Origin of the sequence: Pseudomonas sp. SWRI77, from assembly GCF_014269105.1 — a bacterium.
Classification (GTDB): domain Bacteria; phylum Pseudomonadota; class Gammaproteobacteria; order Pseudomonadales; family Pseudomonadaceae; genus Aquipseudomonas; species Aquipseudomonas capeferrum.
Window position 1 is genome coordinate 1 of sequence record NZ_JABWRV010000017.1, and the last position, 57,671, is coordinate 57,671.

At 60.9% G+C, this 57,671-nt stretch carries 45 protein-coding genes (1 of these 45 running past the window's edge); 20 read left to right on the forward strand and 25 right to left on the reverse strand.

Annotated elements, in window-relative coordinates; all coding sequences use genetic code 11:
- The first annotated feature begins 83 nt into the window (after positions 1-83).
- The 5 genes from HU766_RS16830 to HU766_RS16850 all read left to right on the forward strand — a co-directional run bounded on the left by HU766_RS16830 (position 84) and on the right by HU766_RS16850 (position 4,408).
- Positions 84-2,024, forward strand: coding sequence for an RHS repeat-associated core domain-containing protein (locus HU766_RS16830; RefSeq protein WP_238338623.1), 1,941 nt, complete (start codon positions 84-86; stop codon positions 2,022-2,024).
- Entirely contained in the window at positions 2,017-2,481 is a 465-nt protein-coding gene (locus HU766_RS16835) for a hypothetical protein (RefSeq protein WP_186658981.1), read from the forward strand. Before HU766_RS16830 ends, HU766_RS16835 begins: the two co-directional genes overlap by 8 nt.
- A 638-nt stretch (positions 2,482-3,119) precedes the next feature.
- A complete protein-coding gene (locus tag HU766_RS16840; RefSeq protein WP_186658984.1) occupies positions 3,120-3,260 on the forward strand; it encodes a hypothetical protein in 141 nt (46 codons plus the stop codon).
- Positions 3,220-4,215 carry a type VI immunity family protein gene (locus tag HU766_RS16845; RefSeq protein WP_346656682.1) on the forward strand — a complete coding sequence of 332 codons (996 nt, stop codon included), beginning with the start codon at positions 3,220-3,222 and terminating at the stop codon, positions 4,213-4,215. Before HU766_RS16840 ends, HU766_RS16845 begins: the two co-directional genes overlap by 41 nt.
- A gap of 10 nt (positions 4,216-4,225) precedes the next feature.
- Positions 4,226-4,408, forward strand: a complete 183-nt coding sequence (locus HU766_RS16850; RefSeq protein WP_186658990.1) for a PAAR domain-containing protein — start codon at positions 4,226-4,228, stop codon at positions 4,406-4,408.
- Positions 4,409-4,656: 248 nt separating this feature from the next.
- Here the strand turns inward: HU766_RS16850 and HU766_RS16855 are convergent, their stop codons facing one another.
- Complete coding sequence (locus HU766_RS16855; RefSeq protein WP_186659256.1) at positions 4,657-5,523, reverse strand: LysR family transcriptional regulator; 867 nt, start codon at positions 5,521-5,523, stop codon at positions 4,657-4,659.
- Positions 5,524-5,629: 106 nt separating this feature from the next.
- Here HU766_RS16855 and HU766_RS16860 point away from each other — a divergent pair, with 106 nt between their 5' ends.
- Positions 5,630-7,015, forward strand: coding sequence for an aldehyde dehydrogenase family protein (locus tag HU766_RS16860; RefSeq protein WP_186658993.1), 1,386 nt, complete (start codon positions 5,630-5,632; stop codon positions 7,013-7,015).
- 36 nt (positions 7,016-7,051) lie between these two features.
- Here the strand turns inward: HU766_RS16860 and HU766_RS16865 are convergent, their stop codons facing one another.
- Positions 7,052-8,965 carry an AAA family ATPase gene (locus HU766_RS16865; RefSeq protein ID WP_186658996.1) on the reverse strand — a complete coding sequence of 638 codons (1,914 nt, stop codon included), beginning with the start codon at positions 8,963-8,965 and terminating at the stop codon, positions 7,052-7,054.
- Between the two features lie 71 nt (positions 8,966-9,036).
- Positions 9,037-9,936, reverse strand: coding sequence for a helix-turn-helix domain-containing protein (locus HU766_RS16870; protein ID WP_033697677.1), 900 nt, complete (start codon positions 9,934-9,936; stop codon positions 9,037-9,039).
- Positions 9,937-10,086: 150 nt separating this feature from the next.
- Between HU766_RS16870 and HU766_RS16875 the strand changes: the two genes are divergently transcribed.
- The 3 genes from HU766_RS16875 (at position 10,087) to HU766_RS16885 (ending at position 13,908) form a co-directional block, all read left to right on the forward strand.
- Positions 10,087-11,445, forward strand: coding sequence for a glutamine synthetase family protein (locus HU766_RS16875; protein ID WP_033697674.1), 1,359 nt, complete (start codon positions 10,087-10,089; stop codon positions 11,443-11,445).
- A gap of 65 nt (positions 11,446-11,510) precedes the next feature.
- Positions 11,511-12,599, forward strand: a complete 1,089-nt coding sequence (locus HU766_RS16880; protein ID WP_186658999.1) for a polyamine ABC transporter substrate-binding protein — start codon at positions 11,511-11,513, stop codon at positions 12,597-12,599.
- A 13-nt stretch (positions 12,600-12,612) separates the two neighbouring features.
- A complete protein-coding gene (locus HU766_RS16885) occupies positions 12,613-13,908 on the forward strand; it encodes an FAD-binding oxidoreductase (protein ID WP_186659002.1) in 1,296 nt (431 codons plus the stop codon).
- Between the two features lie 127 nt (positions 13,909-14,035).
- Here the strand turns inward: HU766_RS16885 and HU766_RS16890 are convergent, their stop codons facing one another.
- The gene (locus HU766_RS16890) at positions 14,036-14,257 is read right to left on the reverse strand and encodes a helix-turn-helix domain-containing protein (RefSeq protein WP_186659259.1); all 222 of its coding nucleotides are present in this window, start codon (positions 14,255-14,257) and stop codon (positions 14,036-14,038) included.
- 136 nt (positions 14,258-14,393) lie between these two features.
- Here HU766_RS16890 and HU766_RS16895 point away from each other — a divergent pair, with 136 nt between their 5' ends.
- On the forward strand, positions 14,394-15,071 hold the full coding sequence (locus HU766_RS16895; RefSeq protein WP_186659005.1) for a DUF3313 domain-containing protein: 678 nt from the start codon (positions 14,394-14,396) through the stop codon (positions 15,069-15,071).
- Positions 15,072-15,110: 39 nt separating this feature from the next.
- On the opposite strand, the gene HU766_RS16900 is transcribed toward HU766_RS16895, so the two are convergent.
- Positions 15,111-16,487, reverse strand: coding sequence for an L-serine ammonia-lyase (locus HU766_RS16900; RefSeq protein WP_186659008.1), 1,377 nt, complete (start codon positions 16,485-16,487; stop codon positions 15,111-15,113).
- A 146-nt stretch (positions 16,488-16,633) separates the two neighbouring features.
- Here HU766_RS16900 and HU766_RS16905 point away from each other — a divergent pair, with 146 nt between their 5' ends.
- Positions 16,634-17,569 carry a LysR substrate-binding domain-containing protein gene (locus HU766_RS16905; RefSeq protein ID WP_186659012.1) on the forward strand — a complete coding sequence of 312 codons (936 nt, stop codon included), beginning with the start codon at positions 16,634-16,636 and terminating at the stop codon, positions 17,567-17,569.
- A 17-nt stretch (positions 17,570-17,586) separates the two neighbouring features.
- Here the strand turns inward: HU766_RS16905 and HU766_RS16910 are convergent, their stop codons facing one another.
- From HU766_RS16910 to HU766_RS16960, 11 genes are all read right to left on the reverse strand, one after another.
- On the reverse strand, positions 17,587-19,002 hold the full coding sequence (locus tag HU766_RS16910; RefSeq protein WP_033697665.1) for an undecaprenyl-phosphate glucose phosphotransferase: 1,416 nt from the start codon (positions 19,000-19,002) through the stop codon (positions 17,587-17,589).
- 212 nt (positions 19,003-19,214) lie between these two features.
- A complete protein-coding gene (locus HU766_RS16915) occupies positions 19,215-19,979 on the reverse strand; it encodes a WecB/TagA/CpsF family glycosyltransferase (RefSeq protein ID WP_186659020.1) in 765 nt (254 codons plus the stop codon).
- Positions 19,979-21,166 carry a glycosyltransferase family 2 protein gene (locus HU766_RS16920; protein ID WP_186659024.1) on the reverse strand — a complete coding sequence of 396 codons (1,188 nt, stop codon included), beginning with the start codon at positions 21,164-21,166 and terminating at the stop codon, positions 19,979-19,981. Before HU766_RS16920 ends, HU766_RS16915 begins: the two co-directional genes overlap by 1 nt.
- Entirely contained in the window at positions 21,163-22,365 is a 1,203-nt protein-coding gene (locus tag HU766_RS16925; protein ID WP_186659027.1) for a glycosyltransferase family 4 protein, read from the reverse strand. The genes HU766_RS16920 and HU766_RS16925 overlap by 4 nt, the downstream gene beginning before the upstream one ends.
- 49 nt (positions 22,366-22,414) lie before the next feature.
- Positions 22,415-23,416 carry a DUF535 family protein gene (locus HU766_RS16930; RefSeq protein WP_186659030.1) on the reverse strand — a complete coding sequence of 334 codons (1,002 nt, stop codon included), beginning with the start codon at positions 23,414-23,416 and terminating at the stop codon, positions 22,415-22,417.
- Between the two features lie 7 nt (positions 23,417-23,423).
- The gene (locus HU766_RS16935; RefSeq protein ID WP_033697660.1) at positions 23,424-24,401 is read right to left on the reverse strand and encodes a glycosyltransferase; all 978 of its coding nucleotides are present in this window, start codon (positions 24,399-24,401) and stop codon (positions 23,424-23,426) included.
- 5 nt (positions 24,402-24,406) lie between these two features.
- Positions 24,407-24,937, reverse strand: coding sequence for a serine acetyltransferase (locus HU766_RS16940; RefSeq protein WP_186659033.1), 531 nt, complete (start codon positions 24,935-24,937; stop codon positions 24,407-24,409).
- Positions 24,938-24,945: 8 nt separating this feature from the next.
- Positions 24,946-25,902: a glycosyltransferase family 2 protein gene (locus HU766_RS16945; protein ID WP_033697658.1), complete on the reverse strand. Its 957-nt coding sequence runs from the start codon at positions 25,900-25,902 to the stop codon at positions 24,946-24,948.
- On the reverse strand, positions 25,895-26,512 hold the full coding sequence (locus tag HU766_RS16950; protein WP_186659036.1) for an acyltransferase: 618 nt from the start codon (positions 26,510-26,512) through the stop codon (positions 25,895-25,897). The genes HU766_RS16945 and HU766_RS16950 overlap by 8 nt, the downstream gene beginning before the upstream one ends.
- Before the next feature lie 106 nt (positions 26,513-26,618).
- On the reverse strand, positions 26,619-28,085 hold the full coding sequence (locus tag HU766_RS16955) for a GMC family oxidoreductase (protein ID WP_186659039.1): 1,467 nt from the start codon (positions 28,083-28,085) through the stop codon (positions 26,619-26,621).
- Positions 28,086-28,360: 275 nt separating this feature from the next.
- Complete coding sequence (locus tag HU766_RS16960) at positions 28,361-29,737, reverse strand: oligosaccharide flippase family protein (RefSeq protein ID WP_186659042.1); 1,377 nt, start codon at positions 29,735-29,737, stop codon at positions 28,361-28,363.
- Between the two features lie 94 nt (positions 29,738-29,831).
- Here HU766_RS16960 and HU766_RS16965 point away from each other — a divergent pair, with 94 nt between their 5' ends.
- From HU766_RS16965 to galE, 3 genes are all read left to right on the forward strand, one after another.
- On the forward strand, positions 29,832-31,358 hold the full coding sequence (locus HU766_RS16965) for an O-antigen ligase family protein (RefSeq protein ID WP_186659045.1): 1,527 nt from the start codon (positions 29,832-29,834) through the stop codon (positions 31,356-31,358).
- Between the two features lie 5 nt (positions 31,359-31,363).
- Positions 31,364-33,964, forward strand: coding sequence for a cellulase family glycosylhydrolase (locus HU766_RS16970; RefSeq protein WP_186659048.1), 2,601 nt, complete (start codon positions 31,364-31,366; stop codon positions 33,962-33,964).
- 108 nt (positions 33,965-34,072) lie between these two features.
- On the forward strand, positions 34,073-35,035 hold the full coding sequence (galE, locus tag HU766_RS16975) for a UDP-glucose 4-epimerase GalE (RefSeq protein ID WP_186659050.1): 963 nt from the start codon (positions 34,073-34,075) through the stop codon (positions 35,033-35,035).
- Positions 35,036-35,084: 49 nt separating this feature from the next.
- On the opposite strand, the gene HU766_RS16980 is transcribed toward galE, so the two are convergent.
- From HU766_RS16980 to HU766_RS17010, 7 genes are all read right to left on the reverse strand, one after another.
- On the reverse strand, positions 35,085-35,891 hold the full coding sequence (locus tag HU766_RS16980; protein ID WP_047583329.1) for a CpsD/CapB family tyrosine-protein kinase: 807 nt from the start codon (positions 35,889-35,891) through the stop codon (positions 35,085-35,087).
- A gap of 11 nt (positions 35,892-35,902) precedes the next feature.
- Positions 35,903-37,468, reverse strand: a complete 1,566-nt coding sequence (locus tag HU766_RS16985) for a Wzz/FepE/Etk N-terminal domain-containing protein (RefSeq protein ID WP_186659053.1) — start codon at positions 37,466-37,468, stop codon at positions 35,903-35,905.
- Between the two features lie 20 nt (positions 37,469-37,488).
- Positions 37,489-38,604 carry a surface lipoprotein assembly modifier gene (locus HU766_RS16990; RefSeq protein WP_186659056.1) on the reverse strand — a complete coding sequence of 372 codons (1,116 nt, stop codon included), beginning with the start codon at positions 38,602-38,604 and terminating at the stop codon, positions 37,489-37,491.
- A 23-nt stretch (positions 38,605-38,627) separates the two neighbouring features.
- A complete protein-coding gene (locus HU766_RS16995) occupies positions 38,628-39,185 on the reverse strand; it encodes a polysaccharide biosynthesis/export family protein (protein WP_033697637.1) in 558 nt (185 codons plus the stop codon).
- 347 nt (positions 39,186-39,532) lie between these two features.
- Positions 39,533-39,709, reverse strand: a complete 177-nt coding sequence (locus HU766_RS17000; protein ID WP_186659058.1) for a hypothetical protein — start codon at positions 39,707-39,709, stop codon at positions 39,533-39,535.
- 400 nt (positions 39,710-40,109) lie between these two features.
- Positions 40,110-41,228, reverse strand: coding sequence for a glycosyltransferase family 61 protein (locus tag HU766_RS17005; protein ID WP_186659061.1), 1,119 nt, complete (start codon positions 41,226-41,228; stop codon positions 40,110-40,112).
- Positions 41,229-41,269: 41 nt separating this feature from the next.
- Positions 41,270-42,424, reverse strand: coding sequence for a hypothetical protein (locus HU766_RS17010; protein ID WP_186659065.1), 1,155 nt, complete (start codon positions 42,422-42,424; stop codon positions 41,270-41,272).
- A 332-nt stretch (positions 42,425-42,756) separates the two neighbouring features.
- On the opposite strand from HU766_RS17010, the gene HU766_RS17015 reads away from it, so the two are divergent.
- From HU766_RS17015 to HU766_RS17030, 4 genes are all read left to right on the forward strand, one after another.
- Complete coding sequence (locus HU766_RS17015; protein WP_186659068.1) at positions 42,757-46,596, forward strand: leucine-rich repeat domain-containing protein; 3,840 nt, start codon at positions 42,757-42,759, stop codon at positions 46,594-46,596.
- A gap of 247 nt (positions 46,597-46,843) precedes the next feature.
- Entirely contained in the window at positions 46,844-48,463 is a 1,620-nt protein-coding gene (locus tag HU766_RS17020; RefSeq protein WP_186659071.1) for an NADP-dependent glyceraldehyde-3-phosphate dehydrogenase, read from the forward strand.
- Positions 48,464-48,593: 130 nt separating this feature from the next.
- Positions 48,594-49,061 carry a VOC family protein gene (locus HU766_RS17025; protein WP_033697631.1) on the forward strand — a complete coding sequence of 156 codons (468 nt, stop codon included), beginning with the start codon at positions 48,594-48,596 and terminating at the stop codon, positions 49,059-49,061.
- Between the two features lie 80 nt (positions 49,062-49,141).
- Entirely contained in the window at positions 49,142-50,323 is a 1,182-nt protein-coding gene (locus tag HU766_RS17030; protein WP_186659074.1) for a hypothetical protein, read from the forward strand.
- Between the two features lie 48 nt (positions 50,324-50,371).
- Here HU766_RS17030 and ilvA read toward each other — a convergent pair whose 3' ends face one another.
- Both ilvA and HU766_RS17040 read right to left on the reverse strand, forming a co-directional pair.
- The gene (gene ilvA, locus HU766_RS17035; protein ID WP_238338624.1) at positions 50,372-51,934 is read right to left on the reverse strand and encodes a threonine ammonia-lyase, biosynthetic; all 1,563 of its coding nucleotides are present in this window, start codon (positions 51,932-51,934) and stop codon (positions 50,372-50,374) included.
- Positions 51,935-52,115: 181 nt separating this feature from the next.
- Entirely contained in the window at positions 52,116-52,547 is a 432-nt protein-coding gene (locus HU766_RS17040) for a PACE efflux transporter (protein WP_033697625.1), read from the reverse strand.
- Positions 52,548-52,775: 228 nt separating this feature from the next.
- On the opposite strand from HU766_RS17040, the gene nrfB reads away from it, so the two are divergent.
- Together nrfB and HU766_RS17050 are read left to right on the forward strand one after the other, a co-directional pair.
- On the forward strand, positions 52,776-54,950 hold the full coding sequence (gene nrfB / locus HU766_RS17045) for a cyclic di-3',5'-guanylate-activated glycosyltransferase NrfB (RefSeq protein WP_186659077.1): 2,175 nt from the start codon (positions 52,776-52,778) through the stop codon (positions 54,948-54,950).
- Positions 54,947-57,671: the 5' portion of a phage receptor gene (locus HU766_RS17050; RefSeq protein WP_186659081.1), read on the forward strand. The gene runs 278 nt beyond the window's last position; 2,725 of the gene's 3,003 nt are visible here — the first part of the coding sequence; the start codon lies at positions 54,947-54,949; its stop codon lies beyond the right edge, outside the window. The genes nrfB and HU766_RS17050 overlap by 4 nt, the downstream gene beginning before the upstream one ends.

Here is a 57,671-nt window from a genome sequence, read left to right on the forward strand (position 1 = left end):
CTTTGCTGTCGGGACGCATCATGGCGGACTGGCTCCAGAAAGAAATCGGGAGCGCAGCATCGGGCTTCAGGTAGTCGCTTGGAATGTGGGCTTCATGGAGCGGACACGATGAGATCACGCGGCTTACCCATCTCCCCTCCCCTGAAGAACTGCCGCCACTGTCCGACAACGCTCCGCCAACACGAGTGACCGCCATCCGCCATGACTTCGAGCGGGATGCACTGGGCCGTCTTGTCAGCAAGCGTACTGAAGATGGCACCACCGAGTACCGCTACGACGCTGCCGACAATCTGCTGTCCATCACCCTCACGGATAACCAGGGAGAGAAGCAGCAACTCGATTACACCTATGACGCTACCGGGCAACTGCTCAGTGAAACCAACAGTGCTGGCCTGCTGCAGTATCGCTATGACGAGCTGGGCAACTTGCAGACGTTGGTGCTGCCCGATCAGCGTGAACTCAACCACCTGTACTACGGCAGCGGGCACCTGCACCAGATCAACCTGAACGGCCGGGTCATCAGCGACTTCGAGCGCGATGCGGTGCACGACGAAGTGCTACGCACCCAAGGACAGCTGGTCACACGCACCCGATACGACAATTGCGGCCGTCTGGCCAGCAAGGCTATCCACTATCGCGATGCCCCTGTGGAAGTGCTGCCGCTGCTCGACAAGGCCTACTGCTACGACGCGAGCGACAACCTGGTTGCCGAAGTGCTGACCCAGACTCAGCGCCGAGGCGGGACCAATGCGTACGACGATAACACCGCGCACCTCGAACAAATCATCGGCCGCTTCCATGACCTGCCCCACACCGGCAAGAGTTACTCAGGACGCAACCGCTACGGCTACGACCTCAACGAGCAATTGCAGACCGTCCAGCAGTCGCGCCCCAATTGGCAAGCTACGCAGGTCGAAGACTACAAGTACGACAAGGCCGGCAACCTGTTCGACGGGCCCAAGCTCAACGGCTTGATCAAGCACAACCGCGTCCTGGTCTATCAGGACAAACGCTACCGCTATGACCGGTTTGGGCGGTTGTGCGAAAAGCGGATTGGCAGCAACTGGGTGCAGTACTTTGAGTACGACGCTGAGCATCGGCTGGTTTGCGTGGAGCAGTACCGCAGTGGTGAGCGTGAGCGAGTGGTGTTTGCCTATGATCCGTTGGGTAGACGAATCAGCAAGGAGGTTTATCAGAAGGACTATCCAGAGCCGCGCCGACGCGTACTGTTTCACTGGCAAGGGCTGCGCTTGTTGCAAGAGGTGCAGAGCGGTTTGGCCAGCTTGTATGTGTATGCCAATTTGGCTAGCTACGAGCCGCTGGCCAGAATAGACGGAAAGCCAGACAACGAGGAAGTACTCTACTTCCAGACCAATCCAGGCGGCCTGCCCGAACAGCTGACAAATATCGAGGGTGATACAGTCTGGTGCAGCGAGTATGCGATATGGGGAAAGCCACGGGGTGAGTGGCGCAGCCCTCGGCATGCACGAGAGCAGAATTTACGGTTTCAGGGCCAGTATCTTGACCGGGAAACGGGACTGCATTACAACATGTTCAGGTTCTATGACCCAGATATTGGACGATTTACGCAGACGGATCCGATTGGGGTGGAGGGAGGGCTAAATACATATGCGTATGCGCCGAACCCGCTAAGCTGGATCGACCCGCTTGGCTTAATGGAATGTAGCCTAACCGGCAACGAAGTTGGTGATGCTACTAATTTACCTATTATTAAGCGTGGCAGCTCCGAATGGAAAAAGGCAACTGAAACAATCCAGAAAGGTGGTAAATCCAATTTTAGAGTAAAAGATAAAGCCACTGCCGACCAATTATTAAAAGATGCCAGAGGAAAAGTAGATCACCACCCCACTTATTCTGAAGCACCGTACAAAAAAGGATATGAACACCACCCCAATGAATCTCACACAGCAAACGCACCAGAGAATAATATCCCTCATGTCAAATGGAAAGACTGGAGTATGGGTAAAAAATCTGGTGGCGCCGGGCATATATTTTATGAATAGAAAATCAGTCATTCTGGACGAGAAAAAGTACCCTATCGCATGGAGATTTAACTCCAAGGATTGCTCACTATCATTTAAAGAAAAAAGACAAATCGTTTTTCTTGGCGCGGAAGAGTCTGAAAACCTATGGAATGTGATATTTCCATTTGACCATTTAATGAACATGAATTCATCATTTTGCTTTGTGACAGAAGAAAAAAAGCTAGACTTTGATCACCACCAAGAATCGTCTTTGTTCTTCAAGAACAAACTAGTAGATACCTCGTCCATTTTTTTCTTCTGGGGGAAAAAAGCGAGCGCCATTGTACCTGCAGACCTACTTGTTAAATCATGGAGCGATTTTTTTTACCCCAGTGATGAAACAAGTATCGCCTTAATAGTCAATAGGCAAAAAATAATCTATTCGTACGAGGAAAGTTTTTTTTACGCTGGCATAGTAGAGCAACAAAATCGGTAAAACCTTCCACGATTTAGCAGGGTTATCGTATAAAAATAGCCAGGGGAGATATGGCCCGTAGCTAGACAGAGACCGTCTGATCGTGAAACGCTTCGACAAGTTTGCGAAAAACTATGCCGGCATGGTCTCAATTACTCACGGGCCCTGGGTAGGTAATTTTCATTTGTATTTCTGAAACACCACACTAGCCCGGCGATTATTGGGCTTTCAATCACCGGCTTCCGGCCCTCAGGTGAGTGCGACAGCTAGAGATAACTCATACGTGGAAAGACAACGAGCGACTGCCGGGATTGAACTTACACTTGCTGTCCCATTTGTCGCGGTAGGGAGCGTAATGATGACAATAGCAGCTTCGCCGGTATTAGCAACTGCCGAAGGTAGCGCATTAGTTGCTCACGCAGGAGGACAATCTGTCCGCTTCGCCCCATTCGTTAATATTTCAAGTAAAGAGATGATTGCAGGCCTACTCGGAGCGGGCGCGACTTCGCCCGCGTTTGCAACATCCGCAGAGGACTCGTCCTCTGCAACGCCCTCCCAAAGGTTAAGCGTTAATATCGAAGAGTGGAACGCTTATCAACGCTATCCGTCCACAACCGTGCAGAGCTATGTCAGCTGGGACGACCTTCCGGAGAAATCCAATGACTGAAAGTGAATTCTTCAACGCGTTCGAAAAACATCGCTGGGACCTTATCTACGCGGATGATGCACACGATGGCCAGCCCGTTATAAAGGTAGGAATTGTCGCTGTTTTTTATTTGCAAGGCGTACACGCCATCTAGGAGACAGGCCATTGCAGAGGCCTTTAAAATCTACTGCCAACTTTATGAAGAACACCTTAACTGGGGATACATGGGTAGCGAAAACATAACCCAACACAACTTAAACGATCAAACCCAAAAAAACTGTATAGCCTACATTACCTCTGAGAGCGCATCAGAACCAGCATCATTCATGTGGTCATCTGAAAAAGGATTTAATGCCGTAGGCGATTACCTATTTCAAGCACTCTCTCCGGCCGACTGGTTCGAACAGATTCACCACGCATTGAGTACGATTAGAGTCTACTTGCCCGTCGACGCACTAAGAGAAAACACAAACGAGTTTGACAAACTGATAAAATCTTTGTGCAACCTCTTAGAGCCTTTACACGGCTCTGCCGGCTTCGGCATTCAGAACTGCCATGAGCACCAAAATTACCAGCATACCGAGTACGAAATTTTGGCTAACTATCGAGGCGTGGATCTTAGCCTGCTCATCGCTAATGAACACTGGCGATCAGGTTACTCCGGGCTCAATTGGTACACCTACATCAATAGTGACTGGATCAAAAATCTTACCAGTGAAAAGCCATTAACAGAACTCCTCAATGACACTCGAATCACAATTACACAAGAAACATCCACAACCATAATTAAAGCTGGACACTGGCCTGTTTTAGGAAAGCTGGACATCGACCCTCTTCCTGAGCTTTATGTTAAAGTAAATAAAATAATTGAACCACTTAGAACCACCAATATTGGCTCTTTGCATTACGGCTCTATTGCAGGTGAAATTCGTTTTAATGTTCGCACGAGCAACTTATGGATGCACCGCTTCGATCTTCCTCCAGGCCGCAGTGCGCCGACGACACCAAGACAGTACTATCGCTACTCAGCCGCGGAAGTGAATAAAATCGAAGAGGAGCGTTTGATGTTAGATACCCTACTCAACAGCAGTCCTCCCCATCGGGAATAAGCCTTCCAATATGCCTGGTATAATTTTAGTCGGTCACCTGCACATTTGCCCACTTTGCGGCCCCACAAAGGTCAGCAGCGGGACGAAATTTTTCACTATCAATAGCCGCCCAGTTGCTTGCGTGGGTGACCGTCTTGACTGTGGTGCAGTGATCATAAGTGGCTCATTATCAATGACAGTCAGAATATCTTAACGATCACCTCCACCAAAGCCCTTGACACTTACCCTGAACTAACCAAATGCGTAGCAAAACCGCCTGTGGCGCCAGCCTGATCGCCAGCGCTTCCCACGGCAGCGTCCATCGTTGAATCGATCAAACCCAAGTAGAGTGCCTTTGGGTCGTGACGGGCCTCGTATTTCTCGAAGCCCCACCCCCGAGGCCTCCCAAGCGTCCTGAACCCGGCGTGTGCTATACCCCCCTTCGTTATGGCACCCGAAACATCAACTCAGGCGCCGCTCTTTCAGCAACTTCACGAACATGCTCAAACTCCGCGAAACCGCGCCCCGCCGCCACACCAGCCACGTCTTCAAATAGCGAAAATCCTCCGACATCGGCCAGGCGCTCACCGTGCTGCAACCCGGCATGTTGTCGAGCATGCTGCGCGGCATCATGGCCAGCCCCGCCCCGGCGCTCACGCAGGCCAGCATCCCGTGATAAGACTCCATCTCATGGATCTTGCCCGGCACGGCCTGGTCCTGCACAAACCAGTTCTCGAAATGATGGCGGTACGAGCAGTTGGCGCGAAACGCGTAGATGCTCTCGCCGTTGACGTCCTGGGCACGGGTTACCGGTGCATGGTTGAGGGGCGCGATGACCATCATCTCTTCCTCGAACACCGGCATGCCCTCCAGGGTTGGATGCAGCAGCGGCCCGTCGACGAACGCCGCGACCAGGCGCCCGGACAACACCCCTTCGAGCATGGTCCCGGAAGGCCCGGTCGAGAGGTCGAGGTCGACCTTGGGGTAGCGCTGGTTGTACGCCGCCAGCAAGGCAGGAATACGCACTGCCGCGGTGCTTTCCAGCGAGCCCAGGGCAAAGGTGCCCTGCGGGTCCTCGCCCGCCACGGTCAACCGCGCCTCGTGCACCAGGTCGAGAATGCGCCGGGTGTACTCGAGAAAGTTCCAACCCGCCGGCGACAGGCGCAGGCGGCTTTTCTCGCGGATGAACAGCTCTACGCCCAGGTCTTCTTCCAACTGCTTGATGCGCGTGGTCAGGTTCGAGGGCACCCGATGGATATGCTGCGCGGCAGCGCTGATGCTGCCCTGCTCGGCCACTGCCTTGAAGATCTCCAGTTGCACCAGGTCCACAGTCATTCTCCAAACGTGAATGTTTCGCTCATTATTATTCAGTTTTCATTAAAACCCTACACCACTAGTCTGGCGTCACTGATTAACAACAACGAGAGTGTCCGCCATGAGCGCGATCAGCAGCCTGACCCATGCCATCTCCCTCGACCCGCACAGCGGCGAGCAGATTGGCGCCTACCCCTTCGATACCGACGCCGCACTGGAAGCGGCGCTGCAACGTGCCAAGGTGGGCTATGGGCAATGGCGGCTGGTGTCGCTGGGTCAACGCAGCGAGTACCTGCTTGCCCTGGCCAGCACCCTCGAAGCCAAGGCCGAAGCCTTTGCGCAGATGATCAGCCGTGAAATCGGCAAGCCGATCACGCAGGCCCGTGGCGAAGTGAGCAAGTGCGTGGGGCTGTGCCGCTGGTATGCCGAGCACGGCCCAGCCATGCTGGCAGCAGAGCCGACGCAGATCGAGAAAGCCCGCATCGAGTACCGCCCGCTGGGGCCGATCCTGGCCGTGATGCCGTGGAACTTCCCGGTCTGGCAGGTGCTGCGCGGCGCTGTGCCGGCGATCCTCGCCGGTAACACCTACGTGCTCAAGCATGCCCCGAACGTCATGGGCAGCGCTTACCTGTTGGGTGAACTGTTCAAGGATGCCGGCCTGCCGGAGGGCGTCTTCGAAGTGCTGAACGTGACGCCGGACGGTGTCACCCGCGCCATCAACGACCCACGCATTGCCGCCGTGACCCTGACCGGCAGCGTGCGCGCTGGCATGGCGATTGGTGCACAAGCCGGGGCCGCGCTGAAGAAGTGCGTGCTGGAGCTGGGCGGGTCCGACCCGTTCATCGTGCTGGCCGACGCCGACCTGGATGCCGCAGTCAAGGCGGCTGTCATTGGTCGCTACCAGAACACCGGCCAGGTCTGCGCCGCGGCCAAGCGCCTTATTGTCGAAGAGAGCATCGTTGAAGCCTTCACCCGCAAGTTCGTTGAAGCGACGCGCGCGCTGAAAGTCGGCAACCCGCTGGAAGACGACACCTACATCGGCCCGATGGCCCGCTATGACCTGCGCGACGAACTCGATGGCCAGGTCCAGGCGACCCTTGCCGAAGGCGCTACCCTGCTGCTGGGTGGCAACAAGGTCGACGGCGTGGGCAACTTCTACGCACCGACCGTGTTTGCCAACGTCACCCCTGAGATGACCGCGTTCAAGCAGGAGCTGTTCGGGCCCGTGGCCGCGATCATCACGGCGCAAGATGCCGACCATGCGGTGGCATTGGCCAACGACAGCGAGTTCGGCCTGGCCGCGACTATCTACACGGCTGACTATGCACTGGCTGAACGCATGACCGCGGCACTGGATACCGGTGGCGTGTTCATCAACGGCTACTGCGCATCCGACCCACGCGTCGCCTTTGGTGGCGTGAAGAAGAGTGGTTTTGGCCGTGAGCTGTCGCACTTTGGTGTACGCGAGTTCACCAACGCACAAACGGTGTGGCTGGACCGTAACTGACCGGTGCATTGGGGCCGCCTTGCGGCCCCAATCACTTCAATCCCTGACCTGGTCTTTCACCCAGTCCAGCATCCCACCTGGCACGATCAGCTCATGCCGTGCCCGCGAACAGGCGGTATACAGGCCCGCCAGCATCCGTGCACGTTCGTTGCGATTGCCCGCCACCACCGGCGTGACCATCAGCTCCGGTGACACCATCACCCGGGCGAACTCCATGTTCTTCACGTCGCTCACCCGCCCCAGGAACAGCTTGGGCGCCTTGTCCCAGCGATAACGGCTCTTGGCCTTGGCAAAATGCTCTGGCGTATAGCCCTTGCGCAGCATGTTGGCCACCGCCACGAAGGCCTTGTCATCGCCCTTGTCCTGCTCCAGCGCCTGCCAGCTGGCATAGCGGAACAACATGGGGTGGCGCGGCCGGGTGCCAAACCGGTACAGCTCGATGCAGTCCTCGACGAAAAGCTCGAAATCCTTGCGTGCGCTCTTCAGCAGCACGAAGGGCACGCCTTGGTGAGTGAGGCGCTGGAACCAGCCAAACAGCCCCCATTCATCATCGACGATCAACGCCGTGGGCTGTTCCGGCACCGTGACGGTGTCGAAGAAGCTGACCCGGGTGTAGTGTTCGGCACTGCCACTGAAAGCGGCCTGTATCTTGGCCGGGTGCGCCTGGATCAACGGGTTGAGCACGTTGTCCATCGCCGGCCCGGCGCGCAGCGAATGGTCGATGTAGCGCTGACGGATAAAGCCGCCATGGTGCGGGCTCAGGCCGTTGAGGTTCTGCAGCTCGTCGCCCAGGGTGATGACCGATTGCGGGCTTCGGTCCAGCACGGCGAGCATCGGCGCCGAAAGCTCGTGGGCCTCGTCGACGATGATGTGGGTGTAACGGCTGTCGATCACGTCCTGCGTCAACGACAGCAGTTTGACCCGGTGGTAATCACGCACCGGCAGCTGGATTTCCCGCGTTGATGGGCGGATCAGCTCCTGCCAGTACAAGCGCGCCTTCTCCAGCAGCACTTCCTGGTCCAGCGGCGAGGTGCCGGGCCCAGCCCAGGGCAAATGGTGCAACTGCAACTGGGCATCGCCGGTTCGGCAAAAACTGCGCACGGCCTTGATACACAAGGCCACGACATCGCGGGCGTCAAGCGGGCCGATATCGGGGATATTCAACCACTTCACCACCTGCGCTTCCTGCGGGCGCCAGGACAGCTTGGTGCGATACGGGTCGCGCAGGCGCCAACCATTACTGGTGAGGTCACGGTTGAGGAGTTCGTCTGCCAACTGCCCAAAGGTCAGCGCGGTGTAGGCCTGGGCATCCTTGACGCGTGCCTGCAATGCGCGCAGTTGGCCCTCGGTCAAGGCCAGCAGCAGCGTGCGCTGGGGGTCGAGCAAGCGGGCGAACTGGTGGATCAGGAAGGTCTTGCCGGTGCCGGCGAAACCTTGCACCGCAACAGACTCGTCGACGCCGGAGAGAAACTCTCGCAGCAGGCGGTTTTGTTGATCACTCAACAAAAGGTCACTGGCCAATGAGGGCAGGTAGACCGGGTGCAGCGGCGTGACCTGCTGCCGGTAGCTGTCGGCAAAGCGGAAATTCCACTGGCCTTCGGCATCGAGCAAGGCGTCGCTGTCGTACTCGACCTCGCTGGCCAGCAGGCCGATGCCATTCTCACCCAGCATGCCCAGCCCCATGGCGAACGCCTCGCGGTCGAAGTGCTGCGCCACCTGGCCCTGAAAGCGGCCCGGTGCGGCGGTTTCGACTTCGCTGGCGATGCGCACGATTTCGGCAAAGCGCCGTTCCTGCGCATCTGCCGTCGCGGTGGCCGGCTGGCGCGGCAGGTTCTGCACGAACAGCACTGCGGCCGCCTGCACAACACTGGCGGTTAAGAAAAAGTCGCTGGCAGCAGGTTCGCTGGCGAGACGGTCGGCTAGGTCACTGGGCAACGGCAGGTAGAACATCGGGACCTCGGGTGGGAACAGCCCGGCACGATAACAACTTTCCGAAGGGTGTGCTGGGTTCAGTGTTGCCCTCAGCCCCTGCCCCGCTTCAGCGTTTCACTCGGCAACTCGCGGAACAACTGCCGGTAGCTTTCGGAAAACCGCCCCAGGTGCCAGAACGACCAGCGCATCGCCACCTCGGCCACCGTGACATCGGCCTGGCGCAGCAGGTCTCGGCGCGCACCGTTGAGCCGGCGCAAGCGCAGCCAGTGCGCCGGCGGCATACCGGTGAACGCCTTGAACGCCTGTTGCAACTGGCGCAGGGAAACACCGGCCACGTCGGCCAGCGCCATCAAATTGAGCGTTTCTTCGGGGCAGTCCGCCGCCCACTCACTGACCCGGCGCATGATCTCGCGCGCTTCACTTCGCCTGCCCAGCGCGCCACCGTCCAGGCGCTGGCAGGCACTGTCGAGAATGAACAGGCAGTCTTCCAGCAGTTGCTCGGCCAGCGCCTGCCCCTGCAGCGGGCAATCGGCATGGCCCAGGCGGGTCAGGGTGGCGCTCAGCCAACTGCCGAACAACGCGTTCTGGCCACTGCCCAACGGCACCATGAACAGCCCGTCCAGGCGCTGGGTATCGAGACCATGACGGGCCAGGAACGCCTGGTCGAACACCACCGCCACCTCTTCGTAGTTTTCCGGGGTGATCCAGATATTACGGCTCTGCTCGTTGAGCAGGTAAAGGCTGTTCTCCGTACGGTCGAAGCAGAACGCCAGCGAACCGCTCGGGGGGCGGAAGAATTGCTCGACACGGGTGTTGAGACGCTCTTCATACACCTCCACGCCATCCAGCCCCAGGCAGCGCAGTTCGCCGCTGAAGTGCCCCGGCGACATTTGCCGGTACTGCTGTTGCCAGCCTGGGGTGGCACGCACCTGCTCGGTGACATCGGTGGTGTGGAAAGCCTGGACCTGCAAGGCATTGGGCGTTGTCACGCATCGTCCTGTTGCACTCTTTTGGTGCATTGATTGCCGGAGAAAGTGGATAGATTGCCCTGGGGGCTGCGACCAAGATAGTCCCCAGCGCGTCACCTGGGAAGCCACCGGCTCCCGCCGCGCACACAAAAACCCAACCAAGAGGTCTGTATGAACGCCCCCTTCGATCAGCTGTCCACCTGGCTGAAAGAACACCGGATCACCGAAGTCGAATGCGTGATCAGCGACCTGACCGGCATCGCCCGCGGCAAGATCGCGCCGACCGCCAAGTTTCTGCATGAGCGCGGCATGCGCCTACCCGAAAGCGTGCTGCTGCAGACGGTCACCGGCGACTACGTTGACGACGACATCTACTACAGCCTGCTCGATGCCGCCGACATCGACATGATCTGCCGCCCTGACCCGGCTGCGGTGTACCAGATCCCCTGGGCGATCGAGCCGACCGCGATCGTCATTCACGACACCTTCGACAAGCAAGGCAACCCCATCGAGCTGTCACCGCGCAACGTGTTGAAGAAGGTGCTCAAGCTTTACGCCGACCAAGGCTGGCAGCCGATCGTCGCGCCGGAGATGGAGTTCTACCTGACCAAGCGCTGCGAAGACCCGGACCTGCCACTGCAGGTACCGTTGGGCCGCTCCGGGCGCGCTGAAAGCGGTCGCCAGTCGTTCTCGATCGACGCCGCCAACGAATTCGACCCGCTGTTCGAAGACGTTTATGACTGGTGCGAACTGCAGGGCCTGGACCTGGACACGCTGATCCACGAGGACGGCCCGGCGCAGATGGAAATCAACTTCCGCCACGGCGATGCCCTGGACCTGGCCGACCAGATCACCGTGTTCAAGCGCACCATGCGCGAGGCGGCGCTCAAGCACAACGTTGCAGCTACCTTCATGGCCAAGCCGATTACCGATGAACCTGGCAGCGCCATGCACCTGCACCAGAGTGTGGTCGACATCGCCACTGGCAAGCCGGTGTTCGCCAATGAAGACGGCAGCATGAGCGAGCTGTTCCTGCACCATATCGGCGGTTTGCAGAAGTACATCCCCAAGCTGCTGCCGATGTTCGCGCCAAACGTCAACTCGTTCCGCCGCTTCCTGCCGGACACCTCGGCACCGGTCAACGTCGAGTGGGGCGAAGAGAACCGCACGGCCGGGCTGCGGGTGCCGACCTCAAGCCCCGAGGCGATGCGTGTCGAGAACCGCCTGCCGGGCGCCGATGCCAACCCGTACCTGGCCATCGCCGCGAGCCTGCTGTGCGGCTACCTGGGCATGATCGAGAAGATCAACCCGAGCGCGCCGGTGCAGGGCCGGGCTTATGAGCGACGCAACCTGCGCCTGCCAATCACCATCGAAGATGCCCTGCAGCACATGGAAGACTGCGAGACCGTGCAGCAATACCTGGGCAAGCAATTCGTCCAGGGCTATGTCGCGGTCAAGCGTGCCGAGCACGAGAACTACAAACGGGTGATCAGCTCCTGGGAGCGTGAATTCCTGATGCTCAGCGTTTGATTTGCCCGGGGCGCGCGGCGCCCCGCCTCCATCGAAACCGAGAACAAAACCAACGAGGTGTCGACATGCGTCATCTGCAATCCCTGGTTCCTGCTGCATTCACTTTGCTGTTCGGCGCTGCCGCCCAAGCTGCACCGACCGTCAGCGTGTACAACTGGACCGACTACATCGGTGACACCACACTGGCCGACTTCCAGGCCAGCAGTGGGGTCAAGGTGGTCTATGACGTGTTCGACTCCAATGAAACCCTGGAGGGCAAACTGTTGGCCGGTCGCACCGGCTACGACGTGGTCGTGCCTTCCAACCACTTTCTCGCTCGCCAGGCCCAGGCCGGGGCCTTTTTACCGCTGGACCGCAGCAAGCTGCCCAACTGGAAGCACCTTGACCCAAAGCTGCTCAAGCAGCTTGAGCAGAACGACCCCGGCAACCAGTACGCAGTGCCCTACCTGTGGGGCACCAACGGCATCGGCTACAACGTCGACAAGGTCAAGGTCGCACTGGGCATCGACCACATCGACTCCTGGGCGGTGCTGTTCGAGCCCGAGAACCTGAAAAAACTCAAGCAGTGTGGCGTGGCCTTCATGGACTCGCCCGACGAGTTGTTCCCGGCGATCCTCAACTACCTGGGCATGGACCCACGTAGCGAAAACCCTGCGGACTACGCCAAGGCAGAAGCCCGCCTGCTCCAATTGCGCCCTTACATCACCTACTTCCACTCCTCAAAATATGTCTCGGACCTGGCCAACGGCGATGTCTGCGTGGCCTTCGGTTACTCCGGCGACGTGTTCCAGGCCGCCAACCGCGCGGTGGAAGCGAACAACGGCGTCAAGGTTGCCTACAGCATTCCCAAGGAAGGCAGCAACTTGTGGTTCGACCTGCTGGCTATCCCCAAGGACGCCGCCAACCCGGACCAGGCCCTGGCGTTCATCAACTACCTGCTCGAGCCGCAGGTGATCGCCAAGGTCAGCACCACGGTCGGCTATGCCAATGCCAACCCCGACGCCCAGGCCTACATGGACAAAGCCCTGGTGCAAAACCCCGAGGTCTATCCGCCCCAGCACGTGCTGGACAAGCTGTACATCTCCAGCACGCCCAGCCCCAAGATCATGCGCGTGATGACCCGCTCCTGGAGCAAGATCAAGTCCAACCGCTGAGCCGAGAACACCCATGCCTTTCGATACCCTGCACACCGCTTCGTATTATGCCGCCACGGCACGCCACACGGCGCCCTACCCCAGCCTGGACGGCGAACTGACGGCCGATGTCTGCGTGGTCGGCGGCGGCCTCACTGGGGTCAATACCGCGCTCGAACTTGCCGAACGGGGGCTGTCGGTGATCTTGCTCGAAGCCCGGCGCATCGGTTGGGGCGCCAGCGGGCGTAACGGTGGCCAACTGATCCGCGGCATCGGCCATGACGTCAGTGGTTTTGCCCGTTATGTCGGCCAGGATGGCGTGCGTTACCTGCAACAGGCTGGCATCGATTCGGTGGCCTTGGTGGCCGGGCGCATCGCGCAATACGGTATTGCCTGTGACCTGCGCTGGGGCTTCTGCGAACTGGCCAACACTCCCGCCCAGTTTGCCGCCTTCAAGGCCGAACAGGACGACCTCGCCGCGCTGGGTTATCGGCACGAAACACGCCTGGTCAGCCCCGAGCATATGCACCAGGTCGTCGCCAGCGACCAGTACGCCGGTGGCCTGGTGGACATGGGTTCGGGCCATCTGCACCCACTGGACCTGGTGCAGGGCGAGGCGCGCGCGGCTGCAGGCCTTGGCGTGCGCATCTTCGAGCAGAGCCCGGTACTGCGCATCGAGCATGGCCCCACCGTGACCCTGCACACCGCCCACGGCACGGTCAGGGCACACAGCCTGGTGCTGGGCTGCAACGCGCATCTCGATGAACTGGAGCCGCGCCTTAGTGGCAAGGTGCTGCCAGCCGGCAGCTATGTGGTGGCCACCCAGCCGTTGTCAGAGGCGCTCGCCAGTAGCCTGATCCCGCAGAACATGGCGCTGTGCGACCAGAAGGTCGGCCTGGACTACTACCGCCTCACCGCTGACCGCCGTCTGTTGTTCGGGGGTGCCTGCCATTATTCCGGGCGCGACCCCAAGGACATTGCCGCCTACATGCGGCCGAAGGTACTCAAGGTGTTCCCGCAGCTGGCCGAGGTACGCATCGATTACCAATGGGGCGGCATGATCGGCATTACGGCCAACCGCTTCCCCCAGGTCGGGCGGCTGAGCCAGCACCCGAACGTCTACTATGCCCAGGGCTATTCGGGGCATGGGTTGAACGTGACCCACTGGACGGCCAAACTGCTCGCCGAAGGCATTGCCGTGGGCCACAGCCAAGGGCTGGATGTGTTCAGTGCGGTACCGCACCTGACCTTCCCGGGCGGCAAGGCGCTGCGTTCACCGCTGCTGGCGTTGGGGATGTTGTGGTATCGGTTGCGCGAGGTGCTGGGGTAAGCGCTGCCTCTGCGCCCTCATCATGCAAGCCTGTGTGATGAGGGCACACCAATGTAGAACCTGAAGAATATTCGCTAACTTACTGATTTATAAGGCAAGCAAGGCAAGACCATTTAGTACAAAGCACTTAAAGAATCGCTTGTAAGCCTTTGCATTGTATGATGTTTAGCAATTTAAGCGCCGGCCCTGCAGGGCGCGTCTCCCCCTGCTCCCATTTTCGAACTGTCGAAACACTCGTGTGCAGATGCATGGCGAACACCGGCTGGCTGAAGTTGAGTGCCTCACGCAAATGTCGGATGTCCAACCGTAGCGTAGGAAGTTTCAGTGTTATGCGCCGAGTTGCCGGGATTCATGCCAGTTGAACGGCGGCCAAGCCCTGGCACAGCATACCGCCACCGCCTTTCGAGATTGCCCCTGACCACTGGCCAACTCCCCCGCACCTGCTAGCGTTGTTCTGGCCGACCCCTCATGGATGCATCACGATCATGAAATCACTGCCTCGCATCACCCTGTTATGCGCAGCTTTGCTTGCCGTCGCGGCCTGCTCCAGCAACCGCGTGGACCCCAGCGACTACTCCGGCTTCCTGAAGGACTACAGCCGCCTGCAACCCGCTGAAAGCCCTTCTGGCGCACCGGTGATGCGCTGGATGGACCCCAAGGTCAACGTCAATCAGTACAGCCAGGTGTTCATCGAGCCCAGTCAGTTCTACCCCAAACCGCAACCGACAGCCGTCATCTCGGCGCAGACGCTGCAGGAGATCAGCCGTTACTTCAACGAAGCGATGCGCCGTGAACTGGGCAGTGTACTGACCCTGGCCAAGGCCCCCGGCCCGGGCACCATCGTCGTACGCCCGGCGATTACCGCAGTCTCCACCAGCAACGAGGGTTTCAAGGCCTACGAAGTGATCCCGATTGCGCTGATCTCGGCAGGCGTGAATACCGCCATGGGCGGCCGTGACCAAGACGTAGATGTCGGTGTCGAGGCAGCCTTCCTCGACGGCGCCAGCCAGAAGGTGCTCGCTCAGGTGGTGCGCAAGGGCGCAGGCAAGGAGCTAGAGAACGACACCCAGAAGCTGACCCTGGATGACGTCAAGCCCGTGCTGGACGGCTGGGCCAAGGACATGCGCGCAAGCTTTGTAGCGCTGAAACAGAAAAGCCGCTAACCAGACCCGGGGCCGCAAAGCGGCCCCGGGCAGGGTGAATCAGCACTCGACATAGGCGACAGCCAGGCCGCCGCGCGAGGTTTCCTTGTAGTTGGCATGCATGTCCGCACCGGTGTCGCGCAAGGTGCGGATAACCTGATCGAGCGAGATGAAGTGCTCGCCATCGCCGCGCAGGGCCATCTGCACCGCGTTGATTGCCTTGACCGCAGCAATCGCGTTGCGCTCGATGCACGGCACCTGCACCAGCCCGCCGACCGGGTCGCAGGTCAGGCCCAAGTTGTGCTCCAGGGCAATCTCGGCGGCATTTTCCAGTTGCGGTGGCGTGGCACCGAGCACTTCGGCAAGGCCAGCCGCCGCCATCGAGCACGCCGACCCCACTTCGCCCTGGCAACCGACTTCGGCACCGGAAATCGAAGCGTTGGTCTTGCACAGGATGCCGACTGCGGCCGCTGCAAGCAGGAACCTCACCACATCGTCATCGCAGGCATCCGGGTTGAACTTCATGTAGTAGTGCAGCACGGCCGGGATGATGCCTGCCGCACCGTTGGTGGGCGCCGTCACCATGCGCCCGCCGGCGGCGTTTTCTTCGTTTACCGCCAGGGCAAACAGGTTGACCCACTCCATGGCGCTGAGGGTCGAACCGATCACGTTCGGTTTGCCCAGCTCCTGCAGGCTGCGGTGCAGTCGTGCGGCGCGGCGCTTGACCTTCAGGCCACCTGGCAGGATGCCCTCATTGCGCAGGCCATTTTCGACGCACTCACCCATTACTGCCCAAATGCGCAGCAGCCCTTCGCGCACCTCGGCTTCCGTGCGCCAGGCACATTCGTTGGCCATCATCAGTTGCGCGACACTCAATCGGTGCGCCTCGCACAGCGCCAGTAACTCAGCCGCGCTGGCAAACGGATACGGCTGATCGACCGAATTCGCTTCACTCTGCGGGGCATCGACCTCAGCCTGCTCGACGATGAAACCGCCACCCACCGAATAGTACGTCTGGCTGAACAGGCTGCTCTGCCCGCCCAGCGCTTCAAGGGTCATGGCGTTCGGGTGATATGGCAGGCTTTCGTCCAGCAGCCGCATGTCGCGGGTGTAGTTGAACGCCAGCGGGTGGCTACCATCGAGCATCAGCCATTGCTCCTGCATCAGCTGGTCGATCCGCGGCTCGATGGTGGCGGGGTCGATCCGGTCCGGCCACTGGCCCATCAGCCCGAGCAGGCATGCACGGTCGGTGGCGTGGCCAACCCCGGTGGCCGACAGCGAGCCATACAGCCGCACCTCGACGCGCGTCACCTGGGCCAGCAAACCGCGCTCGCGCAGGGCCTGGGCAAAGGTCGCCGCCGCCCGCATCGGGCCCACGGTATGGGAGCTCGAAGGGCCGATGCCGATTTTGAAGAGGTCGAAAACACTGATAGCCATACTAATGCCTGACCGGGCTGGACAGAAACGCCCATGCACGGTTCACTGAGAAAATTGAACGCTACTGCGAAGTTGAGCGATACTGACCTGCTGCGGCAAGGATGACCAACGAAACCTCCTAAGCAAGGCTTTAGTAGTACTAAACGATGAGACGACAACTCAATGGCCAGATGTTCGTCTGGCTGCATGTGTTCTCCTGTGCGGCCCGGCATTTGTCATTTACCCGCTGCGCCGAAGAACTGCACATCACACCGGGCGCAGTCAGCCAGCAGATGCGCCAGCTGGAGGAACGACTGGGCTATCGCCTGTTCCTGCGGCGCGCCCGCGGGGTCGAGCTGAGCGCCGAAGGGCAACGCCTGGCCCAGACAGTGGCCGAGGCCTATGGCAGCATCGAGGCCGAGCTGCTGCGCCTGGACGCCGGTGAGATCCGCGGCACCTTGCGCCTGCGTTCTATTCCGTCATTTCTGGCCAAATGGCTGACGCCACGTTTGCCGCGCTTTCAGCAGCGCTACCCGGACATCGAGTTGCGGCTGGTGGCCGAAGACAGCGCACAGGCACTGCACCCGGGGGACTTCGACCTGGCCATCGACCTGAACGATGGCAGTTACCCGGGCATGCTGTCGACGCCGTTGCTGGACGAGCAGATCTTCCCGGTCTGCTCGCCCACGCTGCTGCGTGGCCGACCACCGCTGCACGGGCCGGCTGACCTTGCGCATTACCCCTTGCTGCATGACATCACCGCCTGGCGAGGGGCCTCCGAGTACGCTGAATGGGAGTTCTACCTGGAAGGTATCGGCGCGGGCGGCCTCGATGTACGGCGGGGGCATACCTTCAACCGCAACCACCTGACCATCGAGGCGGCGATTGCCGGGGTTGGCGTGGCAATCGCCCGGCGCACCCTGCTCAACGATGAACTGGAACGGGGGGCGCTGATCGTGCCGTTCGGGTTAGCGATCGCCAATCACAAACGCTATGTGGTGCATTACCCGCCCGGCGGGCTGACCCAGCCCGGCGCCCGCGCGGTGCATGATTGGCTGGTGGAAGAGGCTCGTGGGTTCAGGGAACTGCACCCGCTGGCGTGAGGGTCGACAGCGTCGGGCTAGTAGGCCTGCTTGCCGGTAAAGGCATTGAGCGTGCGGACCAAAATGACAAAGTCGAGCCACAACGACCAATTGTTGATGTACTCGATGTCCGAGTCGACCCGCTGGATCATCTGCTCAATGTCTTTGGTTTCACCCCGGAAGCCCCTGACCTGCGCCAGGCCGGTCATGCCGGGTTTGATATTGTGCCGCGCAAAGTAGTCGACAATGTCTTGCGAATACAGCGTATCGTGCTGAAGTGCATGGGGGCGCGGCCCCACCAACGACATTTCGCCGGTCAATACATTGAACAACTGCGGCAACTCGTCCAGGCTGGTCTTGCGAATAAAGGCGCCCACCCGGGTGAGCCTTGGGTCATTCTTCTGAGCCTGTTTGACAACGCCATTTTCCGGTTGATGAACATGCATGCTGCGGAACTTCCAGATGCGAAAGGATTCCCCCGTCCAGCCCATCCGTTCTTGCCTGAAGAAGACCGGGCCGCGACTGTCGATCTTGATCGCGATAGCCACCGCCAGCAGCACCGGTGAGGCACACAGTAAAATCAATGCGGCCAGCACCCGGTCTTCGAGGTTCTTCAGAAACAAACTCATGCCGGTCAAGGGTGTTTCCGACAAGGTCAATACCGGAATACCGGCAATTTCCCGCACACTGTGGTTAATCAAGCGCAACGAGAAGATATCCGGCACCCAGTTGACCGCAATGCACTTGTCGAGCAACTTCAAATACACATCGTTAATCACTTCGGAGCCACCCAGCGGGGTGACCAGGTACACCGTGCGAATGGCGTGCTTGGCGACAATCTCGTCAAGGTCGGTGACATGCCCGAGTACCGGCAGGCGCTGCTTTGCGTCGGCACTGCCCTGCTCAGCCGAATCATTGATCAGCACGCAACCCAGCACCCGTTCACCGAACCAGGGGTTGTTGCTGATCTTCTGGTGCAGGAAGTTGGCAAGGTCACCCGCTCCGATAATAAGCGCGTTGTCCAGGCGGGCGTGGGCGGTAAAGCGTTTTTGCAATTCACGCACCACCACATGTAAAAACAGCTGGGCAAAATAACCAAAGACAAACAACTGCACCACCAACAACCGCGAGTACGTCTCGCTTTGTTTGGTAAGAAATGCCATGACCACCAGAAAACAAAAGGTTGCCGACCACGCCTTGAACAACCTGAACGCCTTGATCGACAAGCCGACGTTGGTTCGATAAATTGCATAATGGTCGTAAATAACAGCCAGCGCACCAATTAACAACAGCAGCATGATCACATAATCAGAGGTAATGTGACCGAATTGATCATAGATCAAGTACCAGGCAACACCGGTTACTGCAATTCCATCTAGACCTGCCTGAATGGCGTTACTTACGCTGCTTCTTCGCTGAAGTAAGGAACGACTGCTTCTGGGTTCGAGAACCATTTCAGACCTCATTAATTTGAGCGTAGCAAGTGCCGTGCAGCTTACTCAATCAATCCATAACAGCCTTTGAAGTAGAATCTTGTATTCTGAATAGTCTTCGCCGCCCCCCAAGGCCGCTTGTTATCACTGTAGCAGTCGCTCGCCCACCCGGCGGGCGGAATCCGCCCTGCCATGGATTTTGGCCATTTCAGACGGCTCGCCTGGCCGAATCGTCAGATACGCCTGGGCGTATTACGGGCATCGAGCGTCTTCGCCTTGGTGCAGAACAGGGTTCGTATAAGGAACGCCGGGTTACCCACCACGTAACGCATGAACAGGCGTTTAGGCTCCTTCACCAAACGGAAGATCCACTCCCCGCCCAACCGGCGAAGCCAGGCCGGGGCCCGGCTGACCTTGCCGCCAAGAAAGTCCAGAATCGCCCCACCGCAGACGATCAGGCACGGCCCGCCACTGGCTACCAGCCTTTGGGCAAGCGCTTCCTGCTTGGGCATCCCCATGCCCAGCACGATCAGTTCCGGCTGCGTTGCCCGGGCAAGTTCAAGGTAAGTGGCCACATCGGCAAAACCATCGTGGACCGACACCGGCACCAGGCCGAAGCGGGCCTCGCTGCACTGCACCGCTTGGCCCAGAAACGGCTCTCGGGTACCCCAGAACGCAACTCGCCGCCCCTTGAACGCCGCCATCAGCTTGGGGATGAGGTCTGTACCATTCATGTTCAGCCCAGGGTCCAGCCCCAGGCGGCGATAAAGGATGGCCATGCCGGCCCCATCACGCAGCAGCACATCGGCAGAACACAGCGCCTTGCAGTAATCCGCATTACCCGCCACCAGGTTCATGCCATGGGCATTGACGAAACCCAGTACCGTCGGCGCCTCGGGCCGGCACAGTGCCTCAAGCAGGTGTTGCGCTTGCGCAGGGTCTCTGACTACCTGCAGTTTGCCGATAATCGTTTTCCAGCGGCTTTGCCATTCGCTCATCAGCTGTCATCCCGTTTCGAGCGCACCCATTCAACCTGGCGTTTGATCAAGAAACCCAGATACAAAGGGATCTTTCTCGCGGCGTAGAAAGGGGCGTAAAGCAACACCGAAAACGGGATCAGTTCCCGAGAGAAACGCCACCACGCCAGCAGCACCGCCACACCCAGCATTGCCAAGGCCGCCGTGGCGATCCACGCCGGTGCGGTGATACCGAACAGCAGCGCGGCCAGCCAGCACACGCCTACCACCACTATCAAGGCCAGTACCAGCAACGCCAACGGCGGGACCATCAGGTCCAGGGCCATGGCCAGCAGCGGCCAATTGCGCCGCGCGAGCGCGCCCACCAGCAAGCTAGGCACTTGGGCCACGATCACCCCCAGGTGGCCATGCTCCCAGCGGGTGCGCTGGCTGCTCAAGCCTTCCTGGCTGAGTGGGAACTGGCTGGTGACCTGCGCGAGAGGGCAAAACAGCGGTGGCTTGCCGGCCCTGCACAAATCCAGGCCCAGCTTCAAGTCTTCGACGAGGTGCCCATTGGCCAAATCGACCGCTGCCAGGTCCCGCCAGGAGAATGCCATGCCCGCCCCCATCAGCTGACAAGGCCAGCCCAGGCGTGCCCACCCTCGCGGGCGCACCAGGTTCTTCACCCGCCAGGCAAATTCGGCAATCTGCACTTTCAGGCCCGCGCCGGCGGGCGCATGCATCAGGTAGAGCGCCTGCACAGGCCGCGCAGCTTCAAGGCAGCGGCGTGCCAGCAGGTCAATGGCGCCCTCACCCACCAGGCAGTCGGCGTCGACGATGATCACCACCTCTGGCGGGTCCTGCGCCAGATGCCGCACACCGAAGTCCAGTGCATAGCCCTTGCCACGCAGTTGATCGTTGTGCCGCTCCACCACTTCAGCGCCCGCCCTGCGCGCCAACTGCGCGGTGTCGTCACTGCAATTGTCCGCCACCACCAGCAAACGGTCATGGGCCAGCATTTGCGGGCCGACGCTCGCCAGCGTCGACGCGATGATCGACGCCTCGTTATGCGCAGGCACCAGCACCGCCACGCGCGGGCGCCTGGCACCGGCTGCGGGCTGGGATCGTACAGGCAGGCAAGCCAGCAGCACCTGCGCGAACAACACCAACGATGGCAGCAGGATGGCAACCGTCACCAGGCCCAATAGCCACGCCAATAGGCTGATCATGCGCAGGCCTTGAAGTAGCTGGCCAACTTGGCGGCCTCGGTATCGATATCGTGGCGTTGCAGCACCCGCTCATACGCCGCCTCGCCCATGCGCTGCAACACATCGGCGGGTTGCGCCAGGCAATCGGCCATTGCCGCAGCCAGCTCCTCCACCGTGCCCGCCGGGAACAACCAGCCATTCTCGCCCTGGCGAACCAGCTCGGGGATGCCCGCCACATAAGTCGTCAGCACCGGCCGGCGCAACGCCATGGCCTCCATGATGACCACCGGCAAGCCCTCGGCGAAGCTGGGCAACACCAAGGCACGGGCCGCCAGAATTTCGTCCCGCACCTGGGCGCCGCTGATCCAGCCGGTTATCCGCACCTGTGCCTGCAAGCCATGGCGGGCGACCAGGGCTTCGATCTGCCCGCGCATCTCGCCATCCCCTGCCAATACCAGCTCGAATGCAACGCCTTGGGCGGCCAACAGGCGGGCCGCCTCGATCAGCAACAGTTGGCCCTTCTGTTCGCACAGGCGCCCCACGCACACCAGGCGTGGCGCCGAAGGTGCTGCAACAGCGGCGACGGCATGAAACTCGCGCTCCAGGCCACAATGCACCACCTTCACTTTCCCCCAGTGCTCATGGGCCACCCAGCGGAACAACTGGCTGCGCCCGTAAGAGCTGACCGCCGCGACAAACGCTGCGCGGCGCACCTTTTCGCCCACGTGCAGAAACTGCGGTTTATCGAATTCTTCCGGGCCGTGCACGGTAAAGCTGTAGCCAGGCCCGCCGAGTGCATGGGCCAGCATCACCACCTCGGTGGAGTTGGTGCCAAAGTGCGCGTGCACGTGCTTGGCGCCAAAGGCCTGCAACCAGAGCAAGACCTTGCACGCCTCTGCCAGGTACACCAGGTGATAAGGCCAGGCCCGGTCTGCGCGCTGGCCCATGCGCAAGGCCAGCCACAGGGTGGCGAAGAAGCGCCGGGGCTCGGCGCGCAGTACCTGCAGCGTCGGTGCCAACAACCCACCGATGCCGTCCTGCAGCACGTAGCGGGTCTTGTCCCGCTCGGCAATGTCCTCGGCGTCCTGCAGTTCGGCGTCCCAGCCCCGCAGGGCAATGCGCTGGATCTCCATGCCCTGGCGCTCCAGCGCCAGCATTTCGCGTCGAATGAAGCTATGGCTGACCTTCGGGTACTGGTTGATGAAGTAAGCAATGCGCATAGGAATCCAATTCAATGCCTGCGTAATGAACCCTGCCAACGGCAACCCGTTACTTCAGGCTGTCGATCGCCGGCGGCGGCCCCCCTGCCGATGCACGTTCAAGCACATCCCCCTTCATCCCTTGTAGCCCATGGTTGCGCTCGCTGCCTGACAATGCAGCTTCAACGCGGGAGAAAACGTCATCCAGCAAGGCATGACGCCGACGGTACATCGCCCGCTTCTTGGGCGCGATGTCGTCTGCAGCCCGCTTGGCCGCGGCCAAAGGCAGACTGAAAAAGTCCTCGCGCTCCGACGCTGTGGCGCCGTTTTCCTGCCAGATGACGTCGTAATGGGCGGCCAGGTCTTGCGCCTTGTCGGCGCCAAAATAGGGATGACGATGGTGGCGGTACGCATCGCCGACGGCGTAGATGCGCACTACCCCCAGTGCCCTGGCCATGCACTTGAAGGCTTCCAGCAGAAAACTTCTGGGGCGCAGGCCTTCGAAGTCCTTGGTCAGGTCCCTGTAGATGTTCAACGACGTTTCGCTGTCGATGCCTTTGTGAATGCCCTGGACGGCGCCAATGAACAGGCACAACTCACCGTGCTGACGGCACAGGGTGAACGCCAGTGACGCCACGCGCAGATCGCCCTGGAACAGGTTGAGCACCAGTTCACCTTCACGCTTGAACCAGATGGGCCGGTCCAGCAGCAGCGCGCACCCCTTCGAATAGGCTGACAGGTCACACAAGGCCAGGCTGTCGTCCCGGCCCAGCAGCAACAATTTCGGAAACCGCCTGGCCACCTCTTCGAAGTGCGACGCCACCACCCCAAGGCGCTCCTGCGCCTGCCAATTCTTGCTGATGTAGGGCCACTGCACGACGCCGATGCAATCCACCCCAAGCCTTGCGAAGCGGTCATCACCCAGCGCAGCCGACATGCGCTGCATGAACGCCTTCAGTGCGGGCCACTGCCTGGCGATCTCTACCGTCAGCTTGGCTTTGTTGTTCAAGGCCCGCAGCGAGTAGCCGGGTTGCAGGGTGAGCACACTTTTCACTATCGATCTGGCAATCATAGGGCTCTCATTTGTACTCGATCAACGCGGCCTTGCCGGCAGCGAACCGGTTCAACAGGAACTTTACCTGCCCAAGCATTTCAGGGAATTTGCCAAGCACCAGGAACACCGCCTGCAACCAGTTCTCGCGCCTCGACTTGCCACCGCGACGCGCCAGGCGCGCGGCCTGCAGCGGGTAGATCAGCAACAGCAGCAGCGCCCAGCCACCCAGCAGGCCACTGGCAAGCACTGTCGCCAGCGGGATACCCAAGCCCCACAGCCAGGCGCGACGAGACTCGCGCAACCAATGATGCTCTGGCGCGCCCCCATGCAAAAAAGCACCTTCGGCATAGGCATGGCCGGCCCGCAAACTGCGTCGCCACCACTGCCTGAAATGGGTCATGGCCGCATCGTGCAAGGTCATTTCAGCGGCCAGCCGCCAGATCTTCCAACCCTTGGCGCGCAAGCGCACGCACAACTCTGGCTCTTCGCCGGCAATCAGGTCCGGGCGGAACCCGCCCACTTGGGTGAACGCGTCGACACGCATCAATGCATCGCCACCACAGGCCTTGGCTTCACCGATGGGCGTGTCCCATTCCAGGTCGCACAGCCAATTGTAAATCGAGCGCTGGGGGAACCGTTCGCGGCGACGCCCGCACACCACCGCCACCTCAGGGTGCGCCTGCAGAAATGCCTGGGCGCTGGCCAACCAGCCTGGGTCCACCTCGCAATCACCGTCGACAAACTGCACGTAGCGCATCGATGGCAACAGCCGTTGCAGGCAAGCGAAGCCCTCGTTACGCGCCCGGGCTGCGGTGAACGGGCGGGCCATGTCGAGCGCCAGCACGTGCACGCCCAAAGCCTGCGCCATGGCCACGGAGCCGTCGCTAGAACCTGAGTCGACGTACACCACCTGGTCCGCACCGTGCGCCAACGAGCGCAGGCAGCGCTCCAGGCGCAGCCCCTCATTGCGGCCGATCACCACCACGCCGATACCTGTCTCCATGAGCCTCACTCGACCGGGCACGCCTGAGCTTCAGTTGGTTTTCGACGCTTGACGGTCGCGGGTACACCGACCGCCAGTGAGTCGTCGGGCACATCGATCAGCACCACGGCATTGGAGCCAATGGTCACGTTGTTGCCGATGCGGATATTGCCCAACACCTTGGCCCCTGCGCCGATATCGACGTTGTTGCCAAACACCGGCGCAATCGGCTCGTTGACGTTCTTCAGGCCCACCACCACACCGTTGCGAATACGGCAGTCATCGCCGAACCGGGCGTAGCCACTGATGACGATGCCGCCAAAATGGTCGATGACGAAGTTGCGGCCGATCACCACCTCGCAGGGCAATTCCACCCCGGTGATAATCTGCACGAACTTGAACAGGATCTTGTAGAGGATGGAGAACAGTTTGCGCAGCAGGGCCGGGCGCACACCATAGCGCCAGCGCCCAAAGCGATACACCAGCAGCACCCAGAACCCCTGGGCACCCCAATCACCACCGTGTGCACGCAAGTCCGCGCGGATATTCTCGAACATGGCTTCACCTACCGTGTGGGTTGGGTTGCGAACCGGGTCTTGAACAACAGCGACCAGGTGGTCTGGCAATGCCGCCAGCAGGCCCGTATCGCAGCGCGGCCCCTTCCCTTCAACAGCGCCTTGAGCGCCAGCACCAGGTCCCCTATGCACACCAGCAGCATGTGCAATGCCAGCCCGGCGACACCGTGGTGTTTGCGAAAGTACAGCAGCTCGCTCTCGATCTGGTAACTGGAGATCTGCCGGCTGGCCGCCTCCAGTTCGCTGACTGACTTGGAGCTTTCGCCGCCGATGTGCACCACCGTGGTATGGGGATAGAACACCACCTTCCAGCCCGCCTCCTTGACCCGCTTGCAGTGGTCAACTTCCTCGTAGTACAGAAAGTAGCGCGGGTCGAACAGGCCGACCTGGTCCAGCACTTCTCGACGGACCAGGTAGAAGCAACCGGGCAGCCAGTCGCACTCCCGTACCGAGCCATGGTCCCAGCTCATCTCGTCGACCATTTTCAAGCCAGGGAAAAACCGCCCCAGCCCGGTACGGCCGACAAACACGTTCAGGGGGGTTGGGAAGTAGCGGCAACTGGGTTGCAGGTCACCCTCGCGACCTTCCAGGCGCACACCCAGCACACCGCACTCAGGGTGGTTGTCCATGTACTCGATGGTTTTGGCCAGGGAGTCGGCCGCCACGAAAGCATCGGTGTTGAGCAGCAGCGCGTACTTGCCCTGCAGGTGCGCAAGCAACTGGTTGTTGGCACGGCCAAAACCGACGTTCTTCTTGTTGCTCAGCAACAGCGCCTCGGGGCACACCTTGGCCATGCGCTCTACAGAGTCATCGACCGAGGCATTGTCGACAACCAGGTAACTGGCGAGTTTTTCGCTATCGGCCTGGCGCAGCGCATCGAACATGGGCTGTAGCAAGGACGCGGTATTGAAATTGACCACCATGACATCGACGGGTTTTCTATCCATTGCTACCGTCCCCGAAGAAGTACTGCCGCCGTTGCGCAGCCAGGACCGGCTCGACCGCCGGGTCGAAGGCACCTTTGCGCTGTTTGACCATTTCGATCCAGGGGTAGCTTTCGCAGCGATCCTCGACCCTTTTGATCAGGGCCTCGGTGGTGCAGATGAACTTGGCCGGGTTGCCGCCGACCACGGTGCCGGGCAGCACGTCCTTGGTAACCACCGCACCGGCAGCCACGATCGAGTCGGGCCCGATGGTCACGCGGGGCATGACGATTGCGCCATGGCCGATGAAGCAGTTGTCCTTGATATCGATGTAGCCGACGGAATCGAGGTGTTTGCCGTAGCAGAGTTCGATCAGCGCGACCACGCCATCGTGCCCGATCAGGGTGCAATCCGAGAGCCCGACGTTATTGCCAATGCGCACCAGCGCAGGGTCAGTGACGTTGCACCCAGGGTTGATGTGAAAGTTGTTGCCTACCGAATGAAACTTGCCCCAGCGGGCCAGGTAGTTGCCCCACTCCCGTCCTGTAGGGTTACAGAACTTTTTGTATGTCGAGCCTCCACGCCCTGTGGAATTGACATAATACGTCAGTGCACTCCGTAGCCATCCATTCATTCTGCAAGCCTCGCAATCAAAGCGAATCTGGACTGTCCCTGAGGCGAATTCGGTCTCGTTCTTCTTGGTGCTGACCGCATCGCACTCAACCCATTTACAACGTGCGTTACACCGTGGCACCCGTAGCCGATTTCGATTTCTCATTGAGGTGGTCCGCCAGCCGCACGGCAAATTGCAACAACGGCATGGTCGGGTTCGAAGCACCGCCCTTGGCGAAGATACTGCTTCCCGCAACGTAGAGGTTCTGGGTGCCGAAGACTTTGCAGTCGGCATCGACCACACCGAACTCGGGTGACGCGGCCATGCGCGTGGTGCCCATATGGTGGGCATGCGGCGCCATCTTCAGCGGCACCGACGTGTCATACACGAAGTCGTTGAGCTTGACGTAGCCAAGGTCCATGTCGGCGAACTGCTTGGCCAGTTCAGTGCCAATGCACTTGATGGTGTGCCGGTCGGTGTCGCTCAACGCCCAATTGACGTTGACCTTGGCCACCCCCAGTTCATCCTTTTCATCCAGCAGCGATATGCGGCTTTGCCGGTTGGGGAACTGCTCGATCATCGTGCCGATCACGCCGTCGCCGGGGCAGCTGAACTTGGCGAAAAATTCGATTTTGCTGGCAACGCCCATGTCACAGGCGAGGTTCTCCAGAAAGTGTTTGACCTCGGCCGTGCGGCCATAGGTCTGTACATCCGAGAGCAATGCGGCAGTCACATTGCCTTTACCTGCCTGGTACTCCGCGACAAAGGCATCGGTGGTGTAGTACTGGCGCATCTCCTTGTCTTGGTCCGACTTCAGGATGAAGGTCCCCATGTCGATATTCAGGTGTTCCATGAAGCAACACCCAGTCAGCCCTTGCTTGTCGACGATACCGGCGGCCAGCAGGGTTTCACTGTTGAGCAATTGCCGGGCATTTTCGATGGCGCCGGCCGCCAGGATGAAGTGCCTGGCCTGCACGCGCTGCCGATGGCGGTCGTAGTCAGACACCACGGCGGCCATCACCTGGCCCGAGGCTTTGTCGAACTCAAGATCGACGCAGTTGCAATTGATGAACACATCCAGCCCCGCAGTCTCATTCAGCGCTGTTGCGTACTTCTGTGCAAAACGCGTCGGCGGGCTGAGCAGGAAGCGGTCAGGCTCGAACTCGCCGCCACTAAGGCCGGTGTTCATCGCATGAAATGCCGCGCCTGACGGCAGGTCGACGATCTCCATGGCCGCCGCCAGATAACCCTCGATTTCCGAGTACGGGATGGGCCAGCCGGGCAAGTCACCAGGCGGTGCAACGGCGAAATCCGAAGGGGTAAAAGGCCGGCAGCGCCCCGCCCAGTGATTGGACGTGCCGCCCAGATAACGCAGGCGTGTTTCCTCGGCGTACAACTCAAGGCCAGTCGACGTGCACTGGTACAGCCCTTGGGAATGCGGCGAATACTCGTGCCCGCCCCCTTCGGCCAGCATCACGTTCCACCCGGCAGCCGCCAACCGCAGCGCCAGGGTAATGCCTGCGGGGCCAGCCCCGATGATGCAAAAATCGTAGCCGTCACGCAGCGTTTTCTGCTGCTGATAGTCCTTGATCATGCTTGCTCGTTCCGGAAGTACTGCGACGGCAACACCCAGCCGTTGATTACCACGTAGCCGGTTTTTTCGACGGGTTTGCGTGCAACGTCTGCGCCCCCGCCAAACACGGCGCCGCCAACGCCCAGCAAGACACAGCTCTGAAGAAAGCCCCTACGACCCAAAAGCGCAGTACACAACGTAAGCTTCCCCATGATCCCGACCTATCTCGATGAAGTGTTCAAAAGTCAGTCACTCGACCGCCCCGACGTTGAAACATCGCTCGCCAGACGGCGGCGTTACAGCCAGTTGAACAAACGGGTCGCCAGCAGGCCGCAGAGCGCGCCCACCGCCAGCATCGGCAAGACCACCAGCTCGCGCTTGATGCTGAAGATATCAAGCTTGCAGTTGACGTAGACAATCAACAGCAGCGTCGGGAAGGTATGCAGGGCAACCCCCCAGATTGCATAGTTCACCCCGCCAATGGCCAGCAGCAGTGGCAACAACGCCCATAACGAGACTAGCCGGATGATGTTGTCCATGGCCTGGTACTTGGTCAGGCCCAGGGCAATCCATATCTGGTGTGCCAAGGTATAGCGCAATGTGAAGAAGGACAGCGACAGAATGGCTAGGATCGTACCTGCCTCGGTGTAACGCGCGTCGTACATCCAGCCGATCAGCAACGGGCTGGCGGTCAGGAACACCCCGCAGGCAAACAGCATGGCCAGGTCGACCAGCAACCTGAAACGGTAGTACAGGGCCTTCAGGCGCTCTTTGTCACCTTCCCGGGCGGCTTCGCTGAAGGCCGGCAGCGCGACCGACCCCACCAGTTTCAGCAACCCGGTCTGCACAGACCCGAGGATCAGCACGGCAATGGAATACACACCCAATTGCCCCGCCGTCATGCTGGCGCCAAACCAGATGCGGTCGCCGTACATGGCCAACACCCCCACCATCGACGACAGCAGGATCCAGCGGCCAAACACGATCAGCTCGGTCAGTGCACTGCGGTCCCAGCGCAAATGGTTGTTCGGCCCTTGCAGGGCCGTGTGGCCCAGTACAGTACCCGCCAGGGCACTGACCAGGCCCGCGACCACCAGTGACCAGATCGACCGCGTGAAGTAGCCGATCACCAGCATGGCGATCAAACCGACCACTTGCGAGGCAAGGTCTACCAGCACCACGCGCTTTTGTTGGAAAGTTCGTACAGCGACATCTATCTTGGTGGATTGGAAGCCCCAGATGATTGCCGAAAGGCCAGTCACCGCCAATACCATCGGCAGCTCCGGCGCCGCATAGGTGGAGTCCGCCGGCCACAGGTTGGCAAGCTGCGCGAACCAGGACGCGGCCGCCAGCAGCAAGGTCAGGGCAAACAGCACGAAACCGCGGATGATCTGTACGGTCCAGGCGGTATTGAGAAATTCTGGGTCGTCACCCCGGTGGCTCTGGATGATGTTCTGGCGCAAGCCGACATCGGAGAGCAGGTGCAAAAGCACCGAAACCGTGGTGGCAATGACCATCACACCGAACATTTCCGGCAATAGCAAACGGGCCATGATCAGGTTGCCGCCCAAGCGCAGGACCTGTGACGCCACCAGCGATACCAGGTTCCATGACCCGGCCTTCAGTGCGCGGTTGCGCAGGCTCGCTGAGGCTGACACATCAATCGACGGCATGACTTCAATCTCTGACTGATTCGCTAAAAGTCACTATAGTTTCAATTAGCCATGATGCTAGCCGTTGCTTACCGAGGGATAGGTGCCTTAGCCAATGCCTGAACATTTTCGTGCACTTGTCGTCATTCTGTTTCTGGCAGGCGTCGTTTTCGTCATGGCGCGCCGCCCGGCGACAGATCTCATCCCCTATAGCGACTTCAAGCGCCGACGCAACCTATGGTTCGTCCTGACGCTGGTGGCCTTTGCCTCCCATAGTTTCTGGGTGTACGTGGCTGCGGCCGCGATCATCCTGTATATCGCCGGGCGGCGCGAACGCAATGCCATGGCGTTGTTTTTCATGTTGCTGTTCCTGATTCCACCTGCGTCGGTGCAGATACCCGGGTTCGGCGTGGTCAACTACCTGGTCGACCTCAACCATGTTCGCCTGCTGACACTGTGCGTGTTGCTGCCTGCGGCGCTGGCCTTGAGCAGGCAAAGCGACACCCTGCGCTTCGGCCGCACCTGGCCGGACAAGCTGCTGGCGGCAAGCCTGGTGTTGATGAGTGTGCTGTACCTGCGTGAAACCACCCTCACCGACACCTTGCGCCAGGCACTGTACCTGTACATCGATGTGTTCCTGCCGTACTACGTCGCCAGCCGTGGGCTCAAGGAAATCAGTGACTTCAAGGATGCCATGCTGGCGTTCGTACTGGCCTCCTTCGTCCTGGCATTGATCGGCGTCGCCGAGTTCGTCCGCCACTGGCTGCTGTACAACGCCCTGATCGATGCCATGGGCGTGCAGTGGAGCATGTCCGGTTACCTGAGCCGCGGTGGCTCGCTGCGCGCCAGCGCCACCACCGGCCAGGCGATTGCGCTGGGTTACGTAATGAGCGTGGCCATCGGCCTGTACCTGTTCGTCCAGGGTTACGTCCGCAGCCAGCTGCAGCGGGTACTCGGCGCACTGCTGCTGGCCGCCGGGCTTTTCGCACCCTTGTCCCGCGGCCCCTGGATCGGCGCCGTGATCATCGTGGTGGTGTTCATTGCCCTGGGCAAAGGCGCGGTCAAGCGCCTGACCGTGCTCGCCCTCGCCGGCGTACTGGCGCTGCCGCTGCTGACGGTGCTGCCCGGGGGCGACAAGGTGCTGGACCTGTTGCCCTTCATCGGCAATATCGAGAAAGAGAACATTACCTACCGGGAACGGTTGATCGACAACGCCTGGATCGTCATCCAGCGCAACCCGCTGTTCGGCTCGTTCGACTTCCGTAACACCCCGGAAATGCAATCGATGATTCAGGGTGAAGGCATCATCGACATCGTCAATACCTACGTCAGCCTGGCGCTGCGGGTCGGGCTGGTCGGGCTCGCGCTGTTCGTGGCGTTCTTCGTCACCGTGCTGCTGGGCATCCGCAAGGCCATGCGCGCATTCCCCGACAAGGATGACGAGCAACGGCAACTGGGCCGGGCCTTGCTGGCGACCCTGGTGGGCATTCTGGTGATCATTTTCACCGTCAGCAGCATCACCATCATCCCCACGGTGTACTGGTCGATCGCCGGGCTTGGGGTGGCCTACATACAAAGGGTGCGCAGGCTCCGTGCCAGCCAGGCCAGCGCCCTTGCCGATGCACGACTTCAACCCAGGTGATGCCAATGACCGCTTTTTCCATGCACCGCTTCATGCGGGCTTCGCTGCTCGCTGGCCTGGCCGTGGTGTCGCAGGCTGGCTGGGCATCAGGCTGGCTCGTCAGCATCGAAGAACAGAACGGCCTGCCCACCGTGACCCGCGGTGGCGGCCCCGTGATGAAAGCAAAGTTCGATTTCTGGGCGGCTGACTGGGGTTGGACCGGCTTTTATACCGCCTTCAAGGTCAATGCGCCCTACCGCTACACCCTGCAAGGCAAGAACAAGGAGCTGGACTTCGACCTGGCAGCGGATATCCGCAAGGAGCAGGCGCAAACCCTGACCTGGGCGTTCGACCTGACCGCACACAGCAGGCAGAGCGACGTGATGGGCGGCGGCATCGTGTTCCAGTTCGACCCTGCCGTGGTCGCCGGGGAAATGGGCGAGCCGGTGCTGCTACCCGGCAACCGCGGCTGGTCATGGGGCAAGGATGCGCAAGGCAGGCGCATCGAGATGCGCTTCGAGCCGGCGCTGGCGAAGGTGTACTTCGAACAGGGCAACACCTCCGAAATTCGCGCGTTTTTCTACAAAGACCCCATCAGCGCTGGCCAGCAGCAGATCAAGGCCACGTTGAACGTGACCGGCGATATCGAGCTTGGTCCCACCCCAACCGAACGCTTTGGCCTGGCCGACCCCACACAATGGCCCGACGACCAGCTCGACTGGCAAACCTCGCCGGTCGACCTGTCCTTTCTCAATGCGCCAGAGAAACCGGCAGGCAAGCGCGGTTTTGTGAAAGCCTCTGGCGAGCAACTGGTGTTCGAGGACAACACGCCCGTACGCTTCTGGGGCACCAACCTGTCCGCATACTCGCTGTTCAAGACGCCGGACGAGGAAATCACCAAACAGGCCAAGCGCCTGTCGGCACTGGGCTTCAACCTCGTGCGGCTGCACCACCATGACTCGCCGTGGGTCAGCCCGAACGTGTTTGGCGACGGCACCCTGATTCGCGATACCCAGCAGCTCAACGCCGAATCACTGCGCAAGATCGACCTGTGGGTCAAAAGCCTCAAGGACGAAGGCATCTACGTATGGCTCGACATGCACGTACAGCGCGCCCTCACTGCCAATGACAATATCTATGCCTTCGACGAACTGGCCAAGGGCGAGAGCCGGGTCGACCTCAAGGGCTATGCCTATGTGAACCTGAGCATTCAACAGGCGATGAAGCGTTTTGCCGAGCAGTACATGACCCATGTGAACCCTTACACCGGGCTTGCCTACAAGGACGACCCGGCAATTGCCGCGGTATTGATCACCAACGAGAACGACATCACCCAGCACTACGGCAACGCCCTGATGCCGGACAAGCGCGTGCCCAAGCACAGCCAGCTCTACATGGAGCAAGCCAAAGCCTTCGCCAAGCGCCATGACCTGTCTGCAGACCGCACCTGGCGTGCCTGGGAGCATGGCCCGTCGAAACTGTTCCTGAACGACCTGGAACGGCGCTTCGATGTCGACATGATCGCGCACCTGCACAGCCTGGGGGTCAAGGTACCCATTGCCACCACCAGCACCTGGGGTGGCAACGGCCTGAGCGCGCTGCCGGCGCTTACCGCTGGCGATGTGATCGACGCACACAGCTACGGCGCCATCGGTCAGCTCGAAAAGAACCCGCTGACCAGCGACGGGATGATCAACTGGATAGCCGCAGCCCAGGTGGTCGGTTTGCCCCTGACGGTCACCGAGTGGAACGCCGAACCCTTCCCCCTGCCCGACCGCCATTCACTGCCCCTGTATGTGGCAGGCACCGCCAGCCACCAGGGCTGGGACGCCATGATGCAATACGCCTACAGCCAACAGGCCTTCAATAGCGGCTGGCGCACGGCAGACAATTGGCACGCCTACAACGACCCAGCGATGCTGGCCACCCTGCCCGCTGCTGCCCTGCTCTATCGCCGCGCCGATGTACGGCAAGCCATTACCCGCTACGTTTTCGCGCCAACACCCGCCACCTTGTTCGATCAGGACATCACCCCGCGCAACGCGCTGGCCCTGCGTACCGCCATGGAAAAAGGCAGGCTGCAGATTGCCATGCCCCAGACGCCGGAGTTGCCGTGGCTGAAACCCAGCGTCATCCCTGCCGACGCACAGGTGCTGCACGACCCTGGGCAGTCGCTGCTGGACGCCGATGCCAGTGAGGCGGTGACCGATACCGGGGAGCTCAAACGCAACTGGCAACAAGGCCTCTACACCATCGACACGCCCCTCACCCAGGCCGCGACGGGCTGGCTTGGCGGGCGAACGGTCAACCTTGGGCAAATCGCGGTACAGGCAAAAACACCGTATGCCAGTGTCATCGTGCAAAGCCTGGATGCGAAACCGCTCGGTCAGTCGCGCAGCCTGCTGATCTCGCTGGGCACCCGGGCCGTGCCCAAGGCCGATGACAAGACGCCGTTCAATGTCGAGCCCTTCGAAGGCACGTTGTCGATCAAGGCTGCAGCTGGCTTGAAACTCTTCGCGCGCGACGCCCAGGCACAGCTGAAGGAACTGCCAGCGGCCTACCAGGACGGGCGATACAGCATCACCTTCGATGGCCAGTACATGTCCAACTGGCTGTTCTTGAAATAGGGCATTTGGCCATCTACAGTCTCTGAAGACCTGTAGCTGATACTCCCGCCGGTTCGATTCAGGGACGACTCACTGCGTCGATACAACAGCAGCGTCCAGGAGGCACGGATGAAGTTACTGGTTGTCGGTGGCGCGGGGTATATCGGCTCGCACATGGTCAAGCACTTGCTGGCCGCAGGCCATGAAGTGGTGGTGGCGGACCTGGTGTCGCCTGGCCCTGGGGTGCAATGGGCCGAACTGGACATTGCCAATGAGCCCGCGCTGGATGCCCTGTTCGCCGAGTGCCCGTTCGATGCGGTGTTCCACTTCGCTTCGTTCATTCAGGTGGGTGAGTCTGTCAGCGCCCCTGGCAAGTACTATCAGAACAACGTAGCGGCTACCCTGACATTGCTGCAGGCCATGGTGAATGCGGGTATCAAGCGCTTGGTGTTCTCCTCCAGCGCTGCCGTGTACGGCAACCCCCACTACGTGCCCATCGATGAAGCGCATGGCAAGGCACCAATCAACCCTTACGGGCTCAGCAAATGGATGGTCGAGCAGATCCTTGAGGATTTCGACCGCGCCTACGGGCTGAAGTCGGTTTGCCTGCGTTACTTCAACGCTGCGGGGGCTGACCCTGACGGCCAGTTGGGCGAACGCCATGAGCCGGAAACCCACCTGCTACCGCTGATTCTCCAGGCAGCCTCCGGCCGACGTGATGCGGTGACGGTGTTTGGTCGTGACTACGACACTGCAGATGGCACCTGCATCCGTGACTATGTCCATGTCGCCGACCTGGCATCGGCGCACGCGCTGGCGGTGGACTACCTGGTGGCAGGCGGCGCCAGCACGGCATTCAACCTAGGTAATGGGTTGGGCTTTTCAGTGCAACAGGTGATCGATACCGCCCGTGCAGTCACAGGCCGGCAGATCCCTACGCTCGATGCGCCACGCCGCGCCGGCGACCCGCCCAGGTTGGTGGCGGATGCCAGCAAGGCAATGCAGGTGCTGGGATGGCAGCCTGCGTATGCGTCGCTTGAACAGATTGTGGCGCATGCCTGGCAGTGGGAGTTGCAGTACCCCTGGCATTGAGAGCTGCCTGCTCAATTCCCTGGGGCCGCTCCTGCAGACCGCAGGGTACTCAGTAGTACGTGCGGGGTTTTTCATCCGCCTTGTTCAACACGGTGCCAATCAGATTGACCCCCGCCAGATGGTGCAGACATTCCTCGATCTCCTGCTTGCTGTTCATGCCGTTGGCCACCACCAGCAGCACGCAGTCGAACTTGGGCATCACCGTGATCGCATCGTCAGAGCTCAACAGCGGCGGCAGGTCGAAGATGCAGATCCGCGACTCATAGCGGTTGCGCAAATCACCGATCAGGTTGCTCACCCGGGGTGAGGACAGCACTTCGGTGGACAGCGGAATAGGCACCCGTGTCGGCAGTACCACAAAGCGGGGCAACGTCGGGTTGACCAACACTTCTTCCAGCCCGGCTTCGTCAGCCAACAATTCGTTGAGCGCCTTGTCCATCGGCAAGCCCAGGCTGCTGCCGACCTTGGGCCGACGCAAATCGAAGTCCACCAGCAGCGCCGTCTTGGTCGTGTGGTGGGCAATGCTCATGGCCAGGTTGATGGCCAGGACTGTCTTGCCTGCTTCAGGCGTTGGCGAGGTGATGGCCAAGGTACGCCAGCCGTTTTCCTCCATGGCCTTCAACACCTGCGTGCGCAACAGGTCAATGGGCCCACTCATGTTCGAGTTCTTGTTGTAAGCGACGATGCGATGACGCTCAAGGTGCTCCGCACGCAACGGCACCACCTTGGTCTGCACATAATCGAACTGCCCAGGCACCTCGGGTTGCTCCGCCCCGTGGGCGGTTTGCGGAGCCTGGGTGGCACCTGGAGAAACTTGATGAATATTATTGCCAACTACCGGCTTGATCCTGTCCATCACTGCTTTCCCTATTCAAACCGCGCCATAGCCTTGAACAGCAACACATCCAACGGCATGTAGAACACGTGCACCAGCACTACCAGCATAGCAATCAGCACAAGCCCCGCGATGATCAGCAGGTTGCGCCAGCGCCGGCGCTTGGCCAGTTCCGCCTGGGTAGTGATGAACGGCACCGTGACCAGCACGCGCTTGCCCAGCACGCTTTCCAGCGCACCGACGCCACGCACCCGTTGATTGAGGATTTCCAGCAGCATCACCAGCGCACCGCCACCTGCCGGTGCCAACACCAGGCCCAAGGCAGCGATCTTCTTGCGGTTGGGCTTGATTGGCTTCTCGGGCAGCAGAGGTGGTTCGAGCAGCACGAAGCGCTCTGCCTTGTTTTCCTGCTCCAAGCTTTCGGTAATTTTCGCGCCCATCTCCTTGGCGCGGATTTCCTCGTACTTCTTGCGGGCGTTGTCGTGGTCACGCATCAAGGTGACCAGGCCACGCTCGACTTGCGGGGCTTCGAGAATCTCTGCCTCGTAGCCTTCCATCTTCTTCACCAGCTCACGCTTTTGCTCGGCCAACGAAGTGATGCGCTCCTGGGCGGCGCCGATCCTTGCACGAACGCGGGCCACGTCAAGGCTCACCGAAGACGCAGCCTTGCTGTTGCCGCCACTGGCTTCGAGCGCCTGGATCTTGCGTTTTACCGCCACCACATCCGGGTGCGCTTCTTTATACCGGCTCAGCAGCCGGGTGTATTCGGCCTTGAGGCTGGGCAGGTCCTGCGGCAGGTCTGCACTGGCCGGCCGCGTACCGTCGGCCTTGGTGGTCAGCCCGGCATTGGCTGCGGACAACTCAAGCTCGAGGTAACGCAGCTCTTCCTGCGCCGTCTTGTAGTCGCGGTCGACCTCCCTGAACTCAAGCTCCGAGCGCGACAACATGCTCATGCGCAGCGATTGGTGCTCGGGCAAGGCATTGGCATGGGCTTGCTTGAAGTCTGCCAACTGGTTCTCCAGGCTGGCGAGTTCGGCACCAAGTTTGTTCGCTTCCTGGGTCAGGAACTCAGTGGTCTCGTTCGCCCGCTCGGTGCGCTGCTTCAGGTTTTCATTGAGAAACAGCGTGACCAGTTCGCTGGCCACTTCCTTGGCGACTTCCGGCTGCTTGTGTTCGAACGACACGGTGAAGGCGACCGTGGCCTCACCGCGCCCTCTGACGAAGGTACTGAGCGAGGCGACCACGATGGCATTGCGCATCTGTTCGATCTTGTCGCTCTCGCTGAGCTGCTTGCCCTTGTCGGCGAACAGGTTGTACTTGTCGATGATCCGCAGCAGGTTCTCGCGGGTCATGACCCGCTGGCGGATGACCTCGATGCGCTCATCGGCAAAGCTGTTGTTATTCGCCGAGACCAGCTCCGGCGAAATCTGCTGCGACTCCACCAGAATGGTGCCGGTGGACTGATAGATAGGCGGCACACTCAGCGCCACCACCACGGTGGCGGCAAGAATGACTACGATACTGATCCCCAATAACAGGGCCCGATCCTTGATTATGGCGATGTAATCTTTGAGGGAGAGCTCGTAGTCAGACTTCATAAAGGCCACCAGGCTGAAGTTCAGAGGTCGGGGTACCTATACGTCAACGTCAAACCAACAATCGTAGCGGTCGCATCGGGTGCATCATCCTGGCGCCGTTCCTTGTACATCAACGATAGGCGCAGATCCCAAAAAGGCGAAAATTCCCGGCTGGCCCAAACGCTGTAGGTTTGCAGGGTGTTGGGCGTTTGCCCCTTGCTGTCTTGCCATGACGCATCGGCCCCGACACGGGTCAGTTCGTTGACCGCATAACTGTAGATACCGCGCACCATGTCGAGCTGGGCAAAACCGCCCTCGGCACTGGCGACCGTGCTGCGTTCGGCGCTGAAACTGGCATCGGAGCGCACCCCGGTATACAGCAGCGAAGCACCGCCCTCACCGCGCCGGCCGCCCTCGGACCCGGACACCTTGTTGACCCCCAGGTGCGCATCCGCACTCAGGCGTTCGGAAAACTGATACTTGACCCCGACCGCAGGCGTGTAGCTGTTGGAGGCCGTGGCAGTAAGGTCTTCCTCGGGCTCATAACGCCTTGCGCCAAAGCGCGTATAGAGGTCGGCCCGTTCACTCCAGGCGTAGGTCCAAGTGAATACGTTGCCCAGTTCGTTGTAGCCGGTCAGGGTGTCGATGTCATAACGGGCACGGGTGTACTTGGTTTCGTTGGACAACGTGCTGCGCTCGGTGATGGCGCTGCTCCAGTTGCCTGCCAGCGAATACAGCTTTTGCGTGCCATCGGTCGTCACCACACCGGTGTCCTGGACGGTGCCGGATAACGTGGAGCTTTCGTTGTAGAGGGCTACCAGGCCAAAACGCCCTTTCTCGGTGTCTCGCTGCCAGCCAAGGCTCACGTTGGGGTCTTCGCGGTCGTCGACGATGTCGGTGTCGGAGGAGCGCAACACCTGCATGCCAAGACCCAAACGCAACTCGTCGCGGTCGAAGGTACCGACCAGGGTGTAGTCGGGCGCGATGATCGTGCGCGTCACACCCTTTTCTTCAGACGACAGCAACAAGGGGTTGCTGTCGTATTCGACCGAGGACGGCACCACCACCGAGGACTGCCAATTTGCTGCCTGGACCGCGTCCGTAAACGGCAAGACCAAGATTGCCGTTGCAATGCTAGTTGTTCTTAGAAGAGGCATTAAGTGTTCTTATTAAGGCAAGATCAAGGAACGACCAGCGTATCGCCAGCCTGAAGTTGGATGTTGGTGGACATGTCACGCCCGGAAACCAGGTCCTTATATCGCACGGGCAGAATCTGTTGTCTGCCCTTGTCGACACGGACCACCTTGATGGCGCTTTCGTCAGCGAATTTGTCCAAACCACCCGACATGCTCAGGGCCTGCAATACGGCCGTGGGGCCCGCCATTTGCACGGGCCCCGGCTTGATCACCTTGCCCTGCACATAGACCAGGTTGCCGGCGATGCTCTTGACGACAACGCTGACGTTCGGGTCGGGGAGAAATTTTTCGAGTTTGGCAGCGACCTGTTTTTCGACTGCCGTGACATCCAGGCCGGCGACATCGATTCGCCCGGCCAAGGGGAAGGTGATACTGCCATCGGGAAGTACGGTGGCCTCCTGACGCAGGCTCTCCTCTTGCCAGACAGACACCATGACCACATCGCCAGGGCTGAGCAGGTAACTTGCGTTATTTTCGAGGGCGTTGCCGGTACCGGACCACAGCATCAGCACGCAAAAAGCGGAACACAATGAACGTACCATGAGGGTCCCTCCGGCCTATTGGCCCGACAAAGAGCACTGAATGAGAACGGCACACAAACTCTCGCTCCACTTCGCAACCGTACCACCTGCTGCGACGGCCTCAACCATCCTGGAGGCCCTGTAACTGACGCTGCGAAGCCCTGACCCACCAGCACGCTGCGCTACCCTACGGCTATTGGCAATTACTGGCTACTGGAATATAGCAACAGTTGGAAAATTGACAAGCCGCCCGCGGCAGCGAAAAGTCGTGCATCAAAGCTCAGTCGTCAAATTACCGACGGCACTGAATACGTGTGCTATTGAACAACCGTTAACGACCTACTTCACCCGGCCGACGCGTGGCGTGTTTAAATCTTTCTTCTATTGGCAACCGCCACAAAACCAATCACCGCGAAGGCGAAGAACCAACCCGCCGTTGCGACAGGAATGATACTGTTTTGATTGACATAAGAATCAGCAGCGCGTGCTGCGCCACTTAAAAGCACCAACAAGAATATTGATTTTATAAACAGTGTCGAGCGCATAACCCCCTCCTATATAGAGGATAATAAAATTATTTATATTTGGGTTTAGCGGGAGACTTCCTCGCTGTTGATTTGAGCTTATGGGCACAATGACACTACGTCAATGATCCGACACCATAATAAATCTCAATGAACGAGGGGTGACTTCGTCAAAATGCCGTCACACAAAAAATGCAAGCGCCCAAGGCAGTTGCCTGTCACTTACCGCTTCGCTGTAAGGGACTGAAATGCCTGATTTTTCTATAACCTCTTCCTTTCGGAAGACCCCAGCGATGTGCGATATCGGCAAGGGAAGGCAATAAGCGTGGAAGTGATTGCGTTTCATCGGTGAGAAGGCAAATGCCAATCGTTTAGCTTGCGAACCGAAATCTGGCGCTTTTGAACCAGGCACTGACACGGGCTATAAGGGCATCAGGTCGAGGGTGCGTTCCACTTCCTCGATGTCGATCCTGAAGCCATCGCCCTCCGGCATGCCCACCACAAAGCCGAAGTGCTGCTGGTCGCGATCCGTCAGGTACTTGTAATAGCTGACAAAACGGTTCGGAGGCTGCAACGTCAACACGCAGCCACCGGTTTGCAGCACGTTGACGCCGTGAACCAACTGGCTGCCTTCAACCCCGACCACCACTCTGGCGCCGGCACAGGCTGCAATAATGCTCGGCACGTCGGTCTTCAGCGGGTCGACAACGCGAAAGCCCCGGGTCTGGCGCAGGTGCTCTGCAATCGCCTTTTCATTGCGCAGGAAACGCAAGTCGCCGTCGCCCCCACGCAATATGAACACGCCGGGGTGCGGCTCATGGTTGACGTGCGAAAGCAGTTTTTCACCCATGGCCCGGTAGCGTAAATGCCGGCTGCGGTTATTGCTCTGATCGTCAAACAGCACCAGTTCACGGAAAAACGCACTGCGCAGACGTAGGGGCTTCATGTCTAACCAGTCTTCATAGGCAGGCGCCTGGGAAAACAACGGGTAGCGGGCTGATGGCGCCGTGGTCACCGGCAAGCCCTCGTTACGGGCCAGTGCGTAAGTGACACAGTCTTCCATCAACCAGGTGCCAAACCACGAATTGCCATTTTGCGTGCAATAGATGGCCGCTCGTTCGATTTCGTTCTCGACGACAACCCGCGGAAAGGTACTGGGTTTCAACGATAACCAATGGCTGGCCTTGCCCTTGTAGAGCGCCCCGTCTATGAGCCAGACGTCCTTGATCAAGTAGCCGCGTGTAGGGCACTGCACAACGCTGAGGCCGCCTTCCATGGTGCGCGCAGGATGCACATAGGGGTAAAACCGCTTGGCCTCCCACCCCGTCACCCGCTCGAGCTGATTGGGCAAAAAGAATGCTGGCGGGGAGAGCGTTGTTTCACCCGGCGCAATCTCCCAGCTTTTTGACGCGATGCTTTTCAGGTCGACCGCCGAATTGCGGGCGAGTCGCTTACGTGCCATGTACTTGTAGGCAGCGAGGGTCCACTTATGCCGTTTGCCGGCGGACGGTGCGCTGAATTTCGACATATCGCTTCCCATGAAGCTGCTCCCCCGGGTGGCGTGGCCACTGGCGCTCTGAATCAGTTGGATGTGACCCTTTCCATCGTCGGCGGCGACTGTAAGTTGGCATAACGCGTGCGCAAGGTTTCAATAAAGGATTCCCCCGAACCGGCAGTGCCGTAGAGGTAGATCTTGTGCAGCCCGCCAAACACCATTTCGTGGTATCGGCTGGCGACCTCTTCCTCACTCGGCCCATCTGGCAAGCCCAGGTGCAGGGTCAGTTTGTCGCCTTCGACAGCGAACATCGGGGTTTCCCAAAGAAACTTCGCCGTGCCGGTCTTGGGTAGCCTGACGAACAGGTAGGCATGGTTGCCCAACGAATCGATATCGCCGCCGCGCCTTCTCTTCCATTTCAGCAAGCCGTCATCCGGCCGCGCCAGGCACAGGCCGATATCGTAATAATCAAAGCCGTGTTGCAACGCCCACTCCAACGCCATGAACGTGGTGATAGAGTTCACTTCCCGCAGTTTTTTTGCATCTGAAAACACCGCCTCGCTATAACCAAAACGCAGCGTGCTCCAATAACGTTTGCCGCCGCGCGTCACTTCACACCCCAGGTGACAACCAATGACTTCGTCGCCCAAGGTGATCAGGTCCAGACGCCCTACATGCTTGGCGATGCGAAACACATCGTCTGTGGGGAACTGCGCGGCATGAATACCTTGCCTTGCGGTGGCATAGGGGCGCAGTAGCTGGCTGTCGGCCATTGCGATTTCTTCATCCGACAGTGTCTGCCTCATCTGGTAGAGCGGTCGGTTCTTGCGAATGCTGCGGCGCAATTCGCTGTCGTAGCGTGCGGTAATGTCCTCCAGCGGGCGCCCCAGCGGTACCACGGCGCTCAGGTAGTGCGGCACCGACAAGGCCCCGGTGGTGGGCAATTCACTCACCAGCACCACATGGGTCGACGCTTCAGGCTCTGCACTGCCGGCGGCCACCGCGCCGGTGCCCGGTACCTTGCCACCAATCAGCAACTTGGCCATCTCGCGCTGATGCTTACGGCCGATGTAGAGGATCTCGTAGGGGCTTTCCTGCTGCAGCCGGAACCTCGCGACTTCCCACCGCCAAAAACAGGCTCGCCCAAGCACTTCTCGTATTTTGCTGGAGAGCAACCTGATCTCGTAGCGCGTGGAGGGAGAGATGAGTTTCCGTGCAACAGCCGCCAAGTTCTCTTTCATGCTGGTTCGACATCCTTTGATGTTGTCTAAGGGCAGATCAGCAAAAGATCACAGTTGACTGCAATAAACACACCCAACGCGCTGATATATAAAAGATTGCTTACGAAACATCACTCTCACATTCAGTAACAATTTAAGATGCAAGGCCACGCTTTGGCAAGCGGCACTTTGACAGCATGAACACCTATTTTATGACGTCAAATTTCTTGTTTGCATTTGATGACTGTATGACGCTAACCCATGACGTATGTTCAGTTAAGCGCACTACTCGGCTACCACCTGGTTATTAGCAATTGCCGTTTGATGCTGGCTCCTCATAAAGGAGCATCAACATGCCCGCCCTCTCTACGCTCGCCCCCCATCAAGACCTGCTCAAGCAACAGCTTCCTGCCTGGGCCCATCGAATAGCGGCCTCTCAATGGCAGCGTTTGAAACAAAGCCATGCACCGGCCTATTCCACCCAGGACTGGTTCGCCAATGCCGCCCCTGCTCTTCGCGAGGCTGTACAGCGTAGCCAATCGCGCCTGTTACGCTCGCAAGCCACGCTCGCTCGCTCGCTGCGGGGGCTTGAACAAGTTGCCGAATTCGCTGAATCGCGACTCAAAGCTTGCCTCGCCGAGCGGGGCTGCACGGCACCCTTGCATGGCACTGAGCTGCTTCGGGTAGAAAGCACCTGGCATTGGATAGGGCTGCGCACGCTTTACAGTCATCGACGCGACAATCTGCTGCAAGCCGCACTGCAGAACTTCGCCGACGACGAGTCCTTCACCCCCCAAAGTGCCATCGCCCTGAGCGCCAATATTCATGTAACAGCCGCCGAGGTGCAGGGCATCGCGTTCACCGGCGCGCAAACGCCGGCATCGCACTTTGCGATGCCCACGGAGCACTACCTGGTGGATCCATTGCCACTGGCACCCGCTTCGTTCGCCGCGCTGTGTCGCACACTGGACTTAGGGGGGCAATACCAGACTCATCTGGATCAGCATTTCGCCAAGCCCCCGGTACGTGAGCAGGCAATAGCCGTGTACAAGGACCGGTTGCGCCTGGCGGCCGACCTGGCCTACCTGCGCCATGAACTGAGCGGTGCCACGCGTGACCACGTCGACCTTTTGTTGCAGGGCGATAATCTGCCGTGCTGGCAACTGGCGTTATTCGGTATCACGCTGCACGAGGTCATGCTGATCGAAGCAGGGCGCGCCGGGCTGCTGCTCTATCTGCCCGGCCACGAGGCGCTGCGGCTAGTTACCGATCTTGATGCAGTTCACGACGCATTGGCGGCCCTGTTGCTGGAGCCCGCCACCCGGCAGATGTTCATGGCTTACATTGAGCAGAGCCAGCATCAACACTTTCTCGACTTGCTGCACCAAAACCTTGATGCCTCGGGCACGTCTGCCGACGACCAGGCATGGTCGCGGGCCAGTCATGCAGACCTGCGCCCGACGCGGCTAGCCATCACCGAGGAGCCGTTCGGTTTCTATCAGGCGCTGCACGTAGACCGCCTCAAGCGCGAAGCACGCCAACTGGCGGTGCCGACGGCTGAAGCCGATGCCAAGGCGCGGGCGAGCCGTCTGCAAGCGTGGGAAGACCGTGGCCTGGATGCGCTCAACCTGGCCGGTTTCTTCATTCCTGCCGTGGGCACGCTGATGCTGGCGGTGACAGCGTGCCAACTGCTTGGCGAAGTGTACGAGGGTTATGAAGCCTGGCATCAGGGTGATCGCCATTTGGCACTGGGCCATCTGGAGGCGGCCGGGCTGAATCTGGCACTTGCCGCTGGCTTGGCGACTGCAGGCCACGTGGTACCGAAGCTGTTCAAAAGCCCGCTGCTGGAGCAGCTGCAGGAGGTGCGCAGCAGCGATGGCGGCTACAAGCTCTGGCAACCTGATCTCACACCTTACCGCAGCGACCAGCCGTTACCGGAGCACGTACAAGCCAACGCACAGGGCCAGTACCTGCTCGACGGCCGGTATTTCATTCGCATGGATGGCCATCTCTACGAGCAACGCCTGGACAATGAATCACAGCAATGGCGTATCGTCCACCCCCACGTGCAAGACGCTTGGCAACCCCCGCTGGAACACAACGAACAGGGCGCTTGGCGCGGCTGTCATGAACAGCCATCACAGTGGTCGTTCGCGGTACTGATACGTCGTTTGGGGCAAGACTACCCTGCGCTGACGGCAGACCAACTTACCCTGGCAGGCCGCATCAGTGGTAGCGATGCAGCCAGCTTGCGCCGCGTACACCTCGAGGGGCAGCCGGCACCTGTGTTGCTGCTCGACACCTTGCAGCGCATGGCCGCGCAAGCCGAGGCGCAAGCACTGGGTGGCGACGCGCCAGAGGCCTTGTTCGCGCGCCTGTATAACGGCGAGGGGCCCATCGAGCCCGCAACAGATCGGTTACTGCAGGCCTACCCCCGCCTGTCGGCCGCACTGGCCAGGCGCTTGCTGGCGCCACTGGACGCTGTAGAAGCACTGGCCTGGGAACACGACGCAACGTTACCTGCCTGGCTGCGCCAACAAATTGAACATACACACAGCGAACTGCCTCTTGTACGTGCTTTGGAAGGCGTGCTGGTGCCGGCTCGGGCCAGTGCCGAAAGCGAACGCCTGCTGTTCAGCGCCCTCGCTGACTGGCCTGACTGGCCGCGCGATGTACGCCTGGAGCTGCGTGCCGGTAGCCCCGAAGGCCTGCTGCTCGACAGTGTGGGCAGTGACCAGGCCAGGCGCATCTGCCGGGTCATCAGGTCTACAGAAGGCTATGAAGCTGACCTGGGGCAGCGCCCTGCCCCCGCCACGCGGGACCAGGACCTGTGCCGCGCAATCGAACAGGCGCTGCCGCAGGCCGATCGTGGCGCACTGGCGATCACCGAGGCAGATGGGGGTTCGATTCGCCAGCGCATCCAGAGCTGGACCAACGAAAACAGGGACGCCCTTGCGCAAAGACTGTGGGGGCATGGCGCCATGCGACGCGCGCTCCCCGGCCAGCTACGTGGGGGGCGCCCGCTTGACCCCGAACCACCGCACCCGCGCCAAACGAGTTCACTGGCCGGGGCCTACCGCCGCCTGTACCCCAATGCCACCGATTCAGAGATCGAGGATGCGCTTGAAAGCGGGCAAGAAGATGATGAGACTGAGGACAATGCCCTTCGCTCCCCCACACAAAGACTGCGCGACCTGCAGCAACGCCTGGATACCCTGCGCCGCGACCTGCACGAGTGGGCCCGCCCCGACCCGCAGCGCCCACACCAGCGGCAGCGAGCGATCCGCCCGATCGTCAACGCCTGGCGGCGCCTCTCGACGGTTTCGCTCGGGGGCGGGGGGCGCATCTACAGCCTCGACCTTTCCGGCCTGGAGCTTGAAGACCAGGATTTGGCCAGCCTGGTCTTGCCGGACGACTTCACCCATGTGGAGCACTTGTCGCTGAGCAATAACCCCTCGCTCAGCCAGTTACCCGCAGTGCTCCATGAGCGCCTTCCCGGGCTGAGACGTTTGTTGCTGTCCAAATGCCGCTTCAATTCACTACCCCGTTTGGCCAACCCTGGTCGATTGACATGGCTCGACCTGGACAACAACCGCATCACTTGGGACTACCGCGCACAAGCATCCTTGAATCAATGCTCCGGGCTCGTAGTCCTCGACCTTTCGGGCAACCCACTGCTGGAGGCCCCTGACTTGAATGGGCTTGATCACCTGAAAACCCTGTTCCTGAATGATTGCGGGCTGACCGAGTTACCCGCAGGCCTGGAGCGGATCGCCGAACCTATGGTCCTGGACATGTCGAGCAACCAGTTCCTGCAATTGCCCGACGGCTTCAGCCTCCCGCAACCGTCCGCCCAGGCCCTATGCCTGGAAAGTGAATGGCTCGGCGAAAGCGTGCTTGCACAAATTGATGCTTACAACACGGCCCATCAGGTCGATCTGCTGGTAAGTGAAAGTGACTATGACGAGTTCTTCGAGCAAACCGGGCCTGAGGAAGCCGCACTTTGGCAACGCTTTCCGCTGCAGTATCGTCGCGACCTCAGGCCACTGCTCGGCGACGATTTTTTTCGAAGCCAGCCCCAGCAAGCGCGAGCGGAATTCTGGCGCCGCCTGGCAGCCATCGACGCTGACCAGGTACTGCGCGAGGAATGGTTGACGCACCCGCCCTACAACCTGTTCAACCTGCCACTGTGAATTGATCGGCAAACGCGTCTGTCACCCAGGTGACAGGCGCTGCCTGCACGGGTTGCGCGCCATCCAGCCATGCAATTCGGCAGCGGGCATCGGCCGCCCCATCAGGTAACCTTGCCCCTGAGTGCTGTATCGGCGCAGCGCAGGCAATGTTGAGCCAGACTGGTGTTTTTCCTGCGGCCGGTGCATGCTCGAGCTGAACCGTTTCACCCGGCACGCAATCCGCTCAGATATGTGAGGTGCAGTACCCATGAACCGTCTGCTCGATTCACTCTTCCCCACCGCCGACAACATCCCCGACACCTGGCGCCTGGAAGCCCCCCTGGAACAACGCGACTACTTGGTGAACGGCCAGCTCATGCGCTGGGACGGCCCACTGGCCACGGTGCGCAGCCCGGTCTGGCTGAAGCAGGCCGACGGCGAGCAGCAGGTGGTGCTCGGCAGCGCCCCGCTGCTTGACGCCGACACCGCCCTTACCGCGCTGGATGCCGCCGTGCAGGCCTACGACAAAGGCCGCGGCGCCTGGCCAACGATGCGCGTGGCCGAACGCATACAGCACGTCGAGAGCTTCCTTGCACGCATGCGCGAACAGCGCCAGGCGGTGGTCAAACTGCTGATGTGGGAAATCGGCAAGAACCTCAAGGACTCGGAAAAAGAGTTCGACCGCACCTGCGACTACATCGTCGACACCATCAATGCACTCAAGGACCTCGACCGCCGCTCAAGCCGTTTCGAGCTCGAACAAGGCACCCTTGGCCAGATCCGTCGGGCGCCACTGGGCGTGGCACTGTGCATGGGGCCATACAACTATCCCCTCAATGAAACCTTCACCACGTTGATCCCCGCGCTGATCATGGGCAATACCGTGGTGTTCAAGCCGGCCAAGTTTGGCGTGCTGCTGATTCGCCCGTTGCTCGAAGCCTTCCGCGACAGCTTCCCGCCTGGGGTGATCAACGTCATCTATGGCCGGGGCCGCGAGACCGTCAGCGCGCTCATGGCCAGCGGCCTGGTCGACGTGTTCGCCTTCATCGGCACCCACAAGGCCGCCAGCGACCTGAAGAAACTGCACCCACGCCCACACCGCCTGCGCGCGGCGCTCGGCCTGGATGCCAAGAACCCCGGCATCGTGCTGCCCCAGGTCGACCTGGACAACGCCGTCGAAGAGGCCGTCACCGGCGCCCTGTCATTCAACGGCCAGCGCTGCACTGCGCTGAAGATACTGTTCGTCCACGAGGATGTGGTCGAGGTCTTCCTGGATAAATTCCAGCGCAAGCTGGCCGCGCTCAAGCCGGGCATGCCATGGGAGCCAGGCGTCGCGCTGACGCCTTTGCCGGAGCCGGGCAAGGTCGACTACCTCGACGGCCTGGTGGCCGATGCCACGGCCAAGGGCGCCCGCGTCATCAACGAAGGCGGCGGGCAGAGCCGCGGCTCGTTCTTCTACCCCGCCCTGCTCTACCCGGTGAACCCTGAAATGCGCGTGTACCACGAAGAGCAGTTCGGGCCGCTGGTGCCGGTGGTGCCCTACCGCGACCTGCAGACCGTCATCGACTACGTGCTCGATTCCGATTACGGGCAGCAGCTGAGCTTGTTCGGCAACGACCCGGCGACCATCGGTAGCCTGGTCGATACCTTTGCCAACCAGGTCGGCCGCATCAACATCAACGCCCAGTGCCAGCGCGGGCCAGACACCTACCCGTTCAACGGCCGCAAGAACAGCGCCGAAGGTACGCTATCGGTGCATGACGCTTTGCGCGTGTTCTCGATCCGCACGCTGGTGGCGACCAAGTTCCAGGAAGCCAACAAAGCGCTGATCAGTGAGATCATCCGCAATCGCCAATCGAGCTTCCTGACCACCGACTACATCTTCTAACCCGCCAGCGCTTAATGGAGAAATGGCATTTGCATTGGTCGCCAGGCTGTATAAACATACAGCTTCGCGATCAGTGTCGGCCTTGCCCTCGCAAGCGGCCAGCACTACCAATGCAAAAGGAGGCCATACCATGTCAGCCAAACCCATCCCCGAAGGCCAGCACAGCATCACCCCTTACCTAGGCATCAAGGACGCCGCCAAGGCCATCGACTTCTACAAGCAGGCCTTCGGCGCCATCGAAATGTTCCGCCTCGACGGCCCTGACGGCCGCGTCGGTCACGCCGAGCTGAAGATTGGCGACTCGTCACTGATGCTCGCCGACCCGTGCGACATGGAGGGCGGGCTTACCGCCAGCCAGCATGTCGATGGCGCGGCCATCGGCCTGCACCTGTACGTCGAAGACTGCGACCAGGTCTACGCCCAGGCCATTGCAGCGGGTGCCACTGCGCTGCGGCCGCTGCAGGATCAGTTCTACGGTGACCGCAGCGGCACCCTGAAAGACCCGTTCGGCAACCTGTGGTTCATCTCCACGCACAAAGAGGACCTCACCCCGGAAGAAATCCGCGCCCGCGCGGCCAAACTGTTCAGTGGCAACTAAGCCGCCGGCTGCGCGCCTCAAGTTGAAAGTGAAAGCGCTTTGCTTGAAGCTTGGGGCTCGTAGCTTGGAGCTGCCCGTCAATGCGTATCATCGATAAAACCGCCGCGCAGGTGCGCAGCCTCACACTTGCCGAAGAAGAACTGCTGGTCGGTTTCAGCACAGGGACGCTCGTCGGCCCACAGCTGCTGCAGGCCAACCAGCTGCTGATGAAGGTGCGTAACGCCAACCAGTGGCTGGCCTGCGACTGCCGCAAGGACGCCCTGCCGGTGCTCAACGTGACCCTCAATGGCAGCACCGGCACGCTGTTTTTGAAAAACAACCCCGGTACCGCCGAGCATGCACCGGGCTGCCCGTTCACCAAGGACGAGCGTGAAGCCGCAGAGCGCGAAGACGACCCTGCCCCACCCGCCGCGTGGTTGCCACCCGATACACCGTTGCGCCTGATCGGTGACTTTCGCCCGGCCCAGGACAACGGCGGCGGTGATGGCAACGACCGGCGCGAACAGCAACGGTTGCTGTCGCTGTTGCTGACCTGGGTCGAGATCAGCGGCCTGAACCTCTCCGCCACCCACCTGAAAAAAGACCTCACCGGGCAGTTTGCCGAATTGCGCAGCGTTGCCAGCCGCTACCCGCTGCTGGAGCGGGTGCCGGCCAGCAACTACCTGGAAACTCGCCTGGACATGAAGCACATGATGATGCTCAAGGCCCGGCTGCGCGAGGCCACGGTGTTCGGCAACCACCGCCGGCATGGCCTGATGCTCGACTGTGTCGACCAGATCAAAGGGCGCAAGCTGTTCAACAACCGCAGCGACGAGGGGTTCGATTTCCAGGGCCATCACCTCTATTGGGGCGGCAACCGCACGGCCGGCCCCCTGTTGGCATTGGCGCTGTACTCGCCCACCAGCGCCGGTAGCCATTTCTACGAACTGATCCATGTGGCCAGCGTACCGGTGCTGTCGCGTGCCCACCTGTTCCCGGTGTACCGCGATGAAGAGCGCGAGCCGCTCAAGGCGCTGGTGTCGCTGATCGACTGGATGGCCAGCAAGGGTGTGAAGGTGCAGATGCGCCGACCGGTGATCGGCGGCCAGGTGATGGATGAACTGGTCCTGACGTCGGATCAGGACCGGGTGTTGTCCGTGTCGCTGCTGGAGCAACCGATCGGCCCCGAGCCGGATGCCGAGAACTTCAAGCGCTACGCCGACTTCAAGAGCCTGGAGACCTTCCGCAAGTTTGTGGCGGGTTTCTTCATGCGGGAGCGCTGAAACCCTCAGGTGTTGGATGTGCGTCCAACACCTGAGGTTGTACTCAGATCAACCAAGAAACAGCTGGTAAGCCGGGTTCTCGGTCTCGTCCCAATAGCGATACCCCATCTCGTCCAGTGCCTGGGGCAACCTCGCCTGCTCATCGGCCGGCACTTCAAGTGCAGCAAATACCCGCGCTTCTGCGGCGCCATGGTTGCGGTAATGGAACAGGCTGATGTTCCAACGTTTGCCCAACCGCTCCAGGAAGCCCAGCAGCGCACCTGGCCGCTCCGGGAACTCGAAGCGCAGCACACGCTCATCCGCCCCAGGCGCGGCATGCCCGCCCACGGTGTGGCGCACATGCAGCTTGGCCAGTTCGTTGTCGGTCAGGTCGAGTACGCTGTAACCCTGCTCGGCGAGGCTGGCCAGCAGCTTCTCACGTGGGTCGTGCAGCGGGTGGGTCTGCACCCCGACAAACAGACGCGCTTCCTTGCCCGGGTAGTAGCGGTAGTTGAACTCGGTGATCTGGCGTTTGCCCAGTGCCTGGCAGAAGGCGCGGAAGCTGCCCGGTTGCTCAGGGATGGTCACGGCGATGATCGCCTCGCGCTGCTCGCCCAGTTCTGCCCGCTCGGCCACATGCCGCAGGCGGTCGAAATTGACGTTGGCGCCGGAGTCGATGGCGACCAGGGTCTGCCCCTGCACCCCCTCGCGGGCCACATACTTCTTGATACCGGCCACAGCCAGGGCACCGGAAGGCTCGGTGATCGAGCGGGTGTCGTCGTAGATGTCCTTGATCGCCGCGCACAGCTCATCGCTGTTGACGGTCACCACCTCATCGACGAAGTGCCGGCACAGCTCGAAGCAATGGGCACCGATCTGCGCCACCGCCACACCATCGGCAAACGTGCCGACCTGGGGCAGGATCACCCGTTCGCCTGCGGCCAGCGCAGCCTGCAGGCAGTTGGAGTCTTCCGGCTCGACGCCGATCACCTTGACCTCGGGCCGCAGGTATTTCACGTAGGCGGCAATGCCCGCCACCAACCCGCCACCGCCCACCGGGACGAAGATCGCATGCAGATCACCCGGGTGCTGGCGCAGGATCTCCATGGCCACCGTACCTTGCCCGGCGATCACATCCGGGTCATCGAAGGGTGGCACAAAGGTAGCGCCCTCTTGCTCGGCCAGCTGCAGGGCATGGGCCAGTGCGTGGGGGAAGCTCTCACCGTACTGCACCACGTGGCCACCCCGCGAACGCACCCCTTCGACCTTCAGCGAAGGTGTGGTGGTTGGCATGACGATGGTGGCTTTCAGGCCCAGGTGCGAAGCTGCCAGGGCGACGCCCTGGGCGTGGTTGCCCGCCGACGCGGTGATCACCCCGCGTTCACGCTGGGCCGCTGTCAGACGCGACAGCCGCGTGTAGGCACCGCGGATCTTGAACGAGAACGTGGGTTGCAGGTCTTCACGCTTGAGCAACACCTGGTTGCCAAGGCTGGCAGACAGCGCTGGCGCTGGCTGCAGCGGTGTTTCGATGGCCAGGTCGTAGACGGGCGCTGAGAGAATGCGCCGCACCTGCTCCGAGAGTAGCTGCTGGGGCGTGAGCGGGGTACGCAGGTTGGCGCTGAAGCTGGTCATCGATGACTCCTTGGCTGTTTTCACGGTGCCCAGGAGTCAGAGAGTAAAAACCCGCCTCCAGGGCGGGTTAGGTGCACGTACGCGCTAGCCCGCCAAACTGATAATGGCGGTAATAATAATGGCGTTCACGTGCGGGAATGTGTTCATGGGGTAAGAACTTATCCCGCCGCATGGCAGCAAGTCAACACTTTGCCTGCTGCGCCGAAAGCGGCACATCGAAGACCTTGTCGAAGCCCCACTGGAACACGAAGGCATAGACGAAGAAGAACACGAACAGTGCCAGGTTGGTCAGAAACGCCGCCCACAGGCTCACATCCAGCCACCACGCCACCAGCGGCAGCAGAATCACCACCAGCCCGCCTTCAAAACCCAAGGCATGCAAGACCCGGCGCATGAAGGTGCGCTTACGCTGCTGCTGGCGGGCCTCCCAGCGCTCGAACGCCCAGTTGAAGGCCATGTTCCAGCTCATGGCAATGCCCGACATGAGCACCGACAGCGCGGCCGATTGGGCCATACCGGCAGCAAACGCCAGTTCCAGCGCTGGTGCCACGCAGGCCACGGCGATGGCTTCGTAGAGGATGGCCTGGACGATTTTGCGTGCCTTGCCTTGCATGTTCAGCTCCCTGAAAAACGACCTACCAAGCTACAAGATGTGGCCCACAAGAAAAAGGCTGAAATTCATATCTGACTAACCATTCAATAAAAGGCTCGACCGCACTGTGCGCCGCTGTGGCCTGCCCAGCACGTATTGGACAACCCTGTATTGGGCTGCTTGTATAAATGCCGTGCACGCGGCGACACGTCATGCACCTTCGTCCAGGGAGCCGTACGAGGACAACGCATGAGCCTGGCATTCATCGATTTTCTTACCTATGTGCTGTTCGGCCTGAAGATCCTGGCGATCATACTCGCCTCGCTGATGTTCCTGCTCGGGCTGGATGACCTGTTCATCGACCTGTGCTACTGGGGTCGCAAGCTGATCCGCCGCTTCCGCATTTACGACAAGTACGAAAAGGCCGACGAAAAACGCCTGTACGAAGTGCCTGAGAAGCCCCTGGCGATCATGGTCCCGGCCTGGAACGAGGTGGGTGTGGTCGGTGAAATGGCGCGCCTGGCGGCGTCGACCATCGACTATGAAAACTACCAGATCTTCGTTGGCACCTACCCCAACGACCCACAGACCCAGGCGGATGTCGACGCGGTATGCCTGCACTACCCCAACGTGCACAAGGTGGTCTGCGCCCGCCCCGGGCCCACCAGCAAAGCCGACTGCCTGAACAACATCATCGACGCGCTGCTGCGCTTCCAGAATGAAGCGCGCATCGAGTTCGCCGGCTTCATCCTGCACGATGCCGAAGATGTGATCTCGCCCATGGAACTGCGCCTGTTCAACTACCTGCTGCCGAACAAGGACATGATCCAGATCCCGGTCTACCCCTACGCACCGGACTGGAAGGGTTTCACCGCAGGCCACTACGTCGACGAGTTCGCCGAGAACCACGGCAAGGATGTCATCGTGCGCGAAGCCTTGACCGGCCAGGTGCCCAGCGCCGGGGTCGGCACCTGCTTCAGCCGCCGGGCCATCGCCGCGCTGCTCGAAGACGGCGATGGTATCGCCTTCGACGTGCAGAGCCTCACTGAAGACTACGACATCGGTTTTCGCCTGAAGCAAAAAGGCATGAAGTGCATCTTCGCCCGCTACTCGATCAGTGACCCGGCGCTGACCCTCAAGCAAGCGTGGCGCCCCGGCATGAGCCGCGAGTTTTCCCAGGTGATCTGCGTGCGTGAGCATTTCCCCCGCGACTGGCAGCATGCCATCCGGCAGAAGTCGCGGTGGATCGTCGGTATTGTGTTCCAGGGCACCAGCAACCTGGGCTGGAGCCGCACGGGCGCGCTCAACTACTTTCTCTGGCGCGACCGCCGCGGACTGTTCGCCTACTTGCTGAGCTTCCTGGTCAACCTGTTGCTGCTGGTGCTGTTGGCCATGTGGCTGGTGACGGTGATCGCGCCGGAGTCCTGGCGTTTCATGTCGATACTGAGTGACAGCTGGCTGTTGTCGACACTGCTCTGGCTCAACGGCCTGATGCTGTTCAATCGCCTGTTCCAGCGCGGCTGGTTCGTCACCCGTTTCTACGGAATCGGCGAGGGCCTGTTGTCGGCGCCCAGGATGATGTGGAGCAACTTCGTCAATTTCTTCGCCAACCTTCGTGCCCTGCGCCAGGTCATGGAGATGGGCGACTCACGCCGCGTTGCCTGGGACAAGACCACCCACGAGTTCCCGGCCATTACCACACCTGCACGTACACCGCTGGGCCAGCGCCTGGTCGCCAAGGGGCTGATCAGCGACGAGCAACTGCAACAGGCAATCACCAGCCCGGTGCGCCGGCGCCTGGGCCGTGAACTGCTGCTGCGCGGCTGGCTGACCAGCGAACAACTGGTGGCCACGCTGGCCGAACAGCTGGACCTGCCCTGGGCACCACTGAACCCGTTCAAGCTCGACCCGCAACTGATCGCAAAACTGCCGCGCAAGCTGGCCACCCATTACGGCGTACTGCCAGTGGCGGAGGACGGTGACACGTTGATCCTGGCCAGCGAAAGCCCGGTCAGCCAAGTGTCGCTGGGGGTGATCAGCCGGCAGTTGAAACGCCCGGTCAGTTGCCGCCTGGCACCCCAAGGGCGGGTCACCCTCGGCTTGCGCTACCACTACCCGAGCCCCTGGCAGAAGCCCGAAACCCGCGACATGCTCGCCGTCCTCGAACGCCACCAGGACAACGCACAGTTGCTGGAGCAAGTCAGCCATCACCAGGTGATGCTCGGCGCCCTGCTGCAGGTGCGTGGCAGGGTCCCGGTTACCCTGTTCAACCAGGCCCTGATCGATTTCGACCCCGAGCAACAGACCCTCGGTGAGCACCTGATTGCCCGCGGCATCATCACTGAGCACGTCCTGCAGCAGGCCCTCGCCGAACAAGCCAGCGAACAGCAGGCCGCCTACGACCTGACCCGGGAGGTGGCATGAAGCCGCGTTTTACCCTCACCCTCACCGGCCTGTTGCTGTGTGCCACCACCCTGCCCGGCGCAGCCGCCCCCATGAGCGACTTCCAGCGCTTCACCAGCTACCCGTTCATGGAGCGCAGTTACCGCGAGGCCAAGCGCGACAACTGGGCCGAGGTCGAGCGCCTGACCCGCCATGTGCTGGGGCGGGTGCCGAACAACGACGAAGCCCGCGCACTGCTGGTCGAGGCCTTGGCCCACCAGCGACGCTACAAAGAGGCCGAAGCACTGGCCGATCAGCTTGCCGACCGCCCGGAGTATGCCAATGCTGTCCTGGCGCTGCGCCTGACCTGGATCGAACAGGACCCGCCCCCCGCCAGCCAGGTGGAGAGCTGGCTCGCCGCCAGCGATGGCAACCAGCGAGTACGCCTGTGGCAGGCCTACAGCCTGAGCCTGGCCAAGTTCGGTGGCGCAGCCAAGGCCCTGGACTGGCTCAACCACTTGCCGCCGCGCGAGGACGGCCAGGTCCTGCGCCTGGCCAGGGCTAACTTCGCCGAACAGTTGCGCAACTGGAAAGAAACCATCGAACAACTGCAACCGTTGGCCGAAACGGGCCTGTTGCCCGCCCAGGACTGGCAGCGCCTGGCCAACGCCTATATCCAGCAGGTCGACGAACAAGGCCTGAAAAAACTGTTGCTCAGCGCGCCGACGGTGGCCGTGGCCAACCAAGCTCGCCTGGCCATGGCCAACCGCGCCATCGCCGTCGGCCACAACCAGCAGGCCCAGCGCTGGTTGCAGTCACTGCCGACCGAGCAGTTGCAACAACCCGAGCAGCGCCAGCAGCTGTGGGCGCTGGCCCGCGAAGGTGATGACGCGCACCTGCTGCGCCGCCTGAGCAACGAACTGCAGCGCCCGTGCCTGGAGACGGTCGACTGGCTGTCGCGGCACGACCCCGACCTGGCCCGCGAACAGCTCAAGGGCTGCACGGCCAGCACCGACCCGCGAGCCTATGCCGTGCTCCAGCAGCGTCTGTACGGCGACCCGCCACAGCCGCCGCAACCCCGTACCGCGGCCGAGTGGGAACGCCGCTACCGGCAAAGCGGCGAGCTGGCCGCGCTTGAGCAAGCCACGTTCCTGCTATTGCAGCAAGGCCAGAGCGGGCGCGCCCGGCAGTTGCTGGAGCAAGCCTTCGACCGCCGTCAGGGCCGCCTCAGCCCTTCCCTGCTGCAACGCCTGGGCAACCTCTACGCACGCAACGACGGGCCACTGGACAGCCGCCGCATGCGCGACCTGATCCCCAGGGTCGACGCCAACACCCGCGCCCAGCTGCTCGGCCGCCTAGCCGAAGCCGGCCAGTGCGACGCGGTGCGCCTAGCGATCCCTGGCGAGCCACGCGAGGCCGGCCAATACCGTGCCCTTGGCCGCTGCGCCATGCCCGACCAGCCCGGCGAGGCCGTGGTCTATTACCAGGCTGCCGAACAGTTGGGCGACAGGGGCAATCGCTTGCCCCTGGCCTATGCGCTGGAGGCTGCTGGCGACTCCGAAGCCGCGCTACCGATCTGGCGCAGCCTGCCGGACCCTGCCTGGACCGACAACGCACGCCTGACGGCCGCCCGTGGCGCGTTGAATGCAGGCGATGCGAAAGCCGCACGTGCCTACTGGGACGCCGCCGCACACACCCGCGCCGATGACTGGGCGCTGGGCGCCGCCATCGCCCAGCGCCAAGGCGATACTCAGGCAGCCCTGGGTTTTCAGCGCCAGGCCGTGGCCCATTCGCCACGCGCCGATCACTACTACGCAGCCTCCAGTACCGCGCAACTGGCCGGTGACAGCGCCCAGAGCACAGCGTGGCTTGCCGAAGCCGTACGCCTGGCCCCGGACCAACCTCGTTACCGCGCCGATTACGGCATGCGCCTGGCCGGCTCGCAGGACTACGCCCAGCGCCGCCAATCGATACCCTACCTGGAGCGTGCCGCGCGCGACTTCCCGGAGGACTTTCGCCTGGGCGAAACCCTGGCCTTGCGCTACGACGAAGTGGAAAACAGCGCCGCCGCGCGCCGTGAGCTGCGCCGGGTCATCGACGTGGAGCAGCAACTGGTCGACGGCGACGACGAGTACGGCAGCCTGGAAGCCCGCAAGTACCGCCAGCGCCGCGCCCACGAGAGCCTGTCGCGGCGCGACACCATCACCCTGGCCAGCACCTGGTCGCCAGCCGGTACCTCGACCAACGACAAGTTCCTCGACAACGGCCTGCGCAGCGGCAGCTCACGGCGCGCACAGTCGCAGAACGTTCAGCTGGCGATGTGGGACCACGCCCTGGGCGAGGAACCTAGCCGCAACGGCAGTACCCTCTCGGTCTACGGTCGCGTACTGTTCGGCGGCCAGAGCCGCACCGACTATGCGCAAAGCATGGGCACAGGTGTTGGCCTGCGCTACAAGCCCTTGGGCCAGGCCAACCTCAACCTGTACGCTGAGCTTTACCACCAACGGCAGATCGACACCGAGCATTACAGCGGCCTGAGCCTTGGCGAGTTGCTCAGCCCGGCCAAGGTAGGCGGCAACTGGGGCGACCTGCGCCACCACGCCGAGTCGAGCAACGACCTGTTGTTGCGCGCCACGGCTTCGTTCCTCGACCAGGGTGGCTGGCGCAATGACTGGCGCATCGACCAAGACCACTGGAACGAGCGTTTCCTGTACCTGGACGCCGCCTGGTGGACCCGCGCCGGCGATCACGCCTGGTTATCGC

Excerpts from the sequence above, each read along its gene's own strand:
- HU766_RS16830 (WP_238338623.1), top strand. The coding sequence starts at position 84 with ATGTGGGCTTCATGGAGCGGACACGATGAGATCACGCGGCTTACCCAT.
- HU766_RS16835 (WP_186658981.1), top strand. The coding sequence starts at position 2,017 with ATGAATAGAAAATCAGTCATTCTGGACGAGAAAAAGTACCCTATCGCA.
- HU766_RS16840 (WP_186658984.1), top strand. The coding sequence starts at position 3,120 with ATGACTGAAAGTGAATTCTTCAACGCGTTCGAAAAACATCGCTGGGAC.
- HU766_RS16850 (WP_186658990.1), top strand. The coding sequence starts at position 4,226 with ATGCCTGGTATAATTTTAGTCGGTCACCTGCACATTTGCCCACTTTGC.
- HU766_RS16860 (WP_186658993.1), top strand. The coding sequence starts at position 5,630 with ATGAGCGCGATCAGCAGCCTGACCCATGCCATCTCCCTCGACCCGCAC.
- HU766_RS16865 (WP_186658996.1), bottom strand. The coding sequence starts at position 8,965 with ATGTTCTACCTGCCGTTGCCCAGTGACCTAGCCGACCGTCTCGCCAGC.
- HU766_RS16875 (WP_033697674.1), top strand. The coding sequence starts at position 10,087 with ATGAACGCCCCCTTCGATCAGCTGTCCACCTGGCTGAAAGAACACCGG.
- HU766_RS16880 (WP_186658999.1), top strand. The coding sequence starts at position 11,511 with ATGCGTCATCTGCAATCCCTGGTTCCTGCTGCATTCACTTTGCTGTTC.
- HU766_RS16885 (WP_186659002.1), top strand. The coding sequence starts at position 12,613 with ATGCCTTTCGATACCCTGCACACCGCTTCGTATTATGCCGCCACGGCA.
- HU766_RS16895 (WP_186659005.1), top strand. The coding sequence starts at position 14,394 with ATGAAATCACTGCCTCGCATCACCCTGTTATGCGCAGCTTTGCTTGCC.
- HU766_RS16900 (WP_186659008.1), bottom strand. The coding sequence starts at position 16,487 with ATGGCTATCAGTGTTTTCGACCTCTTCAAAATCGGCATCGGCCCTTCG.
- HU766_RS16905 (WP_186659012.1), top strand. The coding sequence starts at position 16,634 with ATGAGACGACAACTCAATGGCCAGATGTTCGTCTGGCTGCATGTGTTC.
- HU766_RS16910 (WP_033697665.1), bottom strand. The coding sequence starts at position 19,002 with ATGGTTCTCGAACCCAGAAGCAGTCGTTCCTTACTTCAGCGAAGAAGC.
- HU766_RS16915 (WP_186659020.1), bottom strand. The coding sequence starts at position 19,979 with ATGAGCGAATGGCAAAGCCGCTGGAAAACGATTATCGGCAAACTGCAG.
- HU766_RS16920 (WP_186659024.1), bottom strand. The coding sequence starts at position 21,166 with ATGATCAGCCTATTGGCGTGGCTATTGGGCCTGGTGACGGTTGCCATC.
- HU766_RS16925 (WP_186659027.1), bottom strand. The coding sequence starts at position 22,365 with ATGCGCATTGCTTACTTCATCAACCAGTACCCGAAGGTCAGCCATAGC.
- HU766_RS16930 (WP_186659030.1), bottom strand. The coding sequence starts at position 23,416 with ATGATTGCCAGATCGATAGTGAAAAGTGTGCTCACCCTGCAACCCGGC.
- HU766_RS16935 (WP_033697660.1), bottom strand. The coding sequence starts at position 24,401 with ATGGAGACAGGTATCGGCGTGGTGGTGATCGGCCGCAATGAGGGGCTG.
- HU766_RS16940 (WP_186659033.1), bottom strand. The coding sequence starts at position 24,937 with ATGTTCGAGAATATCCGCGCGGACTTGCGTGCACACGGTGGTGATTGG.
- HU766_RS16945 (WP_033697658.1), bottom strand. The coding sequence starts at position 25,902 with ATGGATAGAAAACCCGTCGATGTCATGGTGGTCAATTTCAATACCGCG.
- HU766_RS16950 (WP_186659036.1), bottom strand. The coding sequence starts at position 26,512 with ATGAATGGATGGCTACGGAGTGCACTGACGTATTATGTCAATTCCACA.
- HU766_RS16955 (WP_186659039.1), bottom strand. The coding sequence starts at position 28,085 with ATGATCAAGGACTATCAGCAGCAGAAAACGCTGCGTGACGGCTACGAT.
- HU766_RS16960 (WP_186659042.1), bottom strand. The coding sequence starts at position 29,737 with ATGCCGTCGATTGATGTGTCAGCCTCAGCGAGCCTGCGCAACCGCGCA.
- HU766_RS16965 (WP_186659045.1), top strand. The coding sequence starts at position 29,832 with ATGCCTGAACATTTTCGTGCACTTGTCGTCATTCTGTTTCTGGCAGGC.
- HU766_RS16970 (WP_186659048.1), top strand. The coding sequence starts at position 31,364 with ATGACCGCTTTTTCCATGCACCGCTTCATGCGGGCTTCGCTGCTCGCT.
- galE (WP_186659050.1), top strand. The coding sequence starts at position 34,073 with ATGAAGTTACTGGTTGTCGGTGGCGCGGGGTATATCGGCTCGCACATG.
- HU766_RS16980 (WP_047583329.1), bottom strand. The coding sequence starts at position 35,891 with ATGGACAGGATCAAGCCGGTAGTTGGCAATAATATTCATCAAGTTTCT.
- HU766_RS16985 (WP_186659053.1), bottom strand. The coding sequence starts at position 37,468 with ATGAAGTCTGACTACGAGCTCTCCCTCAAAGATTACATCGCCATAATC.
- HU766_RS16990 (WP_186659056.1), bottom strand. The coding sequence starts at position 38,604 with ATGCCTCTTCTAAGAACAACTAGCATTGCAACGGCAATCTTGGTCTTG.
- HU766_RS16995 (WP_033697637.1), bottom strand. The coding sequence starts at position 39,185 with ATGGTACGTTCATTGTGTTCCGCTTTTTGCGTGCTGATGCTGTGGTCC.
- HU766_RS17000 (WP_186659058.1), bottom strand. The coding sequence starts at position 39,709 with ATGCGCTCGACACTGTTTATAAAATCAATATTCTTGTTGGTGCTTTTA.
- HU766_RS17005 (WP_186659061.1), bottom strand. The coding sequence starts at position 41,228 with ATGGGAAGCGATATGTCGAAATTCAGCGCACCGTCCGCCGGCAAACGG.
- HU766_RS17010 (WP_186659065.1), bottom strand. The coding sequence starts at position 42,424 with ATGAAAGAGAACTTGGCGGCTGTTGCACGGAAACTCATCTCTCCCTCC.
- HU766_RS17015 (WP_186659068.1), top strand. The coding sequence starts at position 42,757 with ATGCCCGCCCTCTCTACGCTCGCCCCCCATCAAGACCTGCTCAAGCAA.
- HU766_RS17020 (WP_186659071.1), top strand. The coding sequence starts at position 46,844 with ATGAACCGTCTGCTCGATTCACTCTTCCCCACCGCCGACAACATCCCC.
- HU766_RS17025 (WP_033697631.1), top strand. The coding sequence starts at position 48,594 with ATGTCAGCCAAACCCATCCCCGAAGGCCAGCACAGCATCACCCCTTAC.
- HU766_RS17030 (WP_186659074.1), top strand. The coding sequence starts at position 49,142 with ATGCGTATCATCGATAAAACCGCCGCGCAGGTGCGCAGCCTCACACTT.
- ilvA (WP_238338624.1), bottom strand. The coding sequence starts at position 51,934 with ATGACCAGCTTCAGCGCCAACCTGCGTACCCCGCTCACGCCCCAGCAG.
- HU766_RS17040 (WP_033697625.1), bottom strand. The coding sequence starts at position 52,547 with ATGCAAGGCAAGGCACGCAAAATCGTCCAGGCCATCCTCTACGAAGCC.
- nrfB (WP_186659077.1), top strand. The coding sequence starts at position 52,776 with ATGAGCCTGGCATTCATCGATTTTCTTACCTATGTGCTGTTCGGCCTG.